The 51,533-nt window shown below is 64.8% G+C and carries 54 protein-coding genes, 1 tRNA gene and 2 pseudogenes (1 of these 57 only partly in view); 16 read left to right on the top strand and 41 right to left on the bottom strand.

The genetic code is table 11. The annotated features are described in order from the left end of the window. Positions 1 to 184 precede the first annotated feature (184 nt). Positions 185 to 367 carry a hypothetical protein gene (locus QZ471_RS02165; protein ID WP_295460676.1) on the bottom strand — a complete coding sequence of 61 codons (183 nt, stop codon included), beginning with the start codon at positions 365 to 367 and terminating at the stop codon, positions 185 to 187. A 236-nt stretch (positions 368 to 603) separates the two neighbouring features. On the opposite strand from QZ471_RS02165, the gene mobH reads away from it, so the two are divergent. Both mobH and QZ471_RS02155 read left to right on the top strand, forming a co-directional pair. Next, a complete protein-coding gene (gene mobH, locus QZ471_RS02160) occupies positions 604 to 2,490 on the top strand; it encodes a MobH family relaxase (RefSeq protein ID WP_295460675.1) in 1,887 nt (628 codons plus the stop codon). Beyond that, positions 2,490 to 3,602 carry a site-specific integrase gene (locus QZ471_RS02155; protein ID WP_295460674.1) on the top strand — a complete coding sequence of 371 codons (1,113 nt, stop codon included), beginning with the start codon at positions 2,490 to 2,492 and terminating at the stop codon, positions 3,600 to 3,602. The genes mobH and QZ471_RS02155 overlap by 1 nt, the downstream gene beginning before the upstream one ends. A 159-nt stretch (positions 3,603 to 3,761) precedes the next feature. Here the strand turns inward: QZ471_RS02155 and QZ471_RS02150 are convergent. The 15 genes from QZ471_RS02150 to aspS form a co-directional block, all read right to left on the bottom strand. Then, positions 3,762 to 3,837, bottom strand: a tRNA-Lys gene (locus tag QZ471_RS02150). A 59-nt stretch (positions 3,838 to 3,896) separates the two neighbouring features. Beyond that, the gene (gene queC / locus QZ471_RS02145) at positions 3,897 to 4,571 is read right to left on the bottom strand and encodes a 7-cyano-7-deazaguanine synthase QueC (protein WP_295460673.1); all 675 of its coding nucleotides are present in this window, start codon (positions 4,569 to 4,571) and stop codon (positions 3,897 to 3,899) included. Between the two features lie 2 nt (positions 4,572 to 4,573). After that, entirely contained in the window at positions 4,574 to 5,224 is a 651-nt protein-coding gene (gene queE, locus QZ471_RS02140) for a 7-carboxy-7-deazaguanine synthase QueE (protein WP_295460672.1), read from the bottom strand. Between the two features lie 71 nt (positions 5,225 to 5,295). Further along, positions 5,296 to 6,126: a tol-pal system protein YbgF gene (gene ybgF, locus QZ471_RS02135; protein ID WP_295460671.1), complete on the bottom strand. Its 831-nt coding sequence runs from the start codon at positions 6,124 to 6,126 to the stop codon at positions 5,296 to 5,298. 6 nt (positions 6,127 to 6,132) lie between these two features. Continuing rightward, positions 6,133 to 6,648 carry a peptidoglycan-associated lipoprotein Pal gene (gene pal / locus QZ471_RS02130; RefSeq protein WP_295460670.1) on the bottom strand — a complete coding sequence of 172 codons (516 nt, stop codon included), beginning with the start codon at positions 6,646 to 6,648 and terminating at the stop codon, positions 6,133 to 6,135. A 58-nt stretch (positions 6,649 to 6,706) separates the two neighbouring features. Next, complete coding sequence (gene tolB, locus QZ471_RS02125; RefSeq protein WP_295460669.1) at positions 6,707 to 8,005, bottom strand: Tol-Pal system beta propeller repeat protein TolB; 1,299 nt, start codon at positions 8,003 to 8,005, stop codon at positions 6,707 to 6,709. Beyond that, positions 8,002 to 9,105 (bottom strand): cell envelope integrity protein TolA, encoded by a 1,104-nt coding sequence (gene tolA, locus QZ471_RS02120; protein ID WP_295460668.1) that lies wholly within the window; start codon positions 9,103 to 9,105, stop codon positions 8,002 to 8,004. The genes tolB and tolA overlap by 4 nt, the downstream gene beginning before the upstream one ends. Then, positions 9,102 to 9,548 (bottom strand): protein TolR, encoded by a 447-nt coding sequence (tolR, locus tag QZ471_RS02115; RefSeq protein ID WP_295460667.1) that lies wholly within the window; start codon positions 9,546 to 9,548, stop codon positions 9,102 to 9,104. The genes tolA and tolR overlap by 4 nt, the downstream gene beginning before the upstream one ends. 11 nt (positions 9,549 to 9,559) lie before the next feature. After that, positions 9,560 to 10,252: a protein TolQ gene (gene tolQ, locus QZ471_RS02110; RefSeq protein WP_295460666.1), complete on the bottom strand. Its 693-nt coding sequence runs from the start codon at positions 10,250 to 10,252 to the stop codon at positions 9,560 to 9,562. 2 nt (positions 10,253 to 10,254) lie between these two features. After that, positions 10,255 to 10,704 (bottom strand): tol-pal system-associated acyl-CoA thioesterase, encoded by a 450-nt coding sequence (ybgC, locus tag QZ471_RS02105; RefSeq protein WP_295460665.1) that lies wholly within the window; start codon positions 10,702 to 10,704, stop codon positions 10,255 to 10,257. 51 nt (positions 10,705 to 10,755) lie between these two features. Next, on the bottom strand, positions 10,756 to 11,808 hold the full coding sequence (gene ruvB / locus QZ471_RS02100) for a Holliday junction branch migration DNA helicase RuvB (RefSeq protein ID WP_059226928.1): 1,053 nt from the start codon (positions 11,806 to 11,808) through the stop codon (positions 10,756 to 10,758). Positions 11,809 to 11,812: 4 nt separating this feature from the next. Continuing rightward, entirely contained in the window at positions 11,813 to 12,415 is a 603-nt protein-coding gene (ruvA, locus tag QZ471_RS02095) for a Holliday junction branch migration protein RuvA (RefSeq protein ID WP_295460664.1), read from the bottom strand. Positions 12,416 to 12,460: 45 nt separating this feature from the next. Then, a complete protein-coding gene (ruvC, locus tag QZ471_RS02090) occupies positions 12,461 to 13,024 on the bottom strand; it encodes a crossover junction endodeoxyribonuclease RuvC (protein ID WP_295460663.1) in 564 nt (187 codons plus the stop codon). Further along, positions 13,024 to 13,770, bottom strand: a complete 747-nt coding sequence (locus QZ471_RS02085; RefSeq protein WP_295460662.1) for a YebC/PmpR family DNA-binding transcriptional regulator — start codon at positions 13,768 to 13,770, stop codon at positions 13,024 to 13,026. The genes ruvC and QZ471_RS02085 overlap by 1 nt, the downstream gene beginning before the upstream one ends. A gap of 108 nt (positions 13,771 to 13,878) precedes the next feature. Beyond that, positions 13,879 to 15,654: an aspartate--tRNA ligase gene (aspS, locus tag QZ471_RS02080; protein WP_295460661.1), complete on the bottom strand. Its 1,776-nt coding sequence runs from the start codon at positions 15,652 to 15,654 to the stop codon at positions 13,879 to 13,881. Positions 15,655 to 15,866: 212 nt separating this feature from the next. Between aspS and QZ471_RS02075 the strand changes: the two genes are divergently transcribed. The 3 genes and pseudogenes from QZ471_RS02075 to QZ471_RS02065 all read left to right on the top strand — a co-directional run bounded on the left by QZ471_RS02075 (position 15,867) and on the right by QZ471_RS02065 (position 17,142). Beyond that, positions 15,867 to 16,337 (top strand): Dps family protein, encoded by a 471-nt coding sequence (locus QZ471_RS02075; RefSeq protein ID WP_295460660.1) that lies wholly within the window; start codon positions 15,867 to 15,869, stop codon positions 16,335 to 16,337. Between the two features lie 166 nt (positions 16,338 to 16,503). Continuing rightward, positions 16,504 to 16,812, top strand: a pseudogene (locus tag QZ471_RS02070) (cold shock domain-containing protein membrane protein); the annotation flags it as partial. A gap of 114 nt (positions 16,813 to 16,926) precedes the next feature. Further along, positions 16,927 to 17,142: a cold-shock protein gene (locus QZ471_RS02065; RefSeq protein WP_160923550.1), complete on the top strand. Its 216-nt coding sequence runs from the start codon at positions 16,927 to 16,929 to the stop codon at positions 17,140 to 17,142. A gap of 57 nt (positions 17,143 to 17,199) precedes the next feature. Here QZ471_RS02065 and QZ471_RS02060 read toward each other — a convergent pair whose 3' ends face one another. Then, the gene (locus QZ471_RS02060) at positions 17,200 to 19,290 is read right to left on the bottom strand and encodes an LTA synthase family protein (RefSeq protein WP_295460659.1); all 2,091 of its coding nucleotides are present in this window, start codon (positions 19,288 to 19,290) and stop codon (positions 17,200 to 17,202) included. A gap of 317 nt (positions 19,291 to 19,607) precedes the next feature. Here QZ471_RS02060 and QZ471_RS02055 point away from each other — a divergent pair, with 317 nt between their 5' ends. From QZ471_RS02055 to QZ471_RS02030, 6 genes are read left to right on the top strand one after another with little or no spacing between them, the layout of a single operon-like run. After that, positions 19,608 to 20,567, top strand: coding sequence for a MoxR family ATPase (locus QZ471_RS02055; RefSeq protein ID WP_295460658.1), 960 nt, complete (start codon positions 19,608 to 19,610; stop codon positions 20,565 to 20,567). 1 nt (position 20,568) lies between these two features. Further along, positions 20,569 to 21,507 carry a DUF58 domain-containing protein gene (locus QZ471_RS02050; protein WP_295460657.1) on the top strand — a complete coding sequence of 313 codons (939 nt, stop codon included), beginning with the start codon at positions 20,569 to 20,571 and terminating at the stop codon, positions 21,505 to 21,507. Further along, on the top strand, positions 21,504 to 21,998 hold the full coding sequence (locus QZ471_RS02045) for a DUF4381 domain-containing protein (RefSeq protein ID WP_295460656.1): 495 nt from the start codon (positions 21,504 to 21,506) through the stop codon (positions 21,996 to 21,998). The genes QZ471_RS02050 and QZ471_RS02045 overlap by 4 nt, the downstream gene beginning before the upstream one ends. Beyond that, positions 21,991 to 22,989 (top strand): VWA domain-containing protein, encoded by a 999-nt coding sequence (locus QZ471_RS02040; protein ID WP_295460655.1) that lies wholly within the window; start codon positions 21,991 to 21,993, stop codon positions 22,987 to 22,989. The genes QZ471_RS02045 and QZ471_RS02040 overlap by 8 nt, the downstream gene beginning before the upstream one ends. Beyond that, entirely contained in the window at positions 22,986 to 24,659 is a 1,674-nt protein-coding gene (locus tag QZ471_RS02035) for a tetratricopeptide repeat protein (protein ID WP_295460654.1), read from the top strand. Before QZ471_RS02040 ends, QZ471_RS02035 begins: the two co-directional genes overlap by 4 nt. After that, complete coding sequence (locus tag QZ471_RS02030; RefSeq protein WP_295460653.1) at positions 24,656 to 26,239, top strand: BatD family protein; 1,584 nt, start codon at positions 24,656 to 24,658, stop codon at positions 26,237 to 26,239. The genes QZ471_RS02035 and QZ471_RS02030 overlap by 4 nt, the downstream gene beginning before the upstream one ends. Here QZ471_RS02030 and QZ471_RS02025 read toward each other — a convergent pair. Beyond that, positions 26,227 to 26,895, bottom strand: a complete 669-nt coding sequence (locus tag QZ471_RS02025) for a YceH family protein (RefSeq protein ID WP_295460652.1) — start codon at positions 26,893 to 26,895, stop codon at positions 26,227 to 26,229. The two genes, QZ471_RS02030 and QZ471_RS02025, sit on opposite strands and share 13 nt — an antisense overlap. A 40-nt stretch (positions 26,896 to 26,935) precedes the next feature. Further along, positions 26,936 to 27,844 (bottom strand): drug/metabolite exporter YedA, encoded by a 909-nt coding sequence (yedA, locus tag QZ471_RS02020; protein WP_295460650.1) that lies wholly within the window; start codon positions 27,842 to 27,844, stop codon positions 26,936 to 26,938. Positions 27,845 to 27,995: 151 nt separating this feature from the next. Between yedA and QZ471_RS02015 the strand changes: the two genes are divergently transcribed. After that, positions 27,996 to 28,433: an Lrp/AsnC family transcriptional regulator gene (locus tag QZ471_RS02015; protein ID WP_295460649.1), complete on the top strand. Its 438-nt coding sequence runs from the start codon at positions 27,996 to 27,998 to the stop codon at positions 28,431 to 28,433. A 58-nt stretch (positions 28,434 to 28,491) separates the two neighbouring features. Here QZ471_RS02015 and QZ471_RS02010 read toward each other — a convergent pair whose 3' ends face one another. Beyond that, positions 28,492 to 29,283 (bottom strand): DUF2076 domain-containing protein, encoded by a 792-nt coding sequence (locus QZ471_RS02010; RefSeq protein ID WP_295460648.1) that lies wholly within the window; start codon positions 29,281 to 29,283, stop codon positions 28,492 to 28,494. Between the two features lie 278 nt (positions 29,284 to 29,561). Between QZ471_RS02010 and QZ471_RS02005 the strand changes: the two genes are divergently transcribed. Together QZ471_RS02005 and QZ471_RS02000 are read left to right on the top strand one after the other, a co-directional pair. Next, a complete protein-coding gene (locus QZ471_RS02005) occupies positions 29,562 to 30,128 on the top strand; it encodes a cysteine hydrolase family protein (protein WP_295460647.1) in 567 nt (188 codons plus the stop codon). A 30-nt stretch (positions 30,129 to 30,158) separates the two neighbouring features. Next, the gene (locus QZ471_RS02000; RefSeq protein WP_295460646.1) at positions 30,159 to 30,803 is read left to right on the top strand and encodes a YciC family protein; all 645 of its coding nucleotides are present in this window, start codon (positions 30,159 to 30,161) and stop codon (positions 30,801 to 30,803) included. A 149-nt stretch (positions 30,804 to 30,952) separates the two neighbouring features. On the opposite strand, the gene QZ471_RS01995 is transcribed toward QZ471_RS02000, so the two are convergent. Further along, complete coding sequence (locus QZ471_RS01995; RefSeq protein WP_007160354.1) at positions 30,953 to 31,492, bottom strand: DUF2058 domain-containing protein; 540 nt, start codon at positions 31,490 to 31,492, stop codon at positions 30,953 to 30,955. Between the two features lie 156 nt (positions 31,493 to 31,648). On the opposite strand from QZ471_RS01995, the gene QZ471_RS01990 reads away from it, so the two are divergent. After that, positions 31,649 to 32,587, top strand: coding sequence for an aspartyl/asparaginyl beta-hydroxylase domain-containing protein (locus QZ471_RS01990; RefSeq protein WP_295460679.1), 939 nt, complete (start codon positions 31,649 to 31,651; stop codon positions 32,585 to 32,587). A 175-nt stretch (positions 32,588 to 32,762) separates the two neighbouring features. Here the strand turns inward: QZ471_RS01990 and QZ471_RS01985 are convergent, their stop codons facing one another. The 14 genes from QZ471_RS01985 to flhA all read right to left on the bottom strand — a co-directional run bounded on the left by QZ471_RS01985 (position 32,763) and on the right by flhA (position 47,051). Continuing rightward, positions 32,763 to 33,179 (bottom strand): DUF2802 domain-containing protein, encoded by a 417-nt coding sequence (locus QZ471_RS01985; protein WP_295460644.1) that lies wholly within the window; start codon positions 33,177 to 33,179, stop codon positions 32,763 to 32,765. Then, on the bottom strand, positions 33,179 to 33,658 hold the full coding sequence (locus QZ471_RS01980; protein ID WP_058761264.1) for a chemotaxis protein CheW: 480 nt from the start codon (positions 33,656 to 33,658) through the stop codon (positions 33,179 to 33,181). Before QZ471_RS01980 ends, QZ471_RS01985 begins: the two co-directional genes overlap by 1 nt. Before the next feature lie 76 nt (positions 33,659 to 33,734). Next, positions 33,735 to 34,658 (bottom strand): chemotaxis protein CheW, encoded by a 924-nt coding sequence (locus tag QZ471_RS01975; protein ID WP_295460643.1) that lies wholly within the window; start codon positions 34,656 to 34,658, stop codon positions 33,735 to 33,737. A gap of 57 nt (positions 34,659 to 34,715) precedes the next feature. Next, positions 34,716 to 35,504 carry a ParA family protein gene (locus tag QZ471_RS01970; protein ID WP_295460642.1) on the bottom strand — a complete coding sequence of 263 codons (789 nt, stop codon included), beginning with the start codon at positions 35,502 to 35,504 and terminating at the stop codon, positions 34,716 to 34,718. Positions 35,505 to 35,539: 35 nt separating this feature from the next. Continuing rightward, positions 35,540 to 36,400, bottom strand: coding sequence for a flagellar motor protein MotD (motD, locus tag QZ471_RS01965; RefSeq protein ID WP_295460641.1), 861 nt, complete (start codon positions 36,398 to 36,400; stop codon positions 35,540 to 35,542). Positions 36,401 to 36,410: 10 nt separating this feature from the next. Further along, positions 36,411 to 37,151 (bottom strand): flagellar motor protein, encoded by a 741-nt coding sequence (locus QZ471_RS01960; protein ID WP_295460678.1) that lies wholly within the window; start codon positions 37,149 to 37,151, stop codon positions 36,411 to 36,413. A 34-nt stretch (positions 37,152 to 37,185) separates the two neighbouring features. Next, positions 37,186 to 38,301 (bottom strand): chemotaxis response regulator protein-glutamate methylesterase, encoded by a 1,116-nt coding sequence (locus QZ471_RS01955; protein ID WP_295460640.1) that lies wholly within the window; start codon positions 38,299 to 38,301, stop codon positions 37,186 to 37,188. Between the two features lie 84 nt (positions 38,302 to 38,385). Beyond that, positions 38,386 to 40,632, bottom strand: coding sequence for a chemotaxis protein CheA (locus QZ471_RS01950; protein WP_295460639.1), 2,247 nt, complete (start codon positions 40,630 to 40,632; stop codon positions 38,386 to 38,388). A 26-nt stretch (positions 40,633 to 40,658) separates the two neighbouring features. Next, entirely contained in the window at positions 40,659 to 41,447 is a 789-nt protein-coding gene (locus QZ471_RS01945; RefSeq protein WP_295460638.1) for a protein phosphatase CheZ, read from the bottom strand. Between the two features lie 19 nt (positions 41,448 to 41,466). Continuing rightward, positions 41,467 to 41,841 (bottom strand): chemotaxis response regulator CheY, encoded by a 375-nt coding sequence (locus QZ471_RS01940; protein ID WP_169853335.1) that lies wholly within the window; start codon positions 41,839 to 41,841, stop codon positions 41,467 to 41,469. A gap of 87 nt (positions 41,842 to 41,928) precedes the next feature. After that, entirely contained in the window at positions 41,929 to 42,669 is a 741-nt protein-coding gene (gene fliA, locus QZ471_RS01935) for an RNA polymerase sigma factor FliA (RefSeq protein ID WP_295460637.1), read from the bottom strand. Beyond that, positions 42,666 to 43,496, bottom strand: a complete 831-nt coding sequence (gene fleN, locus QZ471_RS01930; protein ID WP_295460636.1) for a flagellar synthesis regulator FleN — start codon at positions 43,494 to 43,496, stop codon at positions 42,666 to 42,668. Before fleN ends, fliA begins: the two co-directional genes overlap by 4 nt. A gap of 92 nt (positions 43,497 to 43,588) precedes the next feature. Beyond that, positions 43,589 to 44,914: a flagellar biosynthesis protein FlhF gene (gene flhF / locus QZ471_RS01925; RefSeq protein ID WP_295460635.1), complete on the bottom strand. Its 1,326-nt coding sequence runs from the start codon at positions 44,912 to 44,914 to the stop codon at positions 43,589 to 43,591. A 10-nt stretch (positions 44,915 to 44,924) separates the two neighbouring features. Beyond that, the gene (gene flhA, locus QZ471_RS01920; protein ID WP_295460634.1) at positions 44,925 to 47,051 is read right to left on the bottom strand and encodes a flagellar biosynthesis protein FlhA; all 2,127 of its coding nucleotides are present in this window, start codon (positions 47,049 to 47,051) and stop codon (positions 44,925 to 44,927) included. A gap of 224 nt (positions 47,052 to 47,275) precedes the next feature. On the opposite strand from flhA, the pseudogene sodC reads away from it, so the two are divergent. Beyond that, a pseudogene (gene sodC / locus QZ471_RS01915) lies at positions 47,276 to 47,805 on the top strand (superoxide dismutase [Cu-Zn] SodC). On the opposite strand, the gene flhB reads toward sodC, so the two are convergent. The 6 genes in view from flhB to fliN are tightly spaced (at most 27 nt apart) and all read right to left on the bottom strand, a layout consistent with a single transcriptional unit that may run on beyond the window. Continuing rightward, the gene (flhB, locus tag QZ471_RS01910) at positions 47,798 to 48,946 is read right to left on the bottom strand and encodes a flagellar biosynthesis protein FlhB (RefSeq protein WP_295460633.1); all 1,149 of its coding nucleotides are present in this window, start codon (positions 48,944 to 48,946) and stop codon (positions 47,798 to 47,800) included. The pseudogene sodC and the gene flhB overlap by 8 nt on opposite strands. A gap of 12 nt (positions 48,947 to 48,958) precedes the next feature. Then, positions 48,959 to 49,735 carry a flagellar biosynthetic protein FliR gene (gene fliR, locus QZ471_RS01905; protein WP_295460632.1) on the bottom strand — a complete coding sequence of 259 codons (777 nt, stop codon included), beginning with the start codon at positions 49,733 to 49,735 and terminating at the stop codon, positions 48,959 to 48,961. A 3-nt stretch (positions 49,736 to 49,738) separates the two neighbouring features. Beyond that, positions 49,739 to 50,008: a flagellar biosynthesis protein FliQ gene (gene fliQ, locus QZ471_RS01900; RefSeq protein ID WP_295460631.1), complete on the bottom strand. Its 270-nt coding sequence runs from the start codon at positions 50,006 to 50,008 to the stop codon at positions 49,739 to 49,741. A 27-nt stretch (positions 50,009 to 50,035) separates the two neighbouring features. Continuing rightward, a complete protein-coding gene (gene fliP, locus QZ471_RS01895) occupies positions 50,036 to 50,833 on the bottom strand; it encodes a flagellar type III secretion system pore protein FliP (protein WP_295460630.1) in 798 nt (265 codons plus the stop codon). Beyond that, positions 50,830 to 51,243 carry a flagellar biosynthetic protein FliO gene (fliO, locus tag QZ471_RS01890; protein ID WP_295460629.1) on the bottom strand — a complete coding sequence of 138 codons (414 nt, stop codon included), beginning with the start codon at positions 51,241 to 51,243 and terminating at the stop codon, positions 50,830 to 50,832. The genes fliP and fliO overlap by 4 nt, the downstream gene beginning before the upstream one ends. Before the next feature lie 3 nt (positions 51,244 to 51,246). Continuing rightward, a protein-coding gene (fliN, locus tag QZ471_RS01885) for a flagellar motor switch protein FliN (RefSeq protein WP_295460628.1) crosses the window boundary here: on the bottom strand, positions 51,247 to 51,533 show its 3' portion. Its footprint extends 178 nt past the window's final position; only the last 287 of its 465 coding nucleotides appear in the window; its start codon lies beyond the right edge, outside the window; it ends in the stop codon at positions 51,247 to 51,249.

Here is a 51,533-nt window from a genome sequence, read left to right as displayed (position 1 = left end):
CCTAGCGAGGTGGCCGTAGCTGCAATCGCCCTTTTGGTACTGAGCGACGATCTTCAATTTGAACGCTAGAGAGTACTTGGGCATGGTACGCCTTCAAGGCAGCGTCCAACTTTCGGGGGTCATTTCATCGCTTCGGGATGACACGCCACGAAAGGGAGGCACGCGAAGGTAGCCCATCACAGTGCTACCTCTTGGAGCGCTCCTCCGCGGCTCTTTTGTTCACCAAATCGTCGGTGAGGCGAAGCACCGCATCTTGTAGGTAATCGGGCAATTGCCGGAAGCCCTCCAGGATCCCGTTCTCCAGCTCGATATCAGCGGGATCAACGGGGCGAGGAAGATCAAGGTAGACAACCTTCGAGTTAGACATGCCGCTTTTCCTTGTGTTGATCAGTTGGGACTTTCTGACAGGAGATTCTCACCTACTTGGCTGGTGCCCAATGCGAAACCACATTTGCACCACAAACGGTTAGATAAGCCATGATGAGGTAGGTTAGTAGTAGCCAACCGCCACCCTAACCTCCAGCCGCGAGAGTGCGGTTTCGCATTGTTCGCAGCCCCTGACTGACCGAAAAGGCAGGCCCAACCATTCATCAAGGGCCCGCCATGCTGCGCAAACTGTTCCGCTCGAAAACCTCCACCCCCACATTAGGGCCTCCCGCCCGCCAGGGCTTCACCCACCCCTCCCCTGGCACAGCCCTCCTGGCCACCCCCCGACGACAAAAGCTGCTAGAGAACATCTGGCAGCGCACCTCGCTATCCCGCGAGCAATTCGCCTCGCTCTACCGGGATCCCCTCACCCACTACGCCACGCTGGTGCAGTTGCTCCCCGCGTCGGAGAACCACCACCACGCCTATCCTGGTGGCCTGCTGGACCATGGCTTGGAGATCGTCGCCTATGCGCTCAAGATCCGGCAGAACTACCTCCTGCCTATCGGCGCCCCTCCCGAGTCCCAGGCCGCCCAGGCCGAGCCCTGGTCAGCGGCTGTGGCCTACGGCGCTCTGCTACACGACCTGGGCAAGATCGCGGTGGACATTGAGGTCGTGCGCGAGGACGGCACGGCCTGGCATCCCTGGCATGGGCCACTGGACCAGCCCTACCGTTTCCGCTACGTCAAAGGCCGCGACTACAAGCTGCATGGCGCCGCCTCAGCCCTGGTGTACACCCAGGTACTGCCTCCCCAGGTACTGGACTGGCTCAGCGCTTTCAATGAGCTATGGGCTTCCCTGATCTACGTCCTGGCCGGTCAGTACGAGCATGCCGGAGTGCTCGGCGAGATCATCGTCCAGGCGGACCAGGCCAGCGTCGCCCAGGAGCTGGGCGCTAATCCCCAGCGGGCCATGGAAGCGCCGCGCAATACCATCCAGCGACAGTTGGCGGACGGCCTACGCCTGCTGGTCACCGAACGTTGCAAGCTGAACCAGCCCGACGGCCCCTCGGATGGCTGGCTGACCCAGGATGCCTTGTGGTTGGTAAGCAAGCCGGCATCCGATGCCTGGCGGGCCTTGATGCTCACCCAGGGCACCGAAGGCGTTCCGACCTCCAACGCGCCGTTCTTCAACCTGATCCAGGACCAGGCGCTGATCCAGGTGAATGCCCAGGGAAAGGCCATCTGGAAAGCGACCGTCGACAACGGTAAGGGCTGGAGTCAGGCCTTCACCTTGCTGAAGATTGCTCCAAGCCTGATTTGGCCAGACCCTGGTGACCGTCCGCCTCCCTTTCTCGGCACCGTGACCGTTGAGCCCTCCGACGAACGGGAAGATCCCAGTACGAGCACCAGCTCAACGCCGGTACTTGATGCCAAAATGATGGCGCCAATATCACAAAACGAGACACACGTCACATCTTCACAACAGACGATAAATCTAGAAAAACTATCGCAACCTGCATTACAGAGCGGTTTCGATGCCATGGATGACTCTCTAGCTCTTGCCGAGGATCTATTCGGCAGCCTTTCCAAAATGGACTCCCCACCTATTCCTCCATTAGTGACCTCTGGTCCAGACGAGCCTCAGTCACAGCATTTGGACTCGCTGCCGCAACCCACCGAACTACCAGCCGCTGCACTCGCGGAGGCCGCATCAGCGGCCAACGGCGAACTGGGCCTGTCCTTCATGAACTGGGTGCGCCATGGAGTTCTGAGCCATAAGCTGGTGATCAACGACGCCAAGGCTCTGATCCATACCGTCGACGGCACCGCTTTCGTAGTCAGCCCAGGACTGTTCAAGCGCTATGCCCAAGAGCATCCCCACCTGCAGGCTGAAGCCAAGGCACGGAAACCGGAGCCCTGGCAGCTGGTGCAGCGCGCCTTCGAGAAACTCAAGCAACACCGCAAGACCACGGACAGCCTCAACATCTGGACCTGCGAGGTAGTGGGCCCACGCAAGACGAAGAATCTGAAAGGCTATCTGCTCCAGGACCCAATGTCGGTCTTCAACCAAGTGCCATTTGATAACGCCAGCCTTAAACTACTTGCAGAGAAGTTGCAGTAATGACTTCCGTCATAGATATCGCCAGCGACTACATTCTTACACACGATTTACGCCCTGCCACACAGACAACTTATTACTCAGCAGCCAGGGCATTCCAGCGTCAATACGGCAACGACTATCCATTGGATCGTCTTCACAACCGAGACGTACTGATTTGGCGTACAGAATTCCTAGCTTCAGGTCGTCAAAAGCGTTCTTGGAACACCTATGCCAGTCATCTGAGAACCCTATTTCAGCACGCAATCAAGACTGAACTGATTAGCACAAGACAAAATCCCTTTACCAAGACATCAGTCGTCCCCCCAAAGAAGCGGAAGAAGACCGTACCACACGAAGCCATAGCCCAAGGGCGCCACAAGCTGCTCGAGCTTGTAGAAGTGGAGCGGGTTACAGGCAAGAGAGCCGCGATCACGCCTGCATGGTTCTGGCTTGCGGTTTACGAAACCTTTCATCATACCGGAGTCAGATTAAATTCTCTGTTGAGAATAAAACTGAACGACATCGACTTAAAAAATCAAGCCATCAGAGTTCCAAGCGAAAGTGACAAGACACACAGGGAATTCGTAATTCCAATACCTGGCCCTTTAGTTGACCACATCAGAAGAATCACGTTATGGGCACAATCTTTAAGCTTTAAAGGTGACGATCAGCTCTTTAATGTCAACCGGTTCTCTGAATATTATCGACGAGAAACAATGGACATCAACCAAATCGAGAGCATGTATAAAAAGCTAACTCGCCTCGTGGGCACCCGAATGACACCCCACCGATTTCGTCATACCCTCGCAACTGATCTAATGCGCGAGTCGGACCGCAATATCCATATTACGAAAGCACTACTCAATCACTCGAACATTGCAACTACAATGGAGTACATAGAGCCAGACCCGCTGCTAATTCGCCAGGTGATGGAGGATCGGGTCGGTACCTATCGAAAGGGGCCGATAGGTCGGATAGACCCAACGCCCAGCCACTCCGCGCACTCATGCGCAAGCCGAAAATCTCTGGCTTCACCGACCGGGATAAAGGACGAGCAGCGCCTGTCAGTCCTAAATCCGCCGTGCACATTCGAGCAGCTTGCCGCTTGGATAGGCAAACGCGAGCACGCTTGAATCGGCGAGCTCCCCTGCAGGTTGGCCACGACCCAAGATTGCTCAAACAGATGCAGTTTGACATCAGCCAGCCGCAGGGCTATTTTTCGCGACAGACGGCTGCTAGCCTGAGCTGCAGGTAACGCAAAAACCCTCCTTGCGGAGGGTTTCTGGTGAAGATGGTGGGTCGTGTGGGATTCGAACCTACGACCAATTGGTTAAAAGCCAACTGCTCTACCGACTGAGCTAACGACCCGTTAGTGGGCGCCATTCTAGCGATTTTCTCAGGAGAATCAACACCCTAGATTAACTTTTTTACTGATAGCGCGTCGGGTCGGCGATTCCGGCGGTCTTGAAGCCGTCGGCGCGCAGGCGGCAGCTGTCACAACGGCCGCAGGCCTGGCCTTCGTCGTCGGCCTGATAGCAGGACACCGTCAGGCCATAGTCGACGCCCAGTTGCGTACCGGTCTCGACGATCTGGGCCTTGGACAGGAACTGCAGGGGCGCCTCGATCTTGAAGCTATCCCCTTCCACTCCAGCCTTGGTGGCGAGATTGGCCAGCCGCTCGAAGGCTTCGACGAACTCCGGCCGACAATCCGGATAGCCGGAGTAGTCCACCGCATTCACGCCGATGAACAGATGCCTTGCGCCGAGCACCTCGGCCCAACCCAGGGCGAGGGAGAGGAACACCGTATTGCGCGCGGGCACATAGGTGACCGGGATGCCCTCCCCCGGCGTTTCCGGCACGGCGATGTTTGGATCGGTGAGCGCCGAGCCCCCGATGCCGTCGAGATTCAGGCCGATCACCTTGTGCTCGACGACGCCCAACTGGCGCGCTACCCGTTCGGCAGCGTGCAATTCAGCCCTATGGCGTTGGCCGTAGTCGAAACTCATGGTGTAGCAGGCGAAGCCCTGGGCCTTGGCCATGGCGACCACTGTGGCGGAATCGAGCCCGCCGGAAAGAAGGATGACGGCTTTTGGCTGGTTCATGCTCAGTGTCCCGGTTCGTCGTTCCAGAGAAGCTTGTGCAACTGCAGCTGGAAGCGCACCGGCAGGTTGTCGGCTACTATCCACTCCGCCAGCTCCCGCGGTACGACCTGGCCATGGCTGGGCGAGAACAGCACCTCACCCGCCCGCTGCTCCAGGCGATACTCGATCAGCTTGGAAACCGCCCAGTCGTAGTCCTCACGGGAGCAGATGACGAATTTCACCTGATCGTTCGGCGTGAGATGGGCGATGTTGCCGTAGAGGTTGCGCCCCATTTCGCCCGATCCCGGCGTCTTGAGATCGACGACCTTGCTGACGCGTACATCGACGCCGCTGACGTCCAGCGCGCCGCTGGTTTCCAGGGACACCTGGTAACCGGCGTCGCACAGCCGCGCGAGCAGCGCGAGGCAGTTGGGTTGTGCCAGGGGTTCGCCGCCCGTCACGCAGACGTGCCGCGGACGATAACTCGCGACCTGCTCCAGGATGGCGTCAAGGTGATGGATCTCGCCGCCGGTGAAGGCATAGGCCGTGTCGCAGTACTGGCAGCGCAGCGGGCAACCGGTGAGACGAATGAAGACGGTAGCCAGGCCGGCGGTGCGTGCCTCGCCCTGCAGCGAATAGAAGATTTCGGTAAGACGTAGGGTATCTTTTTGCATGGAAGCCACGGGCGTGACGGCTAAACAGGCCATCCGCCTCCGTTGCGGTAGATGAAAGAAAAAAGCCTGCGCTAGGGCAGGCTTTTCAGATCCCGCTGCGCCAGCTGCGCAGCGGATGTTCCGGGATACTGGCTGATGACCTGCTGGTACATGCCCTTGGCCCGATCGGTACGGCCGAGCTTTTGCTCGACTCCACCTAATTTGTACAGCGAATCCGGCACCTTGTTGCTGGTGGGATAGGCCTGACTGACCCTGGCGAACGCCTGGCCCGCGGCCTGCAGATCACCCTTGGCCAGGTTCACCTCGCCCAGCCAGTACTGGGCATTGCCGGCGTACTGACTGTTCGGATACTTGCGCAGAAAAGCATTGAAGGCCTGACTGGCCTTATCGAAATCCTTGGCCTTGATCAGGTCGAAGGCAGCGTCGTAATACAGCTTTTCCTTCGCCGGATCGCCCGGCTCGCTGCTGGCAGCCGGAGCACCAGCCGAAGCCGGCGGCGTTGGCGTGGTATTGGCAGCGATGGCGCCATTCTGCGTAGCCCCCGCAGCGGCCCCTGCCCCTGCGCCTGCAGCAGGCGCGGAAGAAAGCTGGGAAATGCGGCCATCCAGATCCTGGTAACGATCCAATCCTTCCTGCTTGAGCTGGCGGATTTCGTTTTCCTGGACCTCGACCTGGCCACGCAGGCGCGCGATGTCGTCCTGCATCTGTTGCAACTGGGTGAACAGTTGACCCATGCCGGAAACGGGAGCCCCGTTCCCGGCACTGGCCGCGCCTGCGTTGCCATACCCCTGCCCAGCGGACTGGGCGGGGGCATAGCTACCATCCTGTACGGGAACCTGAGCCCCGGCGACAACCGGTACACCGAGGGTCAGGGCGATCAAGAACTGCAGGCGCTTGGACATCGTTTATTACTTCTTCAGCTCGACGCGACGGTTCTGAGCCCAGCAGGATTCGTCATGGCCCATGCAGACCGGGTTGGTCTTGCCATAGGAAACGACTTCCAGTTGAGCCGGGGACACGCCCTGCAGAACCAGGTAACGCTGAACGGCCTGAGCACGACGCTCACCCAGCGCCATGTTGTATTCGGCAGTACCACGCTCGTCGGTGTAACCGTTCAGGACGACACGCTGGCCGCTGGCCTTCAGGTCCTTGGCATGAACGTCCAGAGCGCGCATGGCCTCGGGCTTCAGGTCGGAGCTGTCGTAGTTGAAGTAGAAGGTGGTGATGGCGCGCAGAGCGGCTTCGTCACCCATGCTACCGTCAACGGCACCGGCGTTGGCGCCGTAGCCAGCGTTCGGGTCAACCGCACCAGCGCCAGCGCCAGCACCTTCGCCAGAGGCGTCGCCGCCCTTGGAGGAACAACCTACGGCCACGGCCATGGCCAGAGCCAGCGCAGCGAACTTGCCGAATTTCAGCATTTCCATCATGTAACTCCTAAAAGAACCGCAATATGGTGTTTCTGAGGACTTTTCTAATTAGCCGTCAGTTCAGGTAAGGAGACCAAGAAGGCTCGCTTACATCACCTTTGGCGGTGGGGATGGTGATCCGAACGCGACCATTGATGGAGACAAGCATCAGTACGCCTTGGTCCTGCTGGCGGGTGGCGTAGATTAGCATGGTGCCATTGGGCGCAACAGTGGGCGAATCGTTGAGACTGCCATTGGAAAGCACCCGCACGGAGCCGCGCTGTAGGTCCTGAGCACCGATCTGGAAGTTGGTGAAACCTTCCTGGCGATGGACCATGACCAGGGTCTTTTCGTCAGCCGACAACTTCGGGTTGGCATTGTAGTTGCCGACGAAGGTCACGCGCTCGGCCCCCCCACCGTTGATGTTCATCTTGTAGATCTGCGGTTTGCCAGAGCGATCGGACGTGAAATAGATGGTCTGGCCATCCTTGCCCCAGAACGGCTCGGTGTCGATGGCGGAATCGTTGGTGACTCGACGCAAGGCCCGGCTGTTCAGGTCCATGACGTAGATTTCCGGGTTTCCATCCTTGGACAGCACCAGGGCAAGACGATTGCCGTCCGGCGAGAAAGCCGGCGCGCCATTGAGACCTTCGAAGTTGGTCAACTGCTCGCGACGACCGGTGTCGATGTACTGCAGGAAGATTCGCGGGCGCTTCTGCTCGAAAGATACGTAGGCAATGCGCTTGCCGTCCGGGGCGAAGCGCGGCGACAGAATCGGCTCACGGGACTGGAGCAGGGTCACGGCACGGGCACCGTCGTAGTCAGCACGCTGCAGGGTGTAACGGGTATTGTTAGGACCGAAGCGCTCGGCGGTCACGTAGAGGATGCGGGTAGAAAAGGCCCCCTTGACACCCGTCAGCTTCTCGTAGGCCTGATCGGAAATGAAGTGGGCCATGTCGCGCAGTTGATCGCTGCTACCGCCAACATTGCCCGTCATGACCTGTTGCTCGGTGGCCACGTTGAACACGGCGTACTGGATCTGCAACTTGCCGCCGTTGGGGACGATGTTACCGACCAGCACATAGCTCGCCCCCAGGGCCTTCCAGTCACGGAAGATCACTTCGCTGGCCTGGGTCGGCTGGCTGAGCATGTTCTGCCGCGGAATCGGCGAGAACACCCCGGAGTTGCGCATGTCGTCGCTGACGATGCTGGCGATGTCCTCCGGCAGCGGCTGACCACCCTGCCAACCGAAGGGCACGACGGCGATCGGGATGGCGCGATCACTACCGCTGGAGATCACCAGCGGATCGGCCGCCTGGGCGGAGCCCACCACCAGGACCAGGCCCAGCAGGATGTAACGGATCAGGGTGTTCACAGACTCAGGTCCTCCGGTTTGAAGATCATGCGGCGCTGACGGTACAGCTGATCGAAGGTCTTGCGATCCAGCTGCTGCAGCTCACGGATACGACCGACGTTACGCACGGCCGATACCGCTGAATTATCGAATTCCTTGTTGCCACTGGAGCGTGTCACCGTAGCGCTGGTGATGGTGCCGTCCGGCAGCATGTTGATCTGCACCTCGACGCTCATACCGTTGCGCGCCGATTGCGGACGGGTCCACTGCTCGCTGACCAGACGCACGATCAGGTCATCGAAGCTGGATGCCACTTCATCGCCCTGCTCGTCGGCCAGTGCCTGCTGCCGCTGGGTGTCTTCCGACAACAGCTCGGCCAGGGCCTGGGCCTTCTTGTCTTCCGCCGCCTTGCGCGCAGCCGCCTGAGCGGCCTTCTTCTTGGCGTCGTCAGCCGCTTTCTTCTTCGCCGCTTCCGCAGCGGCTTCCTTCTTGGCCGCCTCGGCAGCCGCTTTCTGCTTGGCTTCTTCCGCAGCCTTCTGCTTGGCCGCTTCGGCAGCCTTCGCCTTGGCCGCTTCGTCGGCGGCCTTTTGCTTGGCGGCCTCGTCGGCTTTCTTCTTGGCGATGTCCGCCTGCTTCTTCTGCTCGGCGGCCTGTTTGGCTTCCGCGGCCGCCTTGGCGGCATCCGCCTGTTTCTCGGCCTCAGCCTTGGCTTCGGCGGCCTTGGCCGCCGCTTCCGCTTGCTGCGCCTTTCGAGCGTCGTCGGCTTTCTTTTGTTCCGCGGCCTGCTGCTGGGCTTCCTTCTGCTCGGCCGCCTTGGCGGCCGCTGCTTCACGCTGGGCTTCCTGTTGCTGGCGACGCTGCTCCAGCTGCTCCTGCTCGTACTGCTTGGCGGCGGTCTTCTTCGCCTCGCCCGCCAGTTTCTGCTCCGTCTGGACCTGGGCCGAGCTCTTGGATTTGAGCTGGACCAAGGTCGCCTGGACGACCGGGCGTGACTGGGGCAATTCAGGCGTGAAGGCGAAGCTGACAAACAGCAGGCCGAAGATCAGCACATGCAGGGCGACTGCCCAGATGACCGGCCAGAAATAACTTTCGGACGACGAAGGCTCGCGGTGTCGCATCAAGGCGCCTCGGTAATCAACCCGACGTTGGGTACGCCGGCCTGTTGCAAGGCCCCCATGGCGCCGGCGACGACTCCATAGTTGGCGGCCTTGTCACCGCGGATGAACACCTGGGTGTCCGCACGTTGACGCATGATGGCACCGACCTGCTGACTCAGTTGTGACAGGGAAACCGCAGTCTCGGACTTGGCTTTCTGATCGGTATCCACCTCGGAACCGACGTTCCAGTAGTAGGTGCCGTCGGCCTTCACCGACACGGTGAGGATCTGCTTGTCGTTGTCCTGCGGCAGGGCTTGGCTGTCGACCTTGGGCAGGTCGACCTTCACGCCCTGGTTGAGCATGGGCGCCGTTACCATGAAGATGACCAGCAGTACCAACATCACATCGATGTAGGGCACCACGTTCATCTCGGCGACGGGCTTGCGTTTCTGGCGGCGACGGACCATGGGATACCTCTTTATTCGTCGCTGGCGTGGACTTTGCGGTGCAGGATGGCCTGGAATTCGTCCGCAAAGGTGTAGTAGCGGTTGATCAGCATTTCCGAGCGGGCGGCGAAGCGGTTGTAGGCCACGACGGCGGGAATGGCAGCGAACAGACCGATGGCGGTGGCGATCAGGGCCTCGGCGATACCGGGGGCCACGGTGGCCAGGGTCGCCTGCTGGGCGGTGGACAGGCCACGGAAGGAGTTCATGATGCCCCAGACGGTACCGAACAGACCCACGTAGGGGCTGGTGGAACCGACGGTGGCCAGGAACGGCAGGGCCTGCTCGAGCTTTTCTTCCTCACGGGAGATGGCGACGCGCATGGCCCGGGCGACACCTTCCATCACGGCATCGGGATCGACGCCGGGCTGCTGGCGCAGGCGGGAGAATTCCTTGAAGCCGGCCCGGAAGATCTGCTCGACGCCGGAATCCGGATCGGGGTTGCTGCCGGCCTGGCGATAGAGCTTGGACAGGTCGATGCCCGACCAGAACTTCTCTTCGAAGGCGTCCAGCGAACGCTTGGCGGCGCGCATGGCGTTGCCGCGCTGGATGATCATGATCCAGGACGTGACGGAGGCTGCGACCAAGATGAGCATCACCAGCTGTACCACCAGACTGGCGTTGGCGATGAGGCTCCACATGGACGTATGGTCGACGTTGGGTTGCACGCTTAATCTCCTGATTGAATTGACGCCGGACTTCCGGCAAGAACCGTTCGCATGGCTTCGGGCATGGCCCTGGGCCTGAAGCTGTCGGCACGCACGCAGGCGACCGTCACCCACCCTTCGCAGAGCAGGACATCATCCTTCGCACGCCTAACCTCCTGGTGAAACCTGAGGCTGGCACGCTTCGCTTCGACCACCTCGGCGCCGATCAGCAGTTCGTCATCCAGGCGCGCGGGCGCATGGTAGCGCGCTTCGCTGCTGTGGACGACGAAGAGCAGACCGTCCCGGGCGAGTTCGGACTGGGCATAGCCCAGCGCGCGCAGTCGCTCGGTGCGGGCGCGTTCCATGAATTTGAGGTAGTTGACGTAGTAGACGATGCCGCCGGCATCGGTATCTTCGTAATAGACACGACACCTGAGGACGGGCGACGACGGGCTCCGCGGTTGCGCGTGCATACTCTAGAACCTAGCCTCGCCGTTGCCAATCAGAAATGTTCGCAACTGCATTTAGTTACCATTGACCTCAAACAGATCGGGCGTACCGCCCTGGGCCAGGCGCGATGGCAGGTTGAGCCCGAAATGCAGATAGGCATGCCGGGTCACCACCCGCCCGCGCGGCGTGCGCATGATATAGCCTTGCTGGATCAAATAGGGTTCCAGCACGTCTTCGATGGTGTGACGCTCTTCGCTGATGGCCGCAGCGAGACTGTCCACCCCAACCGGTCCGCCGTCGAACTTGTCGATCATGGTCAGTAGCAGGCGACGATCCTGGTGATCGAAACCCTGGGCGTCGACGTCCAGCAGGTCCAGGGCACGACCGGCGATGTCGTGGCTGATATGTCCCTGCCCGCGCACCTCGGCGAAATCCCGCACCCGGCGCAGCAGCCGGTTGGCGATCCGCGGCGTACCGCGCGCGCGACGGGCGATTTCCAGGGCGCCTTCGGCTTCGATGGCCAGGCCCAGGATCCCGGCGGAGCGGGTGACGATGGTAGCCAGGTCCGCGGTGCCATAGAACTCCAGGCGCTGGACGATCCCGAAGCGGTCACGCAGCGGATTGGTCAGCATGCCGGCCCGGGTGGTGGCGCCCACCAGGGTGAAGGGCGGCAGGTCCAGCTTGATGGAGCGGGCCGCCGGGCCTTCGCCGATCATGATGTCGAGCTGGTAGTCCTCCATCGCCGGATAGAGCACCTCCTCGACGATGGGCGAGAGTCGATGGATCTCGTCGATGAAGAGCACATCGCCCGCTTCCAGGTTGGTCAGCAGCGCGGCAAGGTCACCCGGACGCTCCAGTACCGGACCGGAGGTGCTCTTCAGGGAAACCTGCATTTCCTGGGCGATGATGTTGGCCAGGGTGGTCTTGCCCAGTCCTGGGGGACCGAAGATCAGGGTATGGTCGAGCGCCTCGCCCCTACCCTTCGCCGCCTGGATGAACAGCCCCATCTGGTCGCGTACCACCGGCTGGCCGATGTAGTCCGCCAAGCGCACCGGACGGATGGCGCGATCCTGGAAATCTTCCCGGTCGCGGCCACTGCCCGAAATGAGACGATCGGTTTCTATCATGGGATCAGACCATGCCCTTCAGGGCGCGACGGATGAGTTCCTCGCTGGAAAGGTCTTCCCCTTCCACTGCAGCCACGGCGCGACTGGCCTCCTGGGGCTTGAAGCCCAGGGCGACCAGGGCGCTGACCGCATCGGCCTCGGCACTGGCGACCACCGGCGCCTGGTTCGGCAGGACCAGGGGCGCGATGGTGGGCAGGTTTTCCCAGGCCTTGAATCTGTCCTTCAGTTCGACCAGCAGGCGCTCGGCGGTCTTCTTGCCCACCCCTGGCACCTTGACCAGAACAGAGGTGTCCTGGGCCTGAACACAGCGAACCAATTCATCCACCTCGAGACTGGACATCAACGCCAGGGCCAGCTTGGGGCCGACACCATTGAGTCGGATCAGCTCGCGAAACAGCTCACGCTCGCGTTTTTCCCCGAACCCGTACAACAGGTGCGCATCTTCCCGTACCACGAGGTGGGTATGCAATGTGACGACTTCACCCTGGGCGGGCAGCCGATAAAGGGTCGTCATGGGCACCTCGACCTCATAGCCGACTCCGCCCACGTCGAGCAGGAGATGGGGCGGCTGCTTGTCCGCCAGGGTGCCTCGTAGACGACCGATCACAGGGATACCTTCCTACCGTTGGAGCGAAATGTTTGGCGGATGAAACTAGAGACGCAGGCGACCGCCGCGGCGACGGGTCGCGAGCAGGCCATGGGGCACCAGGCTCTGTCGGGTATGGGCATGGCAGAGGGCGATGGCCAGGGCGTCGGAGGCGTCGATCTGGGGTTTTTCGGTCAGGCGCAGCAGATGCATGACCATCAGCATCACCTGCTGCTTGTCCGCCCCGCCGTTGCCAACCACTGCCTGCTTGACCTGGCTCGCGGTGTACTCGGAGATCTCCAGACCACCCTCGGCGCCGGCGACGATGGCCGCACCTCGGGCCTGACCCAGCTTGAGCGCCGAATCGGCATTGCGCGCCATGAACACCTGCTCGATGCCCATGGTCACCGGCCCGTACTGGGCGATGACGTCGCGCACGCCGCGATAGACGATCTGCAGCCGCTCCGGCAACGGACCGTTGCCGGTGCGGATGCAGCCCGAGGCGACGTATTCGCAGCCGCGCCCGGTGTCGCGCACCACGCCGAAGCCGGTCAGCCGGGAGCCGGGGTCGATACCCAGCACCAGGGTTCCGGCATCAGGCGTGAAGGGCGCGCGCTCGTAGAGGGACATCAGCCGAGCTGCGCCATGACGTCGTCGGGGATATCGGCGTTGGAGTAGACGTTCTGTACGTCGTCCAGGTCCTCGAGCATGTCGATCAGCTTGAGCACCTTCTGCGCGGTTTCCAGGTCCAGGGTCGCGGAGGTCGAGGGGATCATGGTCACCTCGGCTTCGTCGGCCTTGTAGCCAGCGGCGGTCAGGGCCTCGTTGACGGCGATGAAGTCGGCGAAGCTGGTGAAGACGTCGATGGAGCCATCATCGTTGGCGACCACGTCGTCGGCCCCCGCTTCCAGGGCGGCTTCCATCAGGGCGTCTTCATCTATACCGGGGGCATAGCTGATCTGGCCCTTGCGCTCGAACAAGTAGGCGACCGAACCGTCGGTACCCAGGTTGCCACCGCACTTGTTGAAGGCATGGCGAACCTCGGCCGCGGTGCGGTTGCGGTTGTCGGTCATGGCCTCGACGATGAGGGCGACGCCGCTGGGGGCGTAACCTTCATAGGTCAGTTCCTCGACGTTCTCGCCTTCACCGGCGCCCACGCCACGGGCGATGGCCCGGTCGATGGTGTCACGGGTCATGTTGGCGGTGAGCGCCTTGTCCACCGCCAGACGCAGGCGAGGGTTGTCGGCCGGGACGCCGCCGCCCTGGCGGGCGGCCACGGTCAGTTCACGGATGATCTTGGTGAAGATCTTGCCCTTCTTGGCATCCTGGCGTTCTTTGCGGTGCTTGATGTTGGCCCATTTGGAATGACCGGCCATGAGCTACTCCACTGTCTTGACGATGACTGCACCGACGGCGAGGGCCGCGGCGCAGCGAAAACTAAGATACGGAGGGCGTCCGCTGCGGCCGCCCTCCTCCGATGGGTGTTATTCCGCCTTGGGCTGCTCGCGCAGGCGGATGTGCAGTTCGCGCAGGGCCTTGGCGTCGACGGCGCCGGGCGCCTGGGTCATGACATCGGCCGCGCTCTGGGTCTTCGGGAAGGCGATGACTTCACGAATGGACGAGGCGCCGGTCATCAGCATCACCAGGCGATCCAGGCCGAAGGCCAGGCCACCGTGGGGCGGCGCGCCGAACTTCAGGGCGTCCAGCAGGAAGCCGAACTTCTCTTCCTGCTCTTCTGCGCTGATCCCCAGCACTTCGAAGACGGCTTGCTGCATCTTCTTGTCGTGGATACGGATGGAACCGCCGCCCAGTTCGGTGCCGTTGAGCACCATGTCGTAGGCGCGCGACAGCGCCGCACCCGGGTTGGCCTTGAGCTCTTGCGGGCTGCACTTGGGCGAGGTGAAGGGGTGGTGCATGGCGGTCAGGCTGCCGTCATCGTTCTCTTCGAACATGGGGAAGTCGACTACCCACAGCGGCGCCCACTGGCAGGTCAGCAGGCTCAGGTCGTGACCGAGCTTGATGCGCAGGGCGCCCAGGGCCTCGGAGACGATCTTGGTCTTGTCCGCGCCAAAGAAGACGATATCGCCGTCGACCGCACCGACGCGATCGAGGATCACGTTAATGTTATCGAGCGGAATGTTCTTGACGATGGGCGACTGCAGGCCTTCGACGCCCGCAGCGCGCTCGTTGACCTTGATGTAGGCCAGGCCCTTGGCGCCGTAGATGCCGACGAACTTGGTGTAGTCGTCGATCTGCTTGCGCGGCATGCTCGCCCCGCCCGGTACGCGCAGGGCGGCGACGCGGCACTTGGGATCGTTGGCCGGACCGGCGAAGACCTTGAAGTCGACGTCCTTGAGCTGGTCTTCCACGTCCACCAGTTCCAGCGGGATACGCAGGTCCGGCTTGTCGGAGCCGAAGCGACGCATGGCCTCGGCCAGGGTCATGTGCGGCAGCTCGCCGAATTCGACGTCCAGGACTTCCTTGAACAGGTTGCGCACCATGGTCTCGGTGATGCCCATGATGTCTTGTTCATCGAGGAAGCTGGTCTCGATGTCGATCTGGGTGAATTCCGGCTGGCGGTCGGCGCGCAGGTCTTCGTCGCGGAAGCACTTGGCGATTTGGTAGTAGCGGTCGAAGCCGGCGACCATCAGCAGTTGCTTGAACAGCTGGGGCGACTGCGGCAGGGCGAAGAAGCTGCCGGGATGGGTGCGGCTGGGCACCAGGTAGTCGCGAGCACCCTCGGGGGTGGCACGGGTCAGTATCGGGGTTTCCACGTCGAGGAAACCATTTTCGTCCAGGTAGCGACGGATGCTGGAGGTGATGCGCGAACGTAGCTTCAGCTTCTCGGCCATCTCCGGGCGGCGCAGGTCGATGAACCGGTAGCGCAGGCGGGTCTCTTCACCGACGTCGGTGTATTCGTTGAGCGGGAACGGCGGGGTCTCGGCTTCGTTGAGCACCTCCAGCTCGTAACCCAGTACCTCGATGGCGCCGGAGGCCATGTTGGCGTTGCGCGCGCCTTCGGGACGCAGGCGTACCTTGCCGGTGAGCTTGACCACGTATTCGCTGCGCACGCGGTCGGCCTTGGCGAAGGTCTCGGCGCGATCCGGATCGAACACCACCTGGGCCAGGCCTTCGCGATCGCGGATGTCGAGGAAGATGACCCCGCCGTGGTCACGGCGGCGGTGGACCCAACCGCAAAGGGTGATTTCCTGGCCGTCCAGGCTCTCGTTCAACTGGCCGCAATAGTGGCTGCGCATCATGGTCGTGTTTTCGCTTCTCTAGAACAGGCTGAATGCGTGGAGGCGCCAGGCCGGCAAGGCAGGGCGCTCGACTAAACGGGAGATTCTATATCATCCGGCACGATTTTACCGTAGCAGGCCACGCAGCTCGACACGTGAACACTGGCTAAACGGCCAGCGGTTCTGTGGTAGCCTCGGGATCTTTCGCAACCGACCGCAAAGGAGCTGTCAGCATGGAAATCAACATCGGAATCGCCGAACAGGATCGTGCCCAGATCGCCGAGGGCCTGTCGCGCCTGCTGGCCGACACCTACACCCTGTATCTGAAGACCCACAACTTCCACTGGAACGTGACCGGGCCGATGTTCAACACCCTGCACCTGATGTTCGAGACCCAGTACACCGAGCTGGCCGTGGCCGTGGATGACATCGCCGAGCGTATCCGCGCGCTGGGTTTCCCGGCGCCGGGCACCTATGCCGCCTATGCCCGCCTGTCGAGCATCAAGGAAGAGGAAGGCATTCCGGACGCCCAGGAGATGATCCGCCTGCTGGTGCAGGGCCAGGAAGCCGTGGTGCGTACCGCCCGGGGCATCTTCCCGCTGCTGGACAAGGTCAGCGACGAGCCCACCGCCGACCTGCTGACCCAGCGCATGCAGGTCCATGAGAAGACCGCTTGGATGCTGCGCAGCCTGCTGGCCGCCTGAAGCGACACTCCGCCGCGGGCGCGCGTCCGCGGCGGTGCCACGATTGAGCGACCTTCACCTTTTGGGTTTAATAAGGACGCGCGTTCCGCGCCGGGTCACGCCGCTGCCGTGCATCGCCATGGCAGTTTCGGCAGATCCGAGTTCTTGACCCCAAGGTGATTTCACATTGAACACGTTATCTACTGTCCATGTCGTGGTGGGCGCTGCTGCGCTCCTGTTATCGGCCATTCCCGGACTGCAGTCCGATACCTCTTCCTTCGATCAACCCGAGTCCATCCATCTGGCCCTGCTGGGTCTTGCCACCCTCCTCTTCACGCCCTTCTCCCGCAGCCGCAGCAGCGGCGCCCAGAAACTCGCCAGCGCCCTGCTGGTGATCGCCGTCGTGGTGCAGACCTTCATCCTGCTCGCACCGCTCTCCCACATCGGTGGCCTCCCCGCCGAACTGCTGCCCCTGGGGCTGACCCTGGTCGCAGCCCTGGCCAGCCTGCCGGAGAAGTTTCGCGCGCCGGCTGGCAACGCCGTCGCGACGGAAACGGAAAACCGTCCGCGCCCGGTCGCCCGAGCTGCAGCCGCCGCGCCGGCACGCCCGCTGGCCGACGACCGCGAGCGGGGCACGGTGAAGTGGTTCAACACCTCCAAGGGCTTCGGCTTCATCTCCCGCGATACCGGTGACGACATCTTCGTGCACTTCCGCGCGATCCGTGGCGAAGGTCATCGGGTCCTGATGGAAGGCCAGCGGGTGGAGTTTTCGGTGATCCAGCGTGACAAGGGCCTGCAGGCCGAAGACGTGGTCATCGCCGCCTGATCGCTGCCGGTAAAAAGAAAGGCCGCCCTCGGGCGGCCTTTTTCATGGGCGACGAGACTACTGCCGCTGAGCGGCCGCCGCCTTGCTGTCGGTCATGCCGGTGGTGTTGCCCAGCAGACTGCCGGTGGCGGTCTGGATGAAGGCCTCCAGGCGCTTCTGCAGCTCGGGTGCGCTGGGATCGCCCTTGACCACCTCGCCACCGGCCTCGGTGCCCAGGTGGTAGCGGTAGAGCACGGCATCGCGGTCGCGCGGCTTGACCAGGATGCGGTCACCGGTGACCAGCGCCACGGTCTGGTCGCTGCCGGACGGCTTGATCACCGCCACGCCCGGATCGCCCTGGGGCAGACCGAGCAGGTCACGACCCCAGCACTGGTGCTGGGTCGGCTGGCCGAAGCGGGCCAGGACGGTGGGTACCACGTCGATCTGGCTGCCGACGGTGTCGCGGCGGGCGCCGAAGGTTTCCTGCACGCCCGGGCCGATCAGCAGCAGCGGCACGTTGAAGCGCGACAGGTCCATCTCGGTGATCTGCTCGTTGTTGCCGAAGCCGTGGTCGCCGACGATGACGAACAGGGTGTCCTGGTACCAGGGCTCGTTCTTCACCTTGGCGAAGAACTGACCGAGGGACCAGTCGGCATAACGCATGGCAGTGAGATGCTCGTCGAGCGAGCCATGCCCGGTGACCGGGGTAACCGGCAGGTCCTTGGGCAGCGCATAGGGCGTGTGGTTGGACAGCGTCTGCAGCAGCGCATAGAAGGGCTTGCCATCTGGAGCCTTGGCCAGCTTGTCCAGTTCCTGCACCGAGCGATCAAACATGTCCTGGTCGGAGACGCCCCAGGTCGGGTCCATGAACACCGGGTTCACGAAGTCCTCACGACCGACGAAGGTCGTCATGCCCTGGTTGCTGAAGAACCCGGACTGGTTGTCCCACTGGAAGTTGCCGTTGTAGACGTAGACGTCGTCGAAGCCACGGGTACTGAGCAGTTGCGGCAGACCGGAGAACTGGTGAGCGCCCTCGGGCATGCGCATCAGGTATTCGAAGGCCGGCAGGTTGGGGAAGCAGGCCATGGTGGCGAACATGCCCTGGTGGGTGTGGGTGCCATTGGAGAAGAAGCGGGTGAACAGGGTGCCCTGCTTGGCCAGGGCGTCGAAGTTGGGGGTGATGCCGTCTTGGTTACCCAGGGCGCCGATGTAGCGACCGGCCATGCTCTCCATGAGGATGACCACTACGTTGCGCACCTGGGGCAGTTGACCCTCGGCTGGCGGAGTGTAGATCCGGCGGACGGCGGCCTTGTCGGCATCGATCAACTCATCGCGCGGGGTTAGCAGCAGCTGCCGGGTCACGGCCAGGGCGTCGGCGGCCGGCATGGTCGCCTTCCAGCTGTTGTCGCGATGGTCGGAGAAGCTGTTCTCGGCGGCATTGATCAGGGTCAGGGTGCCGTTCAGGCCAAGATGATTGGCGAACATCGAGTCGGTGGTGTAGGCGTCGCCCCAGCGCAGCGGCGGACCGGATCTCAGGGTACCGCGGGCGGCGATGACGGCTACCACCAGGCAGAGCATGAACACCGCGCCCCGGCGATACCAGGCGGCCGGTCGCGCGGCGACGTACCGGCGGGTGGCCCGCTCGATGCCGAAGAACACCAGGCCCAGCAGCAGGGTCGCCACGGCCCAGGCCAAGAGCAGCCGCACCACCGGGAAGCCGTTCCAGATCATGCTGGTCACGGTGTGCAGGTCTTCCTGCAGGTACTGGAATACCAGGCTGTTCAGGCGCTGGTGAAATTCGCGGTAGAAGTTCAGCTCGCCGACGCCCAGCAGCAGGCAGAGGCTGGCGGCGAGGGTGAACCAGCCGGCCTGCAGCCGGCGGGCGGCCATGGCTCTGGCGCTCAACAGGCAGAGCAGCGAGGGTACGCAGATATAGACCACCAGGCGCAGGTCGAAGCGGGCACCGTTGAAGAAGGCTTCGGCGAAGGTGGCGAAGGGCGAATTGCCGATCAGGTCGGTGTTGTAGCCCAGCAGCGCCAGGCGCAACAGGGTGAACATGACCATCAGGGCCAGGGCGCAGCCGAGTACGAAGCTCAGGTGGCTACCCAGCGTCGGAAGCGGTCGCCGGCCGGCGTGGCGTGGGGATTGCGGGACATCCATTTGCGACATGTAAACACCTTGTCAGAGGAAGCGAGGATTCGCGGCGCGTGGCCGGCGACTCGGGACCGCCCACGCAGAGGCCTGGGGCGCGGTCGGCAGGCCGAGGAGTTTAGTCATCCGCTGTCGCAGCGTCAGCACCGAGCAGTGCCCGGCGGGCAAAGTGCGACGACGGTCGCGCCGGCAAACGCCCAGCCTGACGCAGGCGTCGTCAAATTTTCGTCAAGCCGTTGTCTGCCAACGACCTCCGCGCAGGCATGGGCGTCAGCCGCCGCTTGCAGTAAAATTGCGCACCTTTCACCGCTCCCACGCCGTATTCAGGATGCCCCATGGCTCACCGTGACGCTCTGCAGGTGCTTCGCACCTATCTGACCAGCCAGATCCTCGGCCAGGAATCCCTGGTGGAGCGGCTGCTCATCGCAGTGCTGGCGGATGGGCATCTGCTGGTGGAGGGCGCCCCGGGGCTGGCCAAGACCAAGGCCATCAAGGACCTGGCGGAAGGCCTGGAGGCGGACTTCCACCGCATCCAGTTCACCCCCGACCTGCTGCCCGCCGACATCACCGGCACCGAGATCTATCGGCCCGACACCGCCAGCTTCTCCTTCCAGCAGGGACCGATCTTCCACAACCTGGTGCTGGCGGACGAGATCAACCGCGCCCCAGCCAAGGTGCAGTCGGCGCTGCTGGAAGCCATGGCCGAGCGCCAGGTAAGCATCGGCCGCACCTCCTATGCCCTGCCCGAGCTATTCCTGGTGATGGCCACCCAGAACCCCATCGAGCAGGAGGGCACCTATCCCCTGCCCGAGGCCCAGCTCGACCGTTTCCTGATGCACGTCAAGATCGGCTACCCGGACGCCTCGGTGGAACGCCGCATCCTGGCCCAGGCCCGCGGCGAGGCCCTGGACGGCGAGACCCTGCCCACCGAGAGAGTCAGCCAGGCGGCCATCGCCGCGGCGCGCCGCGAGGTGCTCGGGCTGTACATGGCCGACGCCGTGGAGGAATACCTGGTGCAACTGATCATGGCGACCCGTACGCCGGGCCGCTTCGACCAGGACCTGGCGCACTGGATCACCTATGGCGCCAGTCCGCGCGGCTCCATCGCCCTGGATCGCTGCGCCCGCGCCCATGCCTGGCTGGCCGGCCGGGATTTCGTCAGCCCGGAAGACATCCAGGCGGTGGTCTTCGACGTGCTGCGGCACCGGATCATCCTCTCCTTCGAGGCGGAGGCCGCCGGCATCGACCACGACCGGGTGGTGCAGCGCATCCTCGATCTGGTGGCCGTGGCCTGAGATGCCCGAGCGCAGCGGCGTGACCCTGGGCCTGGCCGAGCTCATCGAGATGCGCCACCGGGTGGTCGAGGTGCAGCTGTTTTCCGCCGCCGGACGCCGCAGCCCGCTGATCGGCCTGCACCACTCGCGTCTGCGCGGTCGCGGCGTGGACTTCGACCAGGTGCGGGCCTACCAGCCCGGCGACGACGTGCGCGCCATCGACTGGCGCGTCACCGCCCGTACCCGCGAGCCCCACACCAAGCTGTTCCACGAAGAGCGCGAGCGGCCGGTCTATCTGCTGCTGGAGCAGAGTCCGCGCACCTTCTTCGGCACCCGGGAGCAATTCAAGTCGGTGCTGGGCGGGCGCCTGGCCGCCCTGATCGGCTGGGCGGTGCTGGAGCACAACGACCGCATCGGCGGCATGATCTTCGGTGGCGAGCGCTTGCATGAGGTACGCCCCCGGCGCAGCAAGCAGAACCTGCTGCGCTTCTTCGATCACCTGATCAACGCCAATCGAGCCCTGCAGGACCCGGCGCTGGCCCAGGTGCCGCGCATCACCTTCAACCAGGTGCTGCGGCGGGCCCGCGAGGTGCTGCGTCCCGGCAGTCTGGCGCTGGTGATCTGCGACGAGCGCAGCCTCGACGTGGCGACCGAGCAGCATCTCACCCTGCTGTCCCGGCACAGCGACCTGGTGCTGCTGCCGCTCTCCGATCCCCTCGACCACGAACTGCCCCAGGCCGGCCTGCTGCGCTTCACCAGCGGCGGCGCCGAGGTCGAACTGGATACCGATCGCGCGGACGTGCGCCAGGGCTACGCCGACCAGTCGGCGCAACGCCGCGAGCGCTGGACCGAACTCAGCCTGCGCCTGGGCATTCCGCTGCTACCTATGTCCACCGCCGACGACCTGGTGGAGCAACTGCGCCACCAGCTGCGCCAGCATCGCCCGGGGTATGCCTCGTGAATCCCGGCGTCGCCAATCTGGAGCCGCTGCGACTGCCGCCGGAGCCGGCTCTCTGGCCACCCGCACCGGGCTGGTGGCTACTGCTGCTGGTCGTGCTGGCCCTGGGCTTCTTCCTGCGCCATCGCCATGGCCGGCGCCCGCTGGTCTCGGCACCGGTCGCCGAGGCGACCACCGAAGCGGATCTGCGCACCACCGCGCTGGCCGAGCTGGCCCGTCTGCCTCGCCCCTACGGCGCCCCGGCCGGGCCCTGGCTGCAGGCACTCAACGCCCTGCTCAAGCGCCTGTGCCGCGCCAGCTATCCGGACCAGATCAGCCAGACCCTGAGCGGGCGCGATTGGCTGGCCTTTCTCGACTCCCGCTGCCCGGCGGCGGGGCTGACGCGTTATATGATCCTGGTGGATGGCGGCTATCGCCCCGACTGCCGACTGGAAGACCGTACCATCGACGGGCTGCAGGACGCCGTCGCCACCTGGATCCGCAAGCATGTTTGAGTTCGCCTGGCCCTGGCTCTGGCTGCTGGCGCCCCTGCCCTGGCTGCTGCACCGCCTGCTGCCCGCCGCGGACAGCGGCCAGGCGGCGCTGCGCGTGGACTTCCTCGGCGAACTCCAGCACCTCGGCGGCCGCTCCACCCGCCCCGGCAGCCTGACGGGCGTAAGGCGCCTGTTGCCCTTCCTGCTGGGCTGGTTGCTGATCCTGGCGGCGGCGGCCCGCCCGCAATGGGTCGGACCGCCCCAGCCGCTGGACGTGAGCGGCCGCGACCTGCTGCTGGCAGTGGACGTTTCCGGCTCCATGGATACCCCCGACATGCAGCTGGGCGACGAGAACGTCAGCCGCCTGACGCTGGTCAAGCAACTGCTCGGTCGCTTCATCGACAGTCGCCAGGGTGATCGCGTCGGTCTCATCCTGTTCGGCTCCCAGGCCTATCTGCAGGCACCGTTGACCGCCGACCGCCGTACCGTCCATGCCCTGCTGGAAGAAGCCCAGATCGGCCTGGCCGGGCGCAACACCGCGGTAGGTGACGCCGTGGGGCTGGCGGTCAAGCACCTGCGCAAGCGCCCGGACAACAGCCGTACCCTGATCCTGGTCACCGATGGCGCCAGCAACGGTGGGGTCGTGACACCAGAGGTGGCCGCCACCCTGGCAGCGAGCGAGCGAGTGCGGGTCTACACCCTGGGCATCGGTGCCGAACCCGACCCCCTCGCCGGCGGCCCGAGTTCCAGCGATCTCGACGAGCCCATGCTGCGGCACCTCGCCGAACTCACCAACGGCGCCTACTTCCGGGTGCGCTCCAGTGCCGAGCTCGCCGCGGTGTCGCGCCAGCTGGATCGGCTCGAGCCGATCCGCCAGCAGCCTGACCACGCGCGTCCCACCAGGGAGCTCTACCCCTGGCCGCTGGCTCTGGCACTGCTGCTCGGCCTGGCCCTGACCCTCGCCCGCCTGCCCCTGCCCGACCACTGGCGCCGCCTGGGACGCCGGCCATGAGCGACTGGCTGCCGCTGTTCCTTCGCCCGGCCTGGCTGCTGGCACTGCTGCCGGTCGCCCTGGCGCTCTGGGCGCTGCGCCGTCGCCGCCATAGACACGGCAACTGGCAGGCCCTGCTGCCCCCGGCCCTGCAACCCTGGCTGCTCAGCGATAGCAACCGGCAACGTTCGCCACTCGGCCTCGGCCTGCTCGGCGCGGCGGGCGTCCTGGCCTGCCTCGCCCTGGCCGGGCCCAGTTGGCAGGAAGGCGAACAGCAGAACTTTCGCCGCGATGACGCCCTGGTGGTGGTGCTGGCGCTGACCCCGGACCTGCTCGCCACGGACGTACCGCCCACCCGCCTGCTGGCCGTGCAGCGCAAGCTGCAGGATCTGCTGCAGGCCCGCCAGGATGGCGAGACCGCCGTCGTCGTCTACGCCGGCAGCGCCCACACCCTGGTCCCCCTGACCGACGACCTGCCGACCATCGACAACCTGCTGACAGCCCTGCGGCCCTCGATCATGCCGGTACCTGGTCAGCGCGCCGACCTGGGCATCGCCCAGGCCCTGGAATTGCTTGGCCCGGCGCCGAACGCCAGTGCCCGGCTGCTGCTCATTGCCAGCGAACTGGACAGCCGCGAACGCCAGGGTATCGAACGGCTGTTGCAGGGTCGGCTGCGCCAGCTGGCGATCCTTGGCCCCGGGACTCCCCAGGGCGCCCCGGTAGCCGCCGAGACCGGCAATTACCTGAGCGATGCCGCCGGCGGCATCCGCATCGCCCGCCTGGACGAGGGGCAGTTGCAGGGTTTCGCCCGCGAACTGGGTGGGCGCTATCAGCGCCTGCAACGCGACGACCAGGACCTGCGCCGGCTGGGCCTGCTGGATCGCCCCGACGAGGTCCGCCTCAGCGCCGACCAGGGCCCCAGCGGCTGGCGCGACCAGGGCTACCTGCTGCTCCTGCCGCTACTGGTGCTGGTCGCCTGCGGCGCGCGGCGGGGTTGGCTGCTTTGCCTGCCCTTCTGCCTGCTGCTGACGCCACCCCCGGCCCAGGCCGGCGGCTGGGACGATCTCTGGCAGCGACGCGACCAGCAGGCCATGCAGTTGCTCGGCGACGACCAGGCCGCCGCGGCCGCCGAACGCTTCACCGATGACCGCTGGCGCGGCGTGGCGCTCTATCGCAGCGGCGACTATGCCGGCGCCGCCGCGGCTTTCGCCCGCGATCCGTCGGCCGACGGCCACTACAATCGCGGCAACGCCCTGGCCATGGCCGGTCGCTACGACGACGCCCTGAAGGCCTATGCCGCCGCCCTGGTGCTGCGCCCGGACCTGACGGCGGCCCTGCGTAATCGTAATCGCCTGGAGCGCCTGCTCGCCCAACGCGCCGCCGCCCAGGCCGAAGCGGCAGCGCGGCGCCAGAGAGCCCAGGCCGCCGCGGCTACCAACGCCACCGCCGACGAGCCGAGCAACGCCAGCAGCAGCTCAGCCGATACCTCAGCCGCCGCCAGCCCCCAATTCCAGGCCCAGGCCGGCGCGGACTGGCTGGTCAGTCCCAGCGCGATCGACGATCCCCAGCAGGAAGAACAGCGCCAGGCCGCCGAACAATGGTTGCGGGAGATCCCCGACAACCCTGCCGACCTGCTCCGCCGCAAATTCTGGTACCAGCAGCAACAACGCGAGGAGACCGCGCTGCAATGAAGCCCTATCCGTTGCTCGTGGCCCTCGCCCTCGCGGCGCCGCTCACCCAGGCTGCCGATCTCAGCGCCCGCCTGGAACGCAGCCAGCTCAGCGAAAACGAGACCCTTGAACTCATCCTGGAAACCACCGACCCCGCCCAGTTCGGCAAGCCCGACCTCGCCCCGCTGGACCAGGACTTCAAGGTGCTGGGCGTCCGCCAGAACAGCCTGCCGCCGGGCGAACGGGTGACCACCCGCTGGAACGTGACCCTGCAACCCAAGACCAGCGGCGCCCTGACCATTCCCGCCCTGACTCTCGACGGTGCGCGCAGCCAACCGCTGAGCGTCACCGTCGAAGCGCCTGCCGCCAAGCGCCACAGCCGTGAGCCCGTCTACCTCGAAGCGGCGGTGGATAGACCGCGGCTGTACGTCCAAGCGGAAACCATCCTCACCGTTCGCCTTTACCATGCGGTGGCGCTCTACGACGACCACGTGCTCACGCCACCCAATCCCAGCGACGCCCGCGTCGATCTGCTGGGAACGCCCCAGGTCTACGAACGCGACGTCGACGGGGTACGGCACGGGGTTATCGAATGGCGCTACGCCATCCATCCACTGCAGAGTGGCGCCGTGGTGCTGCCACCCCAGACCTTCAGTGCGACCCTCGCCGGCGGCATCGACGACAGCTCGCGGGCCGGCCAGCCGATCCAGCTGCGCACCCCACCGCTGACCCTGGACGTCCAGCCACAACCCGCCAGCTATCCACCGCAGACGCCCTGGATCCCGGCGCGCAGCCTCAGTCTCACCCAGCAGTGGAATCCCGCGCCCGACAGCGCCCGCGAAGGCAGCGCCCTGACCCGGACGCTGCAGATCCGCGCCGAAGGCCTGGCGCCGAGTCAGCTGCCGCCCCTGGTGCTGCCCGAGGTGGCAGGCATCAAGCGCTATGCCGAGCAACCCCGCCTCACGACGCAAGCCCAGGCCCGAGGCCTGGTCGGCCTGCGCGAGGAACGCATCGCCCTGATCCCCACTACCCCGGGCGACAAGTCACTGCCGCCGGTGGAAGTCGTCTGGTGGAACACCGAGACCGACACCCTGGAGCGGGCGACCCTGCCCGCGCAGACCCTGGCGGTGGCGGAAGACCCCGCCCTGCAGACCGCCAAGGTGGCGCCCCCGGGCAAGGCCAGTCCCGTCGAGTCCCGCCTGTGGCGCTGGCAACTGGCGACAGCCTTCTTCGCCTTGACCACCCTGCTCGGCTTCGGCCTCTGGTGGCGCGCACGGCGTCAACCGGCGGTATTGCCGACGGTGCCGGACGTGGACAGCCGCCTGCAGCGCGAAGAATTGCGCCGCGCCTGCCAGAGCAACGATCCCCATGCCACCCGCCATGCGTTGGACGCCTGGGCCCGCCAGCAGCCGGAAACCCTGGCGGCCATGGGCGCCCGCTTCGAACCCCTGGCCGCGGCGCTCGACGACCTCAACGGCGCGCTCTACAGCGAAGCCGGCCAGCGCTGGCAGGGCGAAACGCTCTGGCAGGCGATCAACGCCCTGCCGCCACTAACGCCAGAAGCCATCCACGACAAGCTACCGCCGCTCTATCCGCGCTGAGCGCCCTCTTCCTCCAGTCGCGCCAGGCGCTCTTCGAGGGTCGCGATGCGGGCTTCCAGTGCTTCCAGTCGTCCTTCGCGACCGCCCGCGGACGCCCCGCCCTCACTGGCGCTGCCCAGCTGGGCGACCTGGGCATCGCGTTCCGCCAGCGTGCCGAACAGATGCAGGTAGCGTTCTTCACGCTGCCCGGGTTGGCGCCCGAGGCCGGTGGCCAGCCCCCGGGCGATCAGGCGCTCCAGGTGATGACGCACCTGCTCGGTGTCGTCGAAGGCGTGCAGGCGGTTGCTGCGGGCGAGCAACTCACCCAGGGTCTGGGGACCCCGCAGGAACAGCAGCGCGCAGAGCACCCACTGGGGCGGTGGCAGTTCCAGGGCCTTGTCCAGCCGCTGCTCCCAGCGATCAGCACGACTGCCCATGACCAGGCGCGCCAGGCCCCGCTCCTCCAGGCGCCGCAGAGCCTGGCCCACCTCACCCGGAGTGAGGTTCAGCACGGGTTCGCGACTGGTCTTCTGGTTGCAGGCCAGCACCAGCGCATTGAGCGTCAGGGGATAGGTTTCCGGCGTGGTCAGCTGCTTTTCGATCAGGCTGCCGAGCACGCGGATTTCGGCGACCTCGAGCGGTTCTTCGGCGAAGGCTGGGGTGACGTCTTGGCTCATGGCGAACTCCGCAAGGATGACGCGCCAGCCTAGCCTGCTCTCAGCGGCGTCGCCACTGCGGCAGCCCGATCAGCACCACGGCACCGACGATGACCAGCATCGCCAGTAGCTCGGCCAAGCCGATCCGCTCACCGGCGAACAGCGTCCCCAGCAGCACCGCCACCACCGGATTGACGTAGGCGTAACTGGTGGCCGCCGCCGGCCGCACCCGGTCCAGCAGATAGAGATAGGCACTGAAGGCGATCAGCGAGCCGAACACCACCAGGTAGCCCAGCGCCAGCCACCCCCCGAGCGCCGGCCAGTGCTGCAGGCGCTCGCCACTGAGCCAACTGACCAGCAGCAGTCCGGCGCCCGCCACCAGCATCTCCACGGCACTGGCCATGGCGCCCTTGGGCAACGGCAGGTAGCGGCTCCAGATCGAACCGAAGGCCCAGGCCGCTGCCGCGAGCAGGATCACCGCCGCGCCCAGGGGCGTCGCGCTCATGGTCTCGCCCAGATTGAGCAAGGCGATACCGAGCAGGCCGAGGGCGATGCCGGCCCATTCCAGCCCGGTGTTGCGCTGGCCCCAGCACAGGCCGAACAACAGGGTGAACAGGGGCACCGTAGCGATGGACAGGGCCGCGACTCCCGAGGTTACGCCCCAATGCTCGGCCAGGGTCACGCCGCCGTTGCCGAATCCCAGCAGGAGGATGCCGATCACCCCGGCGGCGACGGTCTCTCGCAACGTCGGCCAGGACACGCCGCGCCAGCGGAGCCAGCCCAGCATGAGCAGGCCGGCCACCATGAATCTAATACCCGCCATCAGCAAAGGTGGCCAGTGCGCCACCCCGAGGCGGATCACCAGGTAGGTGGAACCCCAGATCACATAGAGGGCGAAGAAGGCGGCGAGCAAGAGCAGCCAGGTGGGCAGGCGGGGCGAAGCGGTCGAGGGTAAGGCGGGGGTGTCCATGCGCGAGCAAGTTCCAGGGTGTCAGGCTGACATTGTAGGAGCGCGCGCCAAGACGACTAAGATAGAGTCAATGGAGAAACGACCCAGATGGGCTTGGGTTCTGCGGAATTTTAGGGAAACGCCCTTCGATTCGAAGGCCGAGGAGCAGAGAGTGGACCACATCGATCGACGCCTCATCGACCTGCTGCTGGTCGATGGCCGCGCCAGCTACGCCGAACTGGGCCGGCGCCTGGGGCTCTCCGCCCCGGCCATCGCCGAGCGGATCGCCAAGCTGGAAGACGCCGGCATCATCACCGGCTATGGCGCGCGCATCGACCGCCGCGCCCTGGGCTACGGTACCGAGTGCCTGATCTCACTGAAGCTGCACAGCACCAGTCACGGCCAGGTGTTCAAGAAGCTGGAGGCCATTCCGCAACTGATCGCCTGCCATCGGGTCACTGGGGAAGACTGCGCCATGCTGCGTGCGGCGGTACGCGACATGGTCGAGCTGGAGGCGCTGCTCGACCAGTTGATGAGCTTCGGCATGAGTCACACCGTGGTGGTGCTGTCGACACCCTTCGAGCGCCCGCTGCCACCCGCCACCAGCTGACAGCACCTAGGAAAAAGCCCTGGACCTCGCGGTGCCAGGGCTGTTCGGAGACGACGCCTCAGATGAAGGAGTCGTCGTCGCCACTGTCGTCGAAGAAGCCACCGCCACCGCTGTCACCATAGTCGGCGGTATCCTGGAAGCCACCGTTGTCCTGGAAGTTACCGGCGTCCTGGAAGCCACCCCCATTGTCATAGCTGGCGTTGTCGGCCCAGGCATCCTGGGAACCGCCGCCGGCGAAACCAGGATCGGTAGCTGGCGTCTCGTTGATCACGTTGACGATTTCCTCGGGCTGGGAATGATGGAACAGCCCCGAGATGGCCTGGGCGGCCAGTACGCCGCCCGCTACGCCAGCGGCGGTCTGCAGCGCTCCGCCCATGAACCCACCCATGCGTGATGGCGCGGCCTGGGGTGCGGCATAACCCGGTGCCGGCTGGCCATAGCCGGGTGCCGGCTGGGCATACCCAGGGTTGGGCTGGCCGTAGCCGGGACGAGGCGCTGCCGGACCAGGGTCGTTCCAGCCACGCGACGGCGCGGCGTTATTCGCTGGCGCCTGGGCGCTGGACGACTGGCCACCGCCGAACAGGCTGGAAAGAAAGCCACCGCTGCTGGGTCGGTTCTGCTGGACCTGGGCCATCTGGCTCTCCAGCTCCTTGACGCGCTGGTCCAGCCGCTTGATGGCGGCCTCCTGGATCAGCATCGCCTGGGCCATATAATAGGGTGCGGCCGGCTGCTCGCGCAGGCGCTGCTGGATCAGTGCCTCGGCTTCCCGGTCACGGGGTGCGGTCTGCGCTTCCGTGGTCTTGAGACGGTCGAACAGACCCTCGATCAGCTGGCTTTCTTCGCGTTGCATGATGACCCTCCCGCAGACGGTCTACTGGACGGCGTTCCTCTCGCGGAACGGCCTGGATGTCGAAAGGCGCAAACACCGGCGCCACTGTTCCAGATAATGGCGGACCAGAGCCTTTTCAAGACCGACCGCCGCTGCGTTCAGCGCGGATTCAGCCTGGCCCGGGCCGGCGATCACCTTCCATCTGAAATGAGCCCGCTCCCGGGAGTTCCTGAGCACCGCCGCGGCTGGACAATCGGCCGGCACTGAGGGACGCTGGCGGCTTTGTGCGAGGCCTGACCATGCTCCCACTGCTCCCCCTGATCGACCAGCAGCAGGGCATCCGCTCGCCGCACCTGGGACCACGCAACCACCCCGACGCCGAAACACGCATGGCCGAGCTGTTGGCGGCCTGGCGCCTGGCGCGCGCGCCGCTGATTCACGTCCGCCACCTGTCGCGCAGTCCGACCTCGGTGTTCTGGCCCGGTCAGCCGGGCGTCGAATTCCAGCCGGAATTGGCGCCCCTGCCCGGAGAGACCGTGTTCGACAAGCAGGTGCCCGATGCCTTCACCCACAGCGGTCTGGAGCGCTGGCTGCTGCAACGCGGCATCGAGGAACTGGTCATCTGCGGCGTGGCCAGCGAGAACTCGGTGGAGGCCACGGCGCGCAGCGCCGGCAACCTGGGCTTTCGCACCTGGGTGGCGGAAGACGCCTGCTACACCTTCGCCAAGGCCGACTTCACCGGACGCGCCCGCAGCGCCGAGGAGGTCCACGCGATGGCCATGGCCAACCTGCACGGCGAATACGCCACCGTCACCACCGCCACCGCGCTGCTCGAACGCCTGCGGGCAGGTGGGTCGGCCTGCTAGACTGCCGCCCTGCCCGTTTGGAATAGCTGCATGAACCCCGTCGATATCCTGCGCGACTCGCTGGTCTTCTTCGCTCGCAACCTGCGTCCCCTGGCTGTCCTCACCCTACCCTGGCTGTTGCTCGAATCCCTGCTGCGCTACCAGGTGCTGGAGCGCTTCGGCGTGAGCAACGGCCTCTGGGACATGCTGGTCAGCCTGCTGTGCTATCCCCTGTACGCCGCCTCGCTGCTGATCTTTCTGGAGGCGCGTACCCAGGGCAACACACCGCGCCTGAGCGGCGTTTGGGGCGCGGCTCTGCTGCTCTGGCCACGCTTCGCCATCCTCGCCGCCCTGACCTCGGGGCTGGTGATGCTGGGCTTTTCGCTGCTGATCGTCCCCGGCTTCCTGATCATGACCGTGCTGGCCTTCGCCGAGAACCTGCTGGTGCTGGAAGGGCGCGCGCCGCTGGACGCCTTGCGCGGCAGCCTGCGCCTGACCCGCGGTCATTTCTTCACGCTGCTGGCCTGCATCCTGGTCACGGTATTGCCGGCCTGGCTGATCGACGCCTGGATCGCCGAGCACTTCGCCAAGGCAGCCATCCCGGAGATCGCCCTGCAGACCCTCTCGGGCCTGCTGCAGCTGATCCCCAGTATCGCCGTCTATCGGGTGTATATGCTGGTCAGGCCCAAGGCCTGAGAGCCTGTTCAAAGTCTGCTGCGCGTCGCCCAAACTGCGTTGAAAAGACCTTCGGAATGCTCATTTACCACTCGTAAACTCCGCTTCCTCAGGTCTTTTCGCCTTGTTTGGCTCTAGCTCGCGAGCCTTTGAACAGGCTCTGAATCTCGTCACCACATCAGGTCGTCAGGGACCTGGTAGGCGGCGTAGGGATCGTCCGGGTCCGGCTCGCCGCTCTGCACGTTGAGCAGCACCACCCGCTTGGGATCACGCTCCTGGATGCGCTCGGCGGTGGCGCGCGGCACCACCTCGTAACGCCCTTCGTAGCGCACGATGGCCAGGCTGCCCTTGCTGAGCTTGTCCCTCATCATGACGTTGACCGACAGGCGCTTGACCTTCTTGTCGTCGACGAAGTTGTAGTAGTCCTCGGTGGTGAGCTTGGGCAAGCGGCTCGTCTCGATCAACTGCTTGATCTGCGCCTGCTCGGCCTTGCGCTTCTTCTTCTCTTCCTGGGCGCGATTGAGCTCCTGGTCCTTGGCCAGTTTTTCCGCCTGGGCCTGCTGGACGGCCAACTCCTGAGAGCGATCCTTTTCCGCCTGCCCGCGGTGCTCCATGCGGTTCTGCTTCTGCTTCTGCTTGACGGCCTGCTTGGCCTGCTTTTCATTGACCAACCCGGCTTTCAGCAGCTGGTCGCGTAGGGACATGCTCATCGATACGACTCGTCTAGATCATCCAAGGGGGCACGGCCGTGAAGCGGCCGCGCGCCAGGGTGTCCATCCTGCGCAGCCGACGAACCGAGTGCAAGCCTTTCGCGGGGGTGAAATAATGTTCCTATTACCTATCCGCCCCTGGTTCGGGCGCTGCCGATCAGAATTCTCCTCATGATTACTCTCGCGATCGTCCTGCTCTTCGTCGCCAGCGTGCTCTTCGTCCACCTTCGTGGACGCGCACGACTGCCGTTCCTGCGCCAGTTGGTCAATCACTCGGCGGTCTTCGCCCCCTACAACGCGCTGATGTACCTGTTCTCCGGCGTGCCCTCCAAGCCCTACCTGGATCGCAGCCGCTTCCCTGAGCTGGACGTGCTCAAGGACAACTGGCAGGAAATCCGCGTCGAGGCGCTGCGGCTGTTCGACGAGGGCTACATCCGCGCCGCGGAGAAGGACAACGACGCCGGCTTCGGCTCCTTCTTCAAGAAGGGCTGGAAGCGCTTCTACCTGACCTGGTACGGCGAGCCCCTGCCCTCCGCCCAAACCCTCTGCCCCCGTACCGTGGAACTGGTGCGCCAGATCCCCAACGTCAAGGGCGCCATGTTCGCCCTGCTGCCGGGTGGCAGCCACCTGAATCCGCACCGCGATCCCTTCGGCGGTTCGCTGCGCTACCACCTGGGCCTGGCCACGCCGAACTCGGACGCCTGCCGCATCTATGTCGACGGCCAGCCCTACGCCTGGCGCGATGGCGAAGACGTGATGTTCGACGAGACCTATGTGCACTGGGTGAAGAACGAGACCGACCAGACCCGCGTTATCCTCTTCTGCGACGTCGAGCGGCCCTTGCGCAACCGATTCCTGACCCGCATCAACCAGGCGGTCAGCCGCTTTCTCGGCAGCGCTACGGCGCCGCAGAACGTCGAGGGCGAGCGCGTCGGCGGCATCAACCAGGCCTATGCCTTCAGCAAGAGATTCGGTGATCGCATCGGCGGTGGTGTGAAGAAATTCAAGCGGCGCCATCCCAAGGCCTACCGCATCGCCAAGCCGGTGCTGGCGGTGCTGGTGGTGATCGCGCTGTATCACTGGATCGTCAGCTGAGGCTGACAGTCCTGCGCCAGAAAGGTCGAGAGGTAGACGAAGCTTAGCGAGGGGTTGCACGGCGGGTACGCAGGGCGCGTCGGCAACTTACCGGGCTCACCGCTGACTGAATTGGCGTCCGCGCATGGCAGGGGCGCCAAGCCGGCGCAGGCTTTGGTAGGACTGCCAACCGCTTTCAGCCGGAACGCTGTTGCCGCTGCTTGTGCAGGCGCGTCACCAGCTCGGCCTCGGCCTGAGACAGTCCGCAGGCCTGAGTGAGATCGTCGGCACTGGCGCCGAGCCCCACCAGCCGGGCGGCCTGGGAGAACGACAGGCTGGTGGGATCGCTTTGCTCGATCTGGGTCAGGCGATCGGGCAAAGGCGCCACCATCTGCGCCAGGCCCTGGACCTGTTCCCCCATGCGTACCTGCCCCGCCTGGTAGGTTTCCAGGCGCTTGAGCAGGATCTGCATGCGCTTGTCGATGAGGGCATCCCGTTCAGCCTGTTTCGCCAGTTGCTGGCGCTGGCGTTGCCAGAGCAGCCAGCAACAGCCGCCGAGACCGGCACAGGCCAGTCCCAGCGCGACGCTGAGCAGGATGAGCCCGACGAGCATCAGATGCTTTCCAGCTCCGACCACTCTTCTTCGGTCATCAGCTTGTCCAGCTCAACCAGGATGAGCAGTTCGCCGTTCTTGTTGCACACGCCCTGGATGAACTTGGCAGACTCGTCGTTACCCACGCTCGGCGCGGTCTCGATCTCGGATTGCCGCAGATAGACCACCTCGGCCACGCTGTCCACCAGGATGCCGACGACCTGTTTGTCGGCTTCGATGATGACGATGCGGGTGTTGTCGGTGACCTCGGTGGGCAGCAGGCCGAAGCGCTGGCGGGTGTCGATCACCGTCACCACGTTGCCGCGCAGGTTGATGATGCCCAGCACGTAGCTAGGAGCACCCGGGACCGGGGCGATCTCGGTGTAGCGCAGGACTTCCTGGACCTGCATCACGTTGATGCCGTAGGTCTCGTTGTCCAGGCGGAAGGTGACCCATTGCAGGACCGGATCTTCGGAACCCTGTGCGGACGTTTTTTTCATGTTCCCTAGCCTCGTCAATTACCGCACGTGCGGCGAAGCGGGCGAACCCGCTGGTTAGTTGCGGCTGGCAGGCACCTTAGCGACGGCTGCCAACCACCTGTTCCGCGAGCGCCGCGACATCGAGCAGCGCGCACATCTGATCGATCACCGTACCGGCCAGCCAGGGGCGATTGGCCCGCTGGTTGCGCCATTTGACCTCGGCGGGGTCCAGGCGTACCGAATGACTGACGCCATGCACCGCCAGCCCCCAATCCAGGCCTTGCAGCGATATCACGAATTTCAAGCCTTCGCGATAGTCGTCGCGATAGCGCTCGGGCATCACCCAGCGCGCCGTATCGAGCACGCGCAGGTTACCGGCCTGGCAGGGCAGCAGCCCCAGGAACCAGTCTGGCTGACCGAACAGCGGCGTCAACTCTGCGTCGGTCAGCGGATAGATGGAACCCAGGCAGACCAGGGGCGCCGCCAGCGTCAAGCCGGCTACGTCGAACAGCAAGCACTCGAAGGGCTCCTCGCCCCACTCGGGACGCTCGTCCAGGCGCACCCCACTGGGTGGCAGGCCCTCCGCCAGGGCAGACTGAACCGGCACGTCGACACCGAGGGCGATACCTTCCACCACCGGACGGGCCGGTTCGGCCGCCGGCGCCAGCTCGGGCACCCGCCAGTCCAGCTCGATGTCGCTCTCCGGTACCGCGGTGGGCAGGACCGGCGGCAGCACCACGTCCGGCAGAGTCCGCTCGGCCAGGGCGACGGCAGGACGACGGGGAGCCAGGGGTACGACACGGGGCTGCCGCGCGGCATCGCGCTCGAGTTCCTCGCGCACCGCGGCGGCGAATTCGTCTTCGCTGACGCTGGCGATCGGCTCGGCGGGCGCTACCACGGGCGCCGCGACCGGCACGCTCTCGGCGGTCGGCAGCTCCAGGAACGCGTCCAGCAGCAGGGCATCAAGGTAGCCCTGGAGGACACGCTGAGGACGGTTGTCGAGGGACGTCGGTTGGCTCATGGCGATCTACGTGGGTTGATTGTCCAGCCTATCGGCCGGCACGAGGGAAAACTTGAATCAGGCGACCTGGGTACTGGGCGCCCCATCGAGCAGATGCCGCAGCAAAGCTCGATAGGCGATCACGCCTCGGCTATTGGCCTCGTGACGCGACGGCACCTGTCCGGAACGACTGGCATCGCGCAGGCGGGTATCGATGGGAATGAAGGCCTGCCACAGCTGCTGCGGATAGGTATTGCGCAGCACCTTGAGGGTCCCGATGGACGCCTGGGTGCGGCGGTCGAACAGGGTCGGCACTATGGTGTACGGCAGTGCCTGCTTGCGCGAACGGTTGATCATGGTCAGGGTATTGACCATGCGCTCCAGGCCCTTGAGCGCAAGGAACTCGGTCTGGGTCGGGATCACCAGGTGCTGGCTGGCCGCCAGGGCATTGACCATCAGCACGCCGAGCAGCGGCGGGCTGTCGATCAGCACGTGATCGAAGTCGTTCCACAGCTGCGCCAGGCTCTTGGAAATGACCAGGCCCAGGCCGCTCTGGCCGGGCGATTGACGCTCCAGGGTCGCCAGCGCGGTGCTGGACGGCAGCATCGACAGCTGCGGATGACTGGTGGGCAGCAGCAGCCGCTTCGGCAGCCCCTCGGGCACCTGACCGCCGTGCTGGAACAGATCGAAGACACTGTGCTCGAGGCTATCCGGATCCTGGCCGAAATAGCTGGTCAGCGAGCCATGGGGATCGAGATCCACCAGCAGAACGCGCTTGCCCTCATCGCCGAGCAACCCGGCGAGGGCGACGGTGGTGGTGGTCTTGCCTACCCCACCCTTCTGATTGGCGACAGCCCAGACTCTCATGTGCAGACTTCCTCCCGACGACACGACCAGCCGGGTCAAGGTACCGGCGTAGCGGCCGGCGACGAAGATTTGACGGGCGCCGCCACGGGCGCCGATTCTCCAGGGGATGCTGCAGATTGTGTGCCAGTCGACGAATTTTGCAAGGTGCTCTGCGGGCGGAACAGGTTGAGATTACGCGAGATCAGCAGGACCACCCGCCGGTTGCGCGCCCGACCGGCCTCGCTGTTGTTGTCCACCACCGGCTGGTAGGCGCCGTAGCCCACCACGGCCAGCCGCTGCGGGGCGATGCCGTTACCGATTAGCAGCCGCACGATGCTGGCCGCCCGGGCCGCGGAAAGCTCCCAGTTGGTGGGATAGAGCGCCGTGCTGATGGGCCGGTCGTCGGTGTAGCCCTGCACCTGGATCGGATTGTTGAAGGGCGCCAGGATCTTGGCCACCTTCTCCAGCAGGCCGAAGGCCGGATTGCTCGGCAGGGCATCGCCGCTGGCGAAGAGCAGGTTGGAGCTCAGCTCGATCTCCAGCCACATCTCGCTGGCCTTGATGTTCAGTTGGTCACCGGCGATGAGGTCGCCGAAGGTCGCCCGCATGCTTTCGGCGATCTGCTGCAGGGGATCGCCCGCCGATTTGCTGGCGCTATGCTCGGCGTTGGTCTCCACCGCCGTGGGGCTCGCCCCGGTCGGGCGCTGATCACCGATGGGAATGGGTTTGATCGAACGCTCCGGCTGGCTGAAGATGCCCGAGAGGCTGTCCGAGAGCACCTTGTACTTGCTCTCGTTCAACGAGGAGATGGAATACATCACCACGAAGAAGGCGAACAGCAGGGTGATGAAGTCCGCATAGGAAACCAGCCAGCGCTCGTGGTTCTCGTGCTCTTCGTGACGGCGGCGGCGAGGCATGCGACGTCCTCTACTCCAGGAAACCTTGCAGCTTCATTTCGATGGAACGGGGATTTTCGCCTTCGCCGATGGACATCAGTCCCTCCAGCAACATTTCCCGATAGCGCGACTGCTGCAGGGTTAGCGCCTTGAGCTTGTTGCCGATGGGGAGCAGCAACAGGTTGGCGAAGCCGACGCCGTAGATGGTGGCGACGAAGGCCACGGCGATGCCGCTGCCCAGCTGCGAGGGGTCGGCCAGATTCTGCATGACGTGGATCAAGCCCATGACCGCGCCGATGATGCCGATGGTGGGCGAGTAGCCGCCCATGGCTTCGAAGACCTTGGCGGCCGCGAGGTCGCGATCCTCCTGGCCGTAGAGATCCACCTCCAGGGTGCTGCGCAGGGCTTCCGGCTCGGTGCCGTCCACCAGCAATTGCAGGCCCTTGGCGGCATAGGGGTCGACTTCCCGAGCCACCAGCGGCTCCAGCCCCAACAGGCCTTCTTTACGCGCCACGGTACTCCAGTTGACCACCTTGCGGATGCCACCGGTCATGTCCAGTGGTGGGGGCGTGAAGACCCATACCAGCATGCTCAGAGCGCGGCGCAGTACCGGCAGACGGGTCTGCAACAGGACCGCCCCCAGGGTGCCACCCACCACGATCAGCGCCGCCGGGCCATTGGCCAGGGCGCCGAAGGACCCGCCCTCGAGCAGATTGCCACCCATGATGGCGGTGAACGCCAGCAGGATGCCGATGAGACTCAGCACATCCACGCTCAAGCGCCTTCTCGCGAGCTCAGGCCTGCCGTCACGAACAGGCCTCGCTCAGATGCCTACCGATGTCGTCCAGGCCATAGATGGCATCGGCCAGGTTGGCCTTGGCGATGGCCATGGGCATGCCGTAGATGACGCAGCTGGCTTCGTCCTGGGCCCAGACCTGGCTGCCGGCCTGCTTGAGCATTCGCGCGCCTTCGCGGCCATCGGCGCCCATGCCGGTCAGCACCACGGCCAGTACCTTGTCGGCGTAGGCCTTGGCCGCGGAACCGAAGGTCACGTCGACGCAGGGTTTGTAGTTCAGGCGTTCGTCGCCGGGCAGGATCTTCACCATGCCACGACCGTCCACCATCATCTGCTTGCCACCGGGTGCCAGGAGCGCCAGGCCCGGCCGCAGCTGGTCGCCGTCCTCGGCTTCCTTGACGCTGATGCGACAGAGCTTGTCCAGGCGTTCGGCGAAGGCCTTGGTGAAGGCCGCCGGCATGTGCTGGATGAGCACCAGGGGCGCCGGGAAATTGGCTGGCAGTTGGGTGAGCACCCGTTGCAGCGCCACCGGACCACCGGTGGAGGTGCCGATGGCCACCAGTCGATAGTGCTTGCGCTTGGGCGGGGGCGACGCGGGACTGGCCGGCGCCTGGGCGGCACCCGCGGGAGCCGGTGCCGGACGCGCCGCCGAACGCGCACTGGCCGGCGCGTTCGCCGCCGGAGCCGGCGTGGCGGGCGCGACACTGGGCGCCACGGCGAAGCGCCGATTGGAGCGAGCGATGTGGTGGATCTTCTCGCACAGCAGCTTCTGCACGCTGGCCGGATTGCGCGAGATGTCCTCGAAGTTCTTCGGCAGGTAGTCCACCGCGCCGGCATCCAGGGCATCCAGGGTGACCCGGGCGCCTTCATGAGTGAGCGAGGAGAACATCAGTACCGGCGTCGGACACTTCTGCATGATGTGACGGACGGCGGTGATGCCATCCATCATCGGCATCTCGTAGTCCATGGTGATGACATCGGGGCGTAGCGCCAGGGCCTGATCGACCCCTTCACGTCCGTTGCTGGCCGTGCCCACCACCGAGATGTTGGGGTCGGCCGCTAGGATTTCCTTGAGCCGACGCCGGAAGAAGCCGGAATCGTCCACCACCAGTACTTTTACCGGCATACGTTGAAACTCCTAACCTGGGGCGGCGCAGGCCACCCGAAGGCACCGGCCCTCAGGGACCGGTGCCGCTCGTGCCGTGTCGGCTCAAAGCCCGCGACGGGCGTAACGCTTGAGCATGCTGGGCACATCAAGGATGAGCGCGATGCGGCCATCGCCGGTGATGGTGGCGCCGGACATGCCGGGCGTGCCTTGCAGCATCTTGCCCAGCGGCTTGATGACGACCTCTTCCTGGCCTACCAGTTGATCGACCACGAAGCCAATCCGCTGGGTGCCGACCGAGAGGATCACCACGTGCCCTTCCCCCTGCTCGACATGGGCCGCATCGGGCACCAGCCAGCGCTTGAGGTAGAACAGCGGCAGCGCCTTGTCGCGCACTACCACCACTTCCTGGCCGTCCACCACGTTGGTGCGAGACAGGTCGAGGTGGAAGATCTCGTTGACGTTGACCAGCGGGAAGGCGAAGGCCTGGTTGCCCAGCATCACCATCAGCGTCGGCATGATCGCCAGGGTCAGGGGCACCTTGATGACGATCTTGGAGCCCTGGCCCTTGGTGGAGTAGACGTTGAGGGTGCCATTGAGCTGGCTGATCTTGGTCTTGACCACGTCCATGCCCACGCCGCGCCCGGAGATGTCGGAAATCTCGGACTTGGTGGAGAAGCCCGGGGCGAAGATCAGGTTGAAGCACTCAGTCTCGGTCAGGCGATCGGCCGCATCGCGGTCGAGCAGGCCCTTCTCCACCGCCTTGTTGCGCAGCAGGTCCGCGTCCATGCCCTTGCCGTCATCGGAGATCGACAGGAGGATGTGATCGCCTTCCTGCTCGGCGGAGAGCACCACGCGCCCGGCGCGGGACTTGCCGTTCTCTTCACGCTCGGCGGGACCTTCGATGCCATGGTCGACCGCGTTGCGCACCAGGTGCACCAGCGGATCAGCCAGAGCCTCGACCAGGTTCTTGTCCAGGTCGGTCTCTTCCCCAACCAACTCCAGGTTGATCTCTTTCTTCAGGCTGCGCGCCAGGTCGCGGACCAGACGCGGGAAGCGACCGAAGACCTTCTTGATCGGCTGCATCCGGGTCTTCATGACCGAGGTCTGCAGATCGGCGGTAACCACGTCGAGGTTGGACACGGCCTTGGCCATGGCCTCGTCGCCGCTGTTCAGGCCGAGGCGTACCAGGCGGTTACGCACCAGCACCAGTTCGCCGACCATGTTCATGATCTCGTCCAGCCGTGCAGTATCGACCCGGACGGTGGTTTCCGCCTCGCTGGTAGGACGCTCCCCGGCCGCCGCGGCAGGCGCCGGTGCAGCAGGCTTGGGCGGCTCGGCCGCAACCGGCGCCGGTTTCGCCACGGGCGCAGGAGTCGGCGTGGGCGCGACAGCTGCAGGCGCAGCGGCCACGGGTGAGGCTACCGGCTCGGCGGCCACGGCGGGGCCATTGAACTTGCCTTTGCCGTGCAACTCGTCGAGCAGCGATTCGAATTCGTCATCGGTGATCTCGTCACCGGCAGCCACAGCTGGCGTGGCTGCCGCCGCCACGGGCGCAGGCGCCTCGGCGGTGGCGAACTTGCCCTTGCCGTGCAACTCGTCGAGCAGGGCTTCGAATTCGTCGTCGGAAATGTCGTCGCCAGCGGCAGCAGCCGGTGCCGGCGCGGCAACGGTCGCAGCAGGCGCCGGCGCTTCGCTGAATTTGCCCTTGCCGTGCAGTTGATCGAGCAGGGCTTCGAATTCGTCGTCGGTGATGTCTTCGCCGCCGGCGGCGCTGGGCGCTGCCACGTCGGGCGCACGCTCGGCACTCGGCTCACCGCCCAGGGCGTCGAGCAGATTCTGGAAGTCGGCATCGCTCAGCTCCGGCTCGGCAGCCTCGGCAGCCGCAGGCGGCGGTGCCGGCGCTGCGACCGGAGCGGCGACCACCGGCTCAGGCACGGGAGCGGCAGCGGGCGCACTGCCCGCCGGCTCGGCCAGACGGGCCAGGGCAGCGAGCAGCTCGGGCGAAGCCGGTTGGGGCTCCTCCCGCTCACGCACCCGACCGAACATTTCGTTGACGGAATCCAGGGCTTGCAGCACCACGTCCATCAGTTCGGCATCCACGCGGCGTTCGCCCTTGCGCAGGATGTCGAAAACGTTTTCCGCGATATGGCAGCACTCGACCAGCGTATGGAGCTGCAGGAAACCGGCACCGCCCTTTACGGTATGGAAGCCACGGAAAATGGCGTTCAGCAAATCCATGTCGTCCGGACGGCTTTCCAGCTCGACCAATTGTTCAGACAACTGTTCGAGAATCTCGCCGGCCTCAACCAGGAAATCCTGGAGGATTTCTTCATCGGCGTCGAAGCTCATTCCTGCACTCCCCAAGAGGGTCTGGGTCAGAAGCCCAGACTGGATAGAAGATCGTCGACGTCGACCTGATCGGCCACGACGTCTTCACGCTTATCGGCATGAATCTGTGGACCTTCACCCTTCATCGTCTTTTCTTTTCGGTTTTGTTCGATCAATGCGCTGTGATCGTGGCTGAAGCCGGTGTAGCGGTCGACCTGGCTGGCCATCATCACCAGCTTGACGAGGTCTTTCTCGATCTGCCCGACGAGATTGACCACCCGCTTGATCACCTGCCCAGTGAGATCCTGGTAATCCTGCGCGAGGAGGATGTCGTTGAGCTTGGCCGACAGTTGTCCGGCACTGCTCTCGCTGTGGCTGAGAAAGGCGTCCACGCGCTTAGCGAGCTCGCGGAATTCGTCCGGGCCCATCTCACGGCGCATGAATTTCTTCCAGTCGGCGTGTACCGCCCGGGCTTCGTCGCCGAAGTTACCCACCAGCGGCGCGCTTTCCTCCACCAGATCCATGGTCCGGTTGGCGGCGTTCTCGGTCATCTTCACCACGTAGGAGAGACGATCGGTGGCATCGCTGATCTGGGAGACTTCCTCGCCGGCCATGCCGCGCGGATCGATCTCGAAGTTGACGATGGCATTGTGCAGTTCGCGGGTCAGCTTGCCGACTTCCTGGTAGAGACCCCGATCGCGAATCTGGTTGAGCTCGTTGATGACTTGCACGGCCTGGGCGAAGTCGCCGCCTTCCAGGCATTTCACCAGCTCTTGGGCATGCTGTTTTAGAACCGACTCGAAGTCGCTGAAGCCTTTGTTGCCAAGCTGATCCATAACGTCCCCGCGGCTTTCTTCAGCCGTTCACCCGCTCGAAGATCTTGTCGATCTTTTCTTTCAGCACCTGGGCGGTGAAAGGCTTGACCACATAGCCGTTCACGCCGGCCTGAGCGGCCTCGATGATCTGCTCGCGCTTGGCTTCGGCGGTAACCATCAGCACCGGCAGGGTCTTCAGACGCGCATCGGCGCGAACCTGACGCAGCAGATCGATCCCGGTCATGCCGGGCATGTTCCAGTCGGTAACGAGAAAATCGAAGTTGCCGCTCTGCAGCATCGGCAGTGCGGTGTTGCCGTCGTCCGCTTCGGCAGTGTTGGTGAATCCCAGATCACGCAGCAAATTCTTGATGATCCGTCTCATCGTGGAAAAATCGTCCACGATGAGGATTTTCATGTTCTTGTCCAAGTCGACCTCCGTCCTAATCCGCACACACGCCGTGAAGCGCGCCTAAGCAATCGTAGTAGCCTGAGTACCAGCCCGTTAACGCGAACGCCAATCCGCCAGCCGAGCCCGCAGGCGCGCCGCGCATTGACTGTGGAGCTGACAGACCCGGGATTCGCTCACTCCCAGTACCTCGCCGATTTCCTTGAGGTTGAGTTCCTCGTCGTAATACAGCGAGAGCACCAGGCGTTCACGCTCCGGAAGATTGGCGATGGCGTCGGCCAGGGCCTTGCGGAAGCGCTCGTCCTCCAGACCGCGACCGGGTTCGAGTTCATGCGAACCGCTCTCCTCGAGCCCATGCTCACCACCCTCCATGAGGTCGTCGAAGCTGAACAGGCGACTCCCCATGGTGTCGCCAAGGATGCCGTAGTACTCATCCAGACTCAATTTAAGTTCGGCCGCGACTTCGGAATCTTTAGCGTCGCGACCGGTGCGCGCTTCTACCGCCCGAATGGCATCGGTGACCATGCGCGTGTTGCGATGGACCGAACGCGGTGCCCAGTCGCCCTTGCGCACCTCGTCGAGCATGGCGCCGCGGATACGGATGCCGGCGTAGGTCTCGAAGCTCGCCCCTTTGCCGGAATCGTATTTGCGTGAGGCCTCCAGCAGGCCGATCATGCCGGCCTGCATCAGGTCTTCGACCTGCACGCTGGCGGGCAACCGCGCCAGGAGGTGGTAGGCGATGCGTTTCACCAACGGCGCGTAGCGGTTGATGAGCTGCTCCTGCTCGGTCCGTTCGGAAGTTTTGCTGTACATGCGAAGCCCGCTGGATGCTGTCATGCGTGGGTACCGGTGGCTGGTTGCACGAGTCGCTCGACGAAAAACTCGAGGTGTCCGCGCGGGTTGGCCGGCAGCGGCCAGCCATCGACTTTCTGTGCGACCGCGCGGAAGGCCAGCGAGGCCTTGGCGCGGGGGAACGCTTCGAACACGGGGCGCTGTTTCTGTACGGCCTTGCGCACCGCTTCGTCGAACGGAATGGCGCCCACGTATTGCAGGGCGACATCCAGGAACCTGTCGGTCACCTTGGTCAGCTTAGCAAAGAGATTGCGACCTTCCTGGGGCGTCAGCGCCATGTTCGCCAGCACCCGGAAACGGGTGACGCCATGGTCGCGATTGAGCAGCTTGATCAGGGCGTAGGCATCGGTGATGGAGGTAGGTTCGTCGCACACCACCACCAGGACTTCCTGGGCGGCGCGAACGAAGCTGACCACCTGGTCGCCGATGCCGGCAGCGGTATCGACGATGAGCACATCGAGGTTTTCGCTGATGTCGCTGAAGGCCTGAATCAGGCCGGCGTGCTGGGCCGGCGTGAGGTTGACCATCGCCTGGGTGCCGGAGGCCGCCGGGACTATACGAATGCCACCGGGACCTTGCAGCAGCACGTCGCGCAGGTCGCATTCACCAGAGATGACATCGGCCAGGGTGCGCTTGGGCGACAGGCCCAGGAGAACGTCGATGTTGGCAAGGCCCAGGTCGGCGTCGAGCAGCATGACGCGCCGCCCGATATCGGCCAGGGCCAAGGCCAGGTTGACCGACACATTGGTCTTGCCGACACCGCCTTTACCGCCCGTGACCGCTATGACTTGGACGGGATGCATGCTACCCATTGCCTGATACCTTTGATTGAAATCCGTCACACTTTAGACCAAGTGCATTTGGCGTGCCCAGGCATGCGATGCACGTATACCGTTCGTCTGCGCTAGCCGGCTCGGCGGGCGGCGTTTTGATACAGGCCGGCGAACATGCCCGCCATGGTTTCTTCGCTCGGCTCCTCGGGCGCCTGCAGGCTCACCGCGCGGCTCACCAGTTGGTGGCTGCGCGCCGGGTGCAGGTCGTCCGGTATGCGCGGACCGTCGGCGATGTAGGCCACCGGCAGGCGCTGGCTGATGGCCAGGCCCAGGGCTTCGCCAAGACTGGCGGCTTCGTCCAGCTTGGTCAGCACGCAGCCGCTGAGGCCGCACCGGCGGTAGCTGTGGTAGGCCGCCTTGAGCACCTGGCTCTGGCTGGTGACGCCGAGCACCAGGTAGTTGCGAATCTTCAACTGACGGTTTGCCAGCGCTTCGAGCTGCACCTTGAGCGCCGGATCATTGGCGGGCATGCCCGCGGTATCGATCAGCACCAGGCGCTTGCGCGCCAGGGGGGCCAGGGCCTGCGCCAGGGACTGGCCCGGGTCGACCAGGGTCACCGGCACGTCGAGGATACGACCCAGGGTCTTGATCTGCTCCTGGGCGCCGATGCGGAAGCTATCCATGCTGACCAGCGCCAGGCTTTGCGGACCGTACTTGAGCACGTAGGCAGCGGCGAGCTTGGCCAGGGAAGTGGTCTTGCCCATGCCGGCCGGACCGACGAAGGCGACGATGCCGCCCTCCTCCAGGATCTTTGCATCGGTGGTCTTGGCCAGTTGGGCGAAGTTGGCCAGCAGCATGCGCCAGGCATGGCGCGGGTCCTGGATCTTGGCCACGCTGTCGAGCAGGTGACGGGCCAGTTCGGCCGGCAGGCCCATGCGCTGCAGACGGCGCCAGAGGCCGGCCTGCTGCGGACGGGTCGACTGTACCTGGGTCCAGGCCATGGAACCGAGCTGGACTTCCAGCAGTTCACGCAGGCCACTCAGCTCGCTGCGCATGGCGTCCAGGGCGCGACGATCGTCCGGCGCGGCGCTGGCGGCCGGAGCGGCAGCAGGCTGGGGCGCGCGCGGCGGCGCGATCACCGGCTCGCGACGGCTGTCGGCGGCGCTGATGGCACCGAGCAGTTGCTTGTCCTTGGGCGCGGCGGTGGGTACCCCCGGCGCACGGATGCTGAGGTCGGCATGGGCCTGGGCGATCTTCGCGTGGGTCTTGCGCAGCTCCGCCTGCAACTCGGCGTTGGGCGCAGCCGGTGCCGGTGCCTGGTAGTCCAGCGCGGCGGTCAGCTCGACCCCGCCAGCGACCCGACGGTTGCTGAGGATGGCAGCGTCCGGGCCCAGTTCGTCGCGTACCAGCTTCATGGCTTGACGCATATCGGCGGCGAAGAAACGTTTGACTTGCATGATCTAGACCTCAGCCATTCTGGCCAACGGTAGCGACGATGGTGACCTGCTTGTTGTCCGGAATTTCCTGGTAGGCCAGCACACTCATGTTCGGAGCTGCCATCCGGGCGAAGCGGGACATCATCCCGCGGATCGCACCGGCCACCAGCAGCACCACTGGCTTACCCATCATTTCCTGACGCTGCGCCGCCTCGATGAGGGAACGCTGCAGTTTTTCCGCCATGCCAGGCTCGAGGAACATGCCGTCCTCGGCGCCTTGACCGGCCTTCTGCATACTGTTTAGCAACATCTGTTCCAACCTTGGCTCAAGGGTGATAACAGGCAGCTCAGGCTCCATTCCTACGATGTTCTGGACGATTGCACGGGACAGGGCGACCCGCACGGCGCCGGCGATGGCGGCGGGATCTTGACTCCGCGGACCGACGTTGGCGATGGCTTCGGCGATGGTGCGGATGTCGCGGACCGGCACCTGCTCCTGCAGCAGCTGCTGGAGGATCTTGAGCAGGGTCGACAGGGACACGATGCCGGGCACCAGCTCCTCGGCCAGCTTGGGCGAACTCTTGGCCAGCACCTGCAGCAATTGCTGGACTTCCTCGTGGCCGATCAGCTCATGGGCGTGCTTGAAGAGGATCTGGTTGAGGTGGGTGGCGACCACCGTGCTGGCGTCGACCACGGTGTAGCCGAGGGACTGGGCCTGGTCACGCTGGGTGACGTCGATCCAGACGGCCTCCAGACCGAATGCCGGATCCTTGGCGGCCACGCCGTTGAGGGTGCCATAGACCTGACCGGGGTTGATGGCCAGCTCACGGTCGGGATAGATCTCGGCCTCGGCCACGCTCACGCCCATAAGAGTCAGACGATAGGCATTGGGCAGCAGGTCTAGGTTGTCGCGGATATGGACCGAGGGCATGAGGAAGCCGAGGTCCTGGGAGAGCTTCTTGCGCACGCCCTTGATCCGCGCCAGCAGTTGGCCACCCTGGTTGCGATCGACCATGGGGATCAGGCGATAGCCGACTTCCAGGCCGACCATGTCCACCGGGGTCACGTCGTCCCAGCCCAGTTCCTTGGCTTCGGCGGGGCGCTGCACGGGGGCCAGGTCCTGCTGCTTCTTGGCTTCGACCTCGGCGGTCTGCTTGGCCTGACGCTGACGCTTGTAGATCAGCCAGGCGCCGGCGGCGGCAGCGCCACCCAGGCCGAGGAACGGCAGGTGCGGCATGCCCGGCACCAGGCCCATGGCGATGATGATGAAGGCCGAGACTGCCAGCGCCTTGGGCGAGGCGAACATCTGACGATTGACCTGCTGACCCATGTCCTCAGCGGAGGACACACGAGTCACCATGATGGCCGCGGCGACCGACAGCAGCAGCGAGGGGACCTGGGCAACCAGGCCGTCACCGATGGTCAGCAGGGCGTAGATGCGCGCCGCTTCGCCGAACGGCAGGCCGTGCTGGGCCATGCCGATGGCCATGCCGCCGATGAGGTTGATGAAGAGGATCAGCAGGCCGGCGATGGCGTCACCGCGGACGAACTTGCTGGCACCGTCCATGGAGCCGTAGAAGTCGGCTTCCTGGCCCACTTCGGTCCGACGCTTCTTGGCTTCGGCCTGATCGATGATGCCGGCGTTGAGGTCGGCGTCGATGGCCATCTGCTTGCCGGGCATGGCGTCCAGGGTGAAACGGGCCGACACCTCGGAGATACGGCCGGCACCCTTGGTCACCACCACGAAGTTGATGATCATGAGGATGGCGAAGACCACCGCACCGACCACGTAGTTGCCGCCGACTACCACCTCGCCGAAGGCCTGGATGACCTTGCCCGCGGCGTCGTGGCCGTCCTGGCCGTGCAGCAGCACCACGCGGCTGGAGGCCACGTTCAGCGCCAGGCGCAGCAGGGTCGAGACCAGCAGGATGGTCGGGAAGACCGCGAAATCCAGCGGCCGCAAGGCGTAGACGCTGACCAGCAGGACCACGATCGACAGGGCGATGTTGAAGGTGAACAGCACGTCCAGCAGGAACGGCGGCATCGGCAGGGTCATCATGGCGAGCATCGCCAGGACGGCCAGCGGCACACCCAGGTTGCCACGAGCCAGACCGCGCATGTTGCCCATCATCAGGGATTTGTCGACTTTCACGCCCATTCCTCGCTTGCCGGCGCCGTCGTCACGGAAAGTTGACGCAGCGCACTGTTCGCAGGGGCTTGAGCAAGCTCCGGGCCAACTGCTCAACGTCTTGAAAAAGCGAGGTTTTCGGCAAGGGCCGACAGGCCCGGTAACGGATCGCCGAGAGGCTGCGGTGAACCGCACGAGAAAGGCACGGGTCTGTCTAGGGACCGCGCTAGCGCGCCTATCCGAGGAACAAGACCATGAAAACCATCTGGACCGCGACGCTGTTGACGGCCTGCCTGGCAGGCACTGCCCAGGCCGCCGAATCCCTCACCATTCCGCTGAACAAGGTCACCACCGAGGGCGTGGGTGAAAGCGTCGGCAGCGTGCAGGTGACCCGCTCCAAGTACGGCCTGGTCTTCACCCCCGACCTCAAGGGCCTGGAGCCCGGCATCCATGGCTTCCACGTGCATACCAAGCCCAACTGCGGCCCGGCGGAGGTGAATGGCACCCTGACCGCAGGAGGTGCCGCGGGGGCCACCTCGATCCGCGCAACACCGGCAAGCACAGCGCGCCCTGGTCGGACGACGGCCACCTGGGTGAGCTGCCGGCGCTCTACGTGACCGCCGACGGCCAGGCCACCCAACCGGTGCTGGCACCGCGGCTGAAGCGTCTGGAGGAGCTCAAGGGCCATGCCCTGATGGTGCATGCCGGTGGCGACAACTACTCCGACCAGCCCAAGCCCCTGGGCGGTGGCGGCGCGCGCGTCGCCTGCGGTGTGATCAAGTAGCCGGCTTGCCCTGCTCGTCCCGCCGCAGGTCCGACGGGATGGGCAGATCGGCCAGCTTGGGCTTGCGCCCGCGCCCGGCGCGGAATTGCCTGAGCTGGTAGACGTAGGCCAGTACCTGGGCCACGGCCACGTAGAGACCGGCCGGGATCTCCTGGTCTACCTCGGTGGAGAAATATACCGCCCGCGCGAGGCCAGGCGACTCCAGCAAGGACACCTTGTGCTCCTGGGCGATCTCGCGAATCTTCAGGGCAGTGAAATCGCTGCCCTTGGCCACCAGGATCGGCGCCCCGCCCTTGGCCGCGTCGTACTTCAGCGCCACGGCGAAATGGGTCGGGTTGGTGATGACCACATCGGCGTTGGGCACCTCCGCCATCATCCGCCGCTGTGCCATCTGCCGCTGCATCTGGCGGATCTTGCCCTTGACCTCGGGCTTGCCCTCACTGTCCTTGTACTCGTCCTTGATCTCCTGCTTGGTCATCATCAGCTTCTTGCGGTTGCTGAAGATCTGGAAAGGCACGTCCACGGCGGCGATGATTAGCAGCCCCAGGGCCAGCAGCAGGGTGGCGTGCCCGACCACCTGCATGCTGTGCAGCAGCGCCTGCTCCAGCGGCAGCTTGGCGATCTGCAGCAGGGCCGTCCGCTCGCTCATCAGCACCAGCACCGACACCCCGAGGATGATGCAGAACTTGCCCAAGGCCTTGAGCAATTCCACCAGGGAGTTCTTGGAAAACATCCGGGCGATGCCGGACAGCGGGTTCATCCGGCTCGCCTTGGGCGCCAGTACCTTGCCGGAGAACAGGAAGCCGCCCAGGGCGATGTGGCCAACGATGGCGGCGATCACCACCAGCACGATCATCGGCATCATGCCCACCATGGCCGCCTTGCCCGAGGCCAGCAGAAAGGTGCCCATGAAGCGCTCGTCCATCACCTCCTCGCGGCGCAGGGAGAAATTGGCGCGCATCACCTCCAGCAGCTTGCCGCCGAGGAAGGCGCCGTACATGAGCAGGCCGCCCACGCCGGAGAGCATGACCGCCACGGTGCCGAGTTCGCGTGAGCGCGGGAGCTGACCCTCCTCCCGAGACTCACGCTTGCGTTTGTCTGTGGGGTCTTCTGTACGGTCTTCGCCATCGGATTCAGCCATGCGGCATACCTCCTAGCGGGCTCGGGCGAGTTCGCGCAGCCATTGCAGCGCCTCGCTGGCGAGACTTTCGTAGTGGGAAAGGATGTCGGCGGTGCCGAGCCAGACGATGACCATGCCCAGCACCACGATCAGCGGCATGCCGACGGAGAAGATGTTCAGTTGGGGCGCGGCGCGGGTCATGATGCCGAAGGCGATGTTGACCACCAGCAGCGCGGTGATCGCCGGCAATACCAGCAGGATGCCCGCACCCAGTACCCAGCCCAGGCGCCCAGCCACCTGCTGGAAATGCTCGACACTCAGGGTGTCGCCCACCGGCAGGGTGATGAAGCTTTCCGCGAGGATCTCGAAGACGACCAGGTGGCCGTTCATGGCGAGGAACAGCAGGGTCACCAGCATGGTGAAGAATTGTCCCATCACCGGCGCCGAGGCACCGTTGACCGGATCGATCATGGACGCGAAGCTCAGGCCCGCCTGGGTCGAGATGATCTGCCCCGCCACCACGAAGACATGGAAGAACAGTTGCAGGCTGAAGCCCATCACCGCGCCGATGAGGATCTGCTCGACGATCAGCGGCAAGGCCTGGACGCTGATGGCGTCTACCTGGGGCATGGGTGGCAGCGTGGGGACCAGCACCAGGCTCAACGCCAGTGCCAGGTACATCCGCACCCGCACCGGGACCAGGGTGGTGCCGATGATCGGCATGGTCATCAACAGCGCCGCGATGCGGAACAACGGAAAGAGGAAGCTGCCGACCCAGCCGCCGATCTGGGCGTTGCTGAGCTCGAGCATCGCTTAGCCGATCAGCCGCGGGATGTTGGTCACCGAAACCTGGATGAACTCCATCAGTTGCCGCACCATCCAGGGCCCGAGCACGATCAGCGTCAACAGGGTGACGATCAGGCGCGGCAGGAAGCTCAGGGTCTGTTCGTTGATCTGGGTGGCAGCCTGGAAGATGGAGACGATCAGGCCGACGATCAGACTGGGTACCACCAACACGGTCACCAGCAGTGCAGTGAGCCAGAGGCCCTGGCGAAACAGATCAACGGCGACTTCAGGGGTCATTTCGCTTCTCCACGCGAGGGCGCACCGCTAGACGGTGCCGAAACTGCTGGCCAGGGTACCCATGATCAGCGCCCAGCCATCCACCAGCACGAACAGCATCAGCTTGAACGGCAGGGAGATGATCATCGGCGAAAGCATCATCATACCCATGGCCATCAGCACGCTGGCGATCACCAGGTCGATGACCAGGAAAGGTATGAAGATCATGAAGCCGATCTGGAAGGCGGTCTTGAGTTCGGAGGTGACGAAGGCCGGCACCAGGATCGACAGCGGCGCCTGGTCGGCACTGGGGATGTCGGTACGCTTGGACAGCCGCATGAACAGCTCCAGGTCCGACTGCCGGGTCTGCGCCAGCATGAAGTCCTTCATCGGCACCTGTGCCCGGCCGATGGCGTCCTGGGCGCTGAGTTGTTCGTTGAGATAGGGCTGCACGGCGGTGGTGTTGATGCGGTCGAACACCGGCGCCATGATGAACAGCGTCAGGAACAGCGCCATGCCCACCAGCACCTGGTTGGATGGCGTGGTCTGCAGTCCGAGCGCCTGGCGCAGGATGGCGAAGACGATGACGATGCGGGTGAAGCTGGTCATCAGCATGACGAACGCCGGAATGAAGCTCAGCGCCGTCATGATCAGCAGGATCTGCAGACTGACCGAATATTCCTGCTGGCCCTGGGCATTGGTGCTCAGGGTGATGGCGGGAACGGACAGTGGATTGCCCTGCCCCGCCTGCTGCGCCAGCGCCAGGGGCGCGAACAGCAGCACGGCGAAGCCCAGCAGCCAGCCCAGGGTGCGCCCGAGACCGGCCGGTAGTTGCAGCCTGGTCATGGTTTCGCCTTGGGATCGCGGCTGATGAGTTCCAGCAGACGCTGGGCGAATTCCGGCGCCGCCGGGTCGGCCTCGCCCAGGCGTACCGGTTCGCGCAGGGTATGCAGTGGCGTGATGCGTCCACCTGCGACCCCGATCAGGATCTGTTCCTGGCCAACCTGCACCAGCACCAGCCGCTCGCGTGGCCCCAGGTGCTGGGTCGAGACCACCTTGATCGCCTGCTGGCCACGCGGCCCCTGCAGCTGTACCCGGCGCACCAGCCAGGCCAGACCGAGGATCACACCTATCACCAGCAGCAGGCCGAGCAACAGCTGCCCGAGCTGGGCACCCACGTCCAGCCCCGGATGAGTGGCTTCGGCAGCGCTCGCGGTCAGGGGCAGGAGACCCAGCGGCAATAGCAGACTCTTCATGGATCACCGCAGCTTCTTGATGCGTTCCGTGGGGCTGATGACGTCGGTCAGGCGGATCCCGAACTTCTCGTTCACCACCACCACTTCACCGTGGGCGATCAGGGTACCATTCACCAGCACGTCCAGCGGCTCGCCAGCCAGGCGGTCGAGTTCGATGACCGAACCCTGGTTGAGCTGCAGCAGATTGCGAATGGAGATGTCGGTGTGCCCGACTTCCATGGAGATGGTCACCGGGATGTCGAGGATCACATCCAGATTCGGTCCTTCCATGCCGCTCACCGTCAAACCGC

The sequence above is a fragment of the uncultured Pseudomonas sp. genome (assembly GCF_913774235.1).
Classification (GTDB): Bacteria; Pseudomonadota; Gammaproteobacteria; order Pseudomonadales; family Pseudomonadaceae; genus Chryseomonas.
Note: the sequence above shows the minus strand (reverse complement) of the source record. Positions and strands in the feature narration are given on the sequence as shown.

Bases quoted from the DNA above. Each gene is read 5' to 3' on its own strand.
- ybgF (WP_295460671.1), bottom strand. From the start codon at position 6,126: ATGTCCAAGCGCCTGCAGTTCTTGATCGCCCTGACCCTCGGTGTACCG.
- ybgC (WP_295460665.1), bottom strand. From the start codon at position 10,704: ATGCACGCGCAACCGCGGAGCCCGTCGTCGCCCGTCCTCAGGTGTCGT.
- mobH (WP_295460675.1), top strand. From the start codon at position 604: ATGCTGCGCAAACTGTTCCGCTCGAAAACCTCCACCCCCACATTAGGG.
- pal (WP_295460670.1), bottom strand. From the start codon at position 6,648: ATGGAAATGCTGAAATTCGGCAAGTTCGCTGCGCTGGCTCTGGCCATG.
- QZ471_RS02035 (WP_295460654.1), top strand. From the start codon at position 22,986: ATGAGCGACTGGCTGCCGCTGTTCCTTCGCCCGGCCTGGCTGCTGGCA.
- fliO (WP_295460629.1), bottom strand. From the start codon at position 51,243: ATGAAGAGTCTGCTATTGCCGCTGGGTCTCCTGCCCCTGACCGCGAGC.
- flhA (WP_295460634.1), bottom strand. From the start codon at position 47,051: ATGGGCGTGAAAGTCGACAAATCCCTGATGATGGGCAACATGCGCGGT.
- QZ471_RS02040 (WP_295460655.1), top strand. From the start codon at position 21,991: ATGTTTGAGTTCGCCTGGCCCTGGCTCTGGCTGCTGGCGCCCCTGCCC.
- QZ471_RS02050 (WP_295460657.1), top strand. From the start codon at position 20,569: ATGCCCGAGCGCAGCGGCGTGACCCTGGGCCTGGCCGAGCTCATCGAG.
- QZ471_RS01950 (WP_295460639.1), bottom strand. From the start codon at position 40,632: ATGAGCTTCGACGCCGATGAAGAAATCCTCCAGGATTTCCTGGTTGAG.
- aspS (WP_295460661.1), bottom strand. From the start codon at position 15,654: ATGATGCGCAGCCACTATTGCGGCCAGTTGAACGAGAGCCTGGACGGC.
- QZ471_RS02005 (WP_295460647.1), top strand. From the start codon at position 29,562: ATGCTCCCACTGCTCCCCCTGATCGACCAGCAGCAGGGCATCCGCTCG.
- QZ471_RS02085 (WP_295460662.1), bottom strand. From the start codon at position 13,770: ATGGCCGGTCATTCCAAATGGGCCAACATCAAGCACCGCAAAGAACGC.
- fliA (WP_295460637.1), bottom strand. From the start codon at position 42,669: ATGACAGCATCCAGCGGGCTTCGCATGTACAGCAAAACTTCCGAACGG.
- fliR (WP_295460632.1), bottom strand. From the start codon at position 49,735: ATGCTCGAGCTCAGCAACGCCCAGATCGGCGGCTGGGTCGGCAGCTTC.
- yedA (WP_295460650.1), bottom strand. From the start codon at position 27,844: ATGGACACCCCCGCCTTACCCTCGACCGCTTCGCCCCGCCTGCCCACC.
- queC (WP_295460673.1), bottom strand. From the start codon at position 4,571: ATGAACCAGCCAAAAGCCGTCATCCTTCTTTCCGGCGGGCTCGATTCC.
- QZ471_RS01980 (WP_058761264.1), bottom strand. From the start codon at position 33,658: ATGAAAAAAACGTCCGCACAGGGTTCCGAAGATCCGGTCCTGCAATGG.
- QZ471_RS02055 (WP_295460658.1), top strand. From the start codon at position 19,608: ATGGCTCACCGTGACGCTCTGCAGGTGCTTCGCACCTATCTGACCAGC.
- QZ471_RS01985 (WP_295460644.1), bottom strand. From the start codon at position 33,179: ATGCTCGTCGGGCTCATCCTGCTCAGCGTCGCGCTGGGACTGGCCTGT.
- QZ471_RS02075 (WP_295460660.1), top strand. From the start codon at position 15,867: ATGGAAATCAACATCGGAATCGCCGAACAGGATCGTGCCCAGATCGCC.
- tolR (WP_295460667.1), bottom strand. From the start codon at position 9,548: ATGGTCCGTCGCCGCCAGAAACGCAAGCCCGTCGCCGAGATGAACGTG.
- QZ471_RS02025 (WP_295460652.1), bottom strand. From the start codon at position 26,895: ATGAGCCAAGACGTCACCCCAGCCTTCGCCGAAGAACCGCTCGAGGTC.
- flhF (WP_295460635.1), bottom strand. From the start codon at position 44,914: ATGCAAGTCAAACGTTTCTTCGCCGCCGATATGCGTCAAGCCATGAAG.
- QZ471_RS02165 (WP_295460676.1), bottom strand. From the start codon at position 367: ATGTCTAACTCGAAGGTTGTCTACCTTGATCTTCCTCGCCCCGTTGAT.
- QZ471_RS02155 (WP_295460674.1), top strand. From the start codon at position 2,490: ATGACTTCCGTCATAGATATCGCCAGCGACTACATTCTTACACACGAT.
- QZ471_RS02060 (WP_295460659.1), bottom strand. From the start codon at position 19,290: ATGTCGCAAATGGATGTCCCGCAATCCCCACGCCACGCCGGCCGGCGA.
- QZ471_RS01945 (WP_295460638.1), bottom strand. From the start codon at position 41,447: ATGGATCAGCTTGGCAACAAAGGCTTCAGCGACTTCGAGTCGGTTCTA.
- QZ471_RS01995 (WP_007160354.1), bottom strand. From the start codon at position 31,492: ATGAGCATGTCCCTACGCGACCAGCTGCTGAAAGCCGGGTTGGTCAAT.
- QZ471_RS02030 (WP_295460653.1), top strand. From the start codon at position 24,656: ATGAAGCCCTATCCGTTGCTCGTGGCCCTCGCCCTCGCGGCGCCGCTC.
- QZ471_RS02010 (WP_295460648.1), bottom strand. From the start codon at position 29,283: ATGCAACGCGAAGAAAGCCAGCTGATCGAGGGTCTGTTCGACCGTCTC.
- ruvC (WP_295460663.1), bottom strand. From the start codon at position 13,024: ATGTCCCTCTACGAGCGCGCGCCCTTCACGCCTGATGCCGGAACCCTG.
- QZ471_RS02000 (WP_295460646.1), top strand. From the start codon at position 30,159: ATGAACCCCGTCGATATCCTGCGCGACTCGCTGGTCTTCTTCGCTCGC.
- fliQ (WP_295460631.1), bottom strand. From the start codon at position 50,008: ATGACCCCTGAAGTCGCCGTTGATCTGTTTCGCCAGGGCCTCTGGCTC.
- QZ471_RS01970 (WP_295460642.1), bottom strand. From the start codon at position 35,504: ATGAGAGTCTGGGCTGTCGCCAATCAGAAGGGTGGGGTAGGCAAGACC.
- QZ471_RS01955 (WP_295460640.1), bottom strand. From the start codon at position 38,301: ATGCCGGTAAAAGTACTGGTGGTGGACGATTCCGGCTTCTTCCGGCGT.
- ruvB (WP_059226928.1), bottom strand. From the start codon at position 11,808: ATGATAGAAACCGATCGTCTCATTTCGGGCAGTGGCCGCGACCGGGAA.
- fliP (WP_295460630.1), bottom strand. From the start codon at position 50,833: ATGACCAGGCTGCAACTACCGGCCGGTCTCGGGCGCACCCTGGGCTGG.
- QZ471_RS01940 (WP_169853335.1), bottom strand. From the start codon at position 41,841: ATGAAAATCCTCATCGTGGACGATTTTTCCACGATGAGACGGATCATC.
- queE (WP_295460672.1), bottom strand. From the start codon at position 5,224: ATGCAAAAAGATACCCTACGTCTTACCGAAATCTTCTATTCGCTGCAG.
- flhB (WP_295460633.1), bottom strand. From the start codon at position 48,946: ATGGCTGAATCCGATGGCGAAGACCGTACAGAAGACCCCACAGACAAA.
- fleN (WP_295460636.1), bottom strand. From the start codon at position 43,496: ATGGGTAGCATGCATCCCGTCCAAGTCATAGCGGTCACGGGCGGTAAA.
- motD (WP_295460641.1), bottom strand. From the start codon at position 36,400: ATGCCTCGCCGCCGCCGTCACGAAGAGCACGAGAACCACGAGCGCTGG.
- QZ471_RS01975 (WP_295460643.1), bottom strand. From the start codon at position 34,658: ATGAGCCAACCGACGTCCCTCGACAACCGTCCTCAGCGTGTCCTCCAG.